This is a genomic window from Enterobacter cloacae complex sp. P29RS, from assembly GCF_014893445.1.
Lineage (GTDB): Bacteria > Pseudomonadota > Gammaproteobacteria > Enterobacterales > Enterobacteriaceae > Enterobacter > Enterobacter intestinihominis.
In genome coordinates, this window is sequence record NZ_JADBPZ010000006.1 from 1 (window position 1) to 57671 (window position 57671).

Here is a 57671-nt window from a genome sequence, read left to right on the forward strand (position 1 = left end):
TCGCTGACAGCCCTCAGTCATTTAGAAAGCAACTTTATTGCTTCTGCATAAAAAAATTACTGGGGATCCCTCAGCCCCGTGGGAGAGGGTTAGGGTGAGGGCATCAGGCCGCACTGATGCCTCCTCCCCCGTCCTCCTCCCCCAATAAATCCCATCATGGTGAGCTATCCTTAACAACCCTGTGGCAAGGTGACGTCAATTTCATCAAAGGGGATTCGTGATGTTAAACGCCTGGCACCTTCCGGTTGCCCCATTTGTTAAGCAAAACAAAGACAACCTTGTGATTACGCTCTGGCTGGCAGGGGAAAATCAGCCTGAACGTGTGACCCTGCGCGCCGAAGTGGATAACGAAGAGACATCGCTGAAAATGCACAAGGTGCGCAGCCAGCCTCAGCCGGGTATTACGGCGTGGCGGGCGAATATCGATTTGCGCAGCGGACAGCCGCGTCGCCGCTACGGCTTCAAGCTGCTGTGGAACAACCGCCAGCTGTGGTTTACCCCGCAGGGCTTCAGCCGTTTCCCTCCGGCCAGGCTGGAGCAGTTTGCCGTGGATCACCCGGATAACGGCCCGCAGTGGGTTAACGATCAGGTCTTTTACCAGATTTTCCCGGACCGCTTTGCGCGCAGTGAAAAGCGCACCGCCGACCAGGACAAGGTTTATTACCATCATGCGGTCGGTCACGACATCATTCTGAAAAAATGGGACGAGCCGCTGACCGCCCAGGCGGGGGGATCGACCTTTTACGGCGGCGATCTCGACGGTATCAGCGAAAAACTGCCGTACCTGAAAAAGCTCGGCGTGACGGCGCTGTACCTGAACCCGGTATTTAAAGCGCCAAGCGTTCACAAATACGATACGCAGGACTACCGCCACGTTGACGAGCAGTTTGGCGGTGACGAGGCGCTGCTGCGACTGCGCCACAACACGCAAAAAGAAGGTATGCGCCTGATCCTTGATGGCGTGTTCAATCACAGCGGTGATTCTCATGCGTGGTTCGACCGCCACAATCAGTCGATGGGCGGCGCATGCCATAATCCGGATTCCCCCCAGCGTGACTGGTACAGTTTTGACGAGAATGGACGCGCCCTGGACTGGCTGGGCTACCCGAGTCTGCCGAAGCTCGATTTCCAGTCGTCAACGCTTGTGAATGAAATCTACGGCGGCGAAGACAGCATCGTGCGCCACTGGCTGAAAGCGCCGTGGAATATGGACGGCTGGCGGCTGGACGTGGTGCATATGCTGGGTGAAGCAGGCGGGGCGCGGAATAACCTTCAGCATGTCGCCGCCATTACCCGGTCGGCAAAAGCGGCCCGGTCGGAAGCATTCGTCTTCGGGGAGCACTTTGGCGACGCGCGTCAGTGGTTGCAGGCAGATGCAGAAGACGCGTCGATGAATTATCGCGGCTTCACCTTCCCGCTGTGGGGCTTCCTCGCTAACACCGATATCTCTTACGATCCGCAGCATATTGACGCCGAAACCTGCATGGCGTGGATGGAGAACTATCGCGCTGGCCTGTCTCATCAGCAGCAGCTTCGGATGTTTAACCAGCTCGACAGCCACGATACCGCGCGCTTTAAATCGCTGCTGGGTAAAGATGTGGCGCGTCTGCCGCTGGCGGTGACCTGGCTTTTCACCTGGCCGGGCGTGCCGTGCATCTATTACGGAGATGAAGTGGGGCTGGACGGTAACAACGATCCGTTCTGCCGCAAAACCTTCCCATGGGAGCCTGAAAAGCAGGATCAGGATCTGTACAGCCTGTACCAGCGTATGGCGACACTACGCAAGCAGAGCCAGGCCCTGCGCTACGGGGGCTGTCAGGTGATGTACGCCCAAGATAATGTGGTGGTGTTTGTCCGCGTCTACAACCAGCAGCGCGTGCTGGTGGCGATCAACCGGGGTGAGGCGTGTGAAGTGGTGCTGGAAGATTCACCGCTGCTGGCCGGTAAAACGTGGAAGAGCAAAGAGGGGAAAGCGACGTTACAGGAGAACGTGCTCACGCTGCCGGCGATCTCCGCTACGGTCTGGTTCGGCAGCTAAGCGCAGGCAGCATAGTTTTCACCTTTTAGATGGCGCAAATGCAACTATTTGTGTCAATCTTAACGGATCTTTTACGGTGAAGGTGGAAACATGGACGAGCTTTACATCCTTGGCTGTTTGTTCCTGGTTTTTGCGCTGGTCGTGGCCCCCGTGCTTGCGGTGATAGGCTTTAATCGAAGCACGGCGGCGCGGCAGGAGATCGCCCGGCTTCGCCAGCGCATTGAGGCGCTTGAGCAGCACGGTGTAGCTGAGAAAGCGCCGGAGCCGGTGCAGACCGCCGCGCCAGTGGAGACACCAGCGCCGGTGCCAGAGGCCGTTAACGCACCTGTCGATCCCTGGCGTCCCGAACCGCCCGTCACTGAAGCAGAACCTGCGCCTGTCCCGGCGGCAAAACGGCCTTCCGCCTTTGGCGGCATCCTGTCCTCGCTGACGCGCTGGTTTATGCAGGGCAATCCGCTGGCAAAACTGGGGATTGTACTGCTCTTCCTCGGCCTCTCTTTCCTGCTGCGCTATACCGTTGAACATTCACTGTTTCCGCTTGAGCTGCGTCTTGCCGCCACGGCGCTGTTTGCCATGGTTCTGCTGGCCGTTGGATGGCGGCTGCGGCACAGGCAGCGGATCTACGCGCTGATCCTCCAGGGCGGGGCGACCGGCGTGCTTTACCTGACCGTCTTTGGCGCATTCCGGCTGTGGCAGATGCTGCCGATGACGCTGGCGTTTGCGCTGCTGGTGGTGATTTGCGCGGCGAGCGTCGGGCTGGCCGTGCTGCAAAAGGCGCTGAGCCTTGCCATGCTGGCGAGCCTGGGCGGATATCTTGCGCCGCTGCTCCTGTCTACCGGGGGCGGTAGCTTTGTGGCGCTGTTCTCCTTCTATCTTCTGCTCTCCATCGGCATTCTCGTCATTAGCATCTGGCAGCACTGGCGCGAGCTCAACCTGCTCGGGCTGCTCTTCACGTTTGGCGTTGGCGGAGTGTGGGGGCTGAGCGACTACCAGCCTGAAAACTATGTTATCTGTCAGCTGTTCCTGATTGCCAATACGCTTATTTTTGGCGTGTTTAGCGTAGCGCTGTCGCTGCGGGCGCAGGAAAAAGGTAAACAGATTATTGACGGCGTACTGCTGTTTGCCCCGCCGCTGATTGGTTTTGGGATGCAGTACGGCATGACGTCGCACTGGACGTACGGCCCGGCGCTCAGCGCGCTGGGTTATGGTGCGTTTTATCTCTCACTGGCGTTCCTCGCGCTGCGACGTTACCCCTCCATTGGGCGACCACTGATTATGGCGGCGCTGGCGATTGGCGGCGGGTTTGCCACGCTTGCCATTCCGCTGGCGCTTTCGGCGCGCTGGACGGCGATGGCCTGGGCGCTGGAGGGGCTGGGTATCCTCTGGCTGGGCGTGCAACAGCAGCAGCGGCGTATGAGCTATAGCGGGACGGCGCTGCTGGTGCTGGCGCTCGGCAGCGCGATATGGGCGCAGATGGACGGCGTCACCTCCCTGAGCCTGCTGCTTATTTTCGCAGTGCTCAGTCTTTGCTGGCTGGCTGCGGCCTGGCTGTGGCAGAAAATCGTGCTGTCGGGCAGTTGGGCGCTGCTGGTCGGTGGGCTGCTGTTCTGGTTAGTGGCGCAACTGGGTACGTCGCAACTGATCCTCAAGACAGAATTATCGGTTCTGGCGGGCGTGCTGGCGCTGACGGCGGTGTCGGCCTGGGGATGGCGGCAGGCTGCCGCTCGTCTGGCATGGCGGGAGCTGGATGCCAGCAAATGGCTGCTGTGGCCGGTGATGCTGCTGATGGTGCTTTATCAGGTCTGGCAACAGCAGATCCTGGCAGCCGGCTGGGCAAATCTGGCCTGGGCTATTGCGCTGCCTGCCGCCCTGATGATGCTGCGGCGCGACGAAGATAAACTTCTTCCGCGCATCGCAATGGGGCTGCATCTGTCGCTGTTGTGGATGATTTTACTCGCCATGGCCGCCGAGCTTTACTGGTTTGCCCGCTCCCTGCCATGGGGCATGGCGGCCTGGGGAAGCGGCATTGCGATGGCTGTCGGCGGTGGGGTGATTATGGCGCTCTCCGCGGCCGTACGGCGTCGCGGGTGGCCGTTCCGGGTATGGCCTGCGCTCTACGCCTGCCTTGCCGTGATCCCTGTGGTTGTGGCGCTGGTGGTATTGCTGGTCGTGACTAATTTCCAGGACGGGGTAGTCTATCGACAGACCTGGCTGCCGCTGGTGAACCCGCTTGAGGAAGGGGCGGCGTTCGCGCTGCTGGGGCTGGTGGTGTTTTATCGGGCAGTGGATCGCCACTATCCGGCATCGCTTGCGCAGTCCCGTCCGTGGTCCGCCGTTGTGCTGATGGCGCTTGGCTTCTGGTGGCTCAACGGCGCGCTGCTGCGCGCGCTGGCGTGGTACGGCGAGGTGGCCTGGAATATGGAGTCGCTGTGGCATTCGCGGCTTATCCAGACCACCTTTGCCCTGTTCTGGATGTTCTGCGCGCTGGTGGTCATGATCCGCGCCACCCGTCAGGCCTCCCGTCAGCAGTGGCTTGCCGGTGCGGTGCTGCTGGGAGTGGTCATGCTCAAACTGATGCTGGTGGACAGCGCGGGCGGTGGCGGCCTGGCGCGTGCTGTCGCGTTTATTGGCGTGGCGATCCTGGTCCTGATTGTGGGCTATTTCTCGCCGCTACCGCCTAAAGCAGGAGAAGAAAAATGAAATGGATGAATGCGGTTGTTTGTGCGGCACTGCTGGCCGTGGCCGGTCCGGCATTCAGCGAGTGCGCGCCGGTGGAATCCCCGCGGGATTATGCCTATGGCCTGTCCCTTGATACCTCTGCCTCTTCGCCGTGGTATCGGGTCATGCTGCCGCTGGCGGTTTATCAGCAGAGCACATCGCCCGATCTGCGCGACGTGCGCGTGTTTAATCAGTCGGGCGAGCCGGTACCGTTCAGCCTGGTTACCACGACGCGTCCGCAGCCAGCACCGACCACCACGGCGCTGCGCCTCTTTGCGCTTAACGCCTCGACGGGCGGGGAAGAGGGCAGTGGCGATAAAATTATGTTACGTGCCAGAAACGGCGTGGAGATTGTGCTGGAAGGGCAACACGCGGCGGCTGCCGGACAGCATTATCTGCTGACCCTGCCGGAAAACGCGACGGAGGTTCCGCTCTCTCAGCTCCAGCTTTTCTGGGACACGCCGCAGGGCTCGTGGCAGGGGACGGCATCGGTCTATTACAGCGAGGATCTGAAAAACTGGTATACCCTGCGCGAAGAGATGCCCCTGCTGGACGTGATGAGTGGACAGGATCGCCTGAAGCTCGACCGCATCGATACCGATCTGGTGTTATCTCCTGAGGCGAATCGCTATCTGCTGCTGGTGCTGAACACGGGGCGTTCAGCCCTGACGTTAACCGGCGTCAACGCGATTAACGCTCCTGCGCAGCCGGAATCAGAGCACATTAGCCTGGCGGGAGAGGGGGAGCGGCTATCCGAAAGCGAAGCCGTGTGGCGCTGGACGCATCCGCAGCCTCTGAGTGCGATCGCCTTCATGCTGAATGGTGACGGCGTTCTCCCGGCAGAAATAGCCTGGCGGGGGGCGGACAAGGATCGGTGGCATACGCTGAAAAAAGAGGTGATCTACCAGCTCGGCGGCAAAACGTCTGAACCTGTTCCGCTCCCGGGCGGGCTGGTCGAGGCGGTAAAAATCAAGACCTACAATGCGCGTTTGCCAGAGAACCTGCCGGGTGTGATCGGGCAACGCGTGCGCTATGATCTGGTGTTCAACGCGCAGGGGAAGGGGCCGTATCTGCTTGCATGGGGGAACGGGGCTGCGAAACCGGCAAGCGTGGAGACGGATATGCTGATCCCGACCGAACTGCGTAAAACCTACGATCTGGCAGCCCTGCCGATGGCGGATACGCTGGAACCTGTCCTGCTGGGCGGCGAGGCGCGTTTAACCGCGACGTCTGCGGCTGAGCAGGAAAGCAGAATGAAAACGCTGATGGTCTGGGGCGTACTGATCGTCGGGGTGATGGTGCTTGCGGGTATGGCATGGCGCATCTGGCGCGAGGTAAAAAAAGACGGCGCAGCATAAGCCATAAAAAAACCCGCGTAGTCGCGGGTTTTTCGTAAACCGTGCCGATTACAGGCTGGATACGTTCTCAGACAGGTATTTAGCTACGCCGTCAGGGGAAGCCGCCATACCTTCTTTACCTTTTTCCCACTGAGCGGGGCACACTTCACCGTGCTCTTCGTGGAACTGGAGCGCGTCAACCATGCGCAGCATTTCGTCAATGTTACGACCCAGCGGCAGATCGTTCACAACCTGGTGACGAACGATGCCGTTCGCGTCGATCAGGAAAGAACCACGCAGCGCAACGCCAGCGTCCGGATGTTCGATACCGTAAGCCTGCTGGATTTCGCGTTTGATGTCCGCAACCATCGCGTATTTCACCGCACCGATGCCGCCGTTTTCGACAGGGGTGTTACGCCATGCGTTGTGTACAAATTCAGAGTCGAAGGAGACGCCAACCACTTCCACGCCACGCTTCTGGAATTCTTCGTAACGTTTGTCGAACGCGATCAGCTCAGACGGGCAAACGAAAGTGAAGTCCATTGGCCAGAAGAACAGAACGGTCGCTTTACCGTTGGTGTGCTGTTTGAAGTTGAAGTTTTCAACGATTTCACCGTTGCCCAGAACGGCGGCAGCTGTAAAATCCGGAGCCGGACGAGTTACCAGAACCATATGATTCTCCTGTAGATACTAAGGTTATTCGGAACGCAACGCGGGCCAGTATAGAGGCAGCGCGGGAATAAGACAAAGAGGTGGTAACAATCGTTCCACCAGCTTTTACCTATCAATCGAACCGGCATCACAGTTCTTTATTTTTCGCCTGCGCCATCATGCGCGGGTAGAACTGCCAGAAGCGCGTTTCCAGCGCGTCATAATGTTCGTCCAGGTCGTGCCAGGAGTCGCGCAGCGCGTCCAGACGCGGTCGACGGCTGGCCATGCCGTTGAGCACGTTCTGAATGAAATCCATCTCGCGGTAACGCTCCAGCCAGCGTTCAGACCACAGATAGTTATTCAGATTCACAAAGCGCGGTGGGGAGTCCGGCAAAATGATCGACACCTGCGCGTGGGCGTAGCGCACAAACTCAGGCAGCGACATATCAGGCGACAGCAGGGACCAGTGGCGCGACAGGAAATGATCCCACATGACGTCGAGCGTGATCGGCGCCACGCGTCGCGTTTCGGGGCGGAACCAGGCTTTGGCTTCCGTCACTTCCGGCAGGTTATCGGTCAGCACGTCGATGCGGCGGTGCATAAAAATCCCGTCGATAACCTCGGGGGAATAATCTTCCGCGGGGTTGCCGCGTACGAAATCGGCCAGCAAATTGCCGGAGAGGGAGCTGTCCGCGAGGTGAGCGAGATGCAGGTGAGCGAGAAAATTCATGCGTTTTATTTGTCCGGTGGCGGCTAGTTGTTGCAGCAAAAGGGTGTGAGCACTAGACTATGCCGCCTGTTTTTAAGTCACGAGTATACGTCATGCGCGTCGCCGATTTCTCCTTTGAACTACCTGAATCCCTGATTGCTCACTACCCCATGCCTGAGCGTAGCAGCTGTCGCTTGCTGTCACTGGACGGGCCAACGGGCGCGCTGACGCACGGTACTTTCACCGATCTGCTCGACAAGCTCAACCCTGGCGATCTGCTGGTCTTTAACAATACCCGCGTGATCCCAGCGCGTCTGTTTGGCCGTAAAGCCAGCGGTGGCAAGATTGAGGTGCTGGTCGAACGTATGCTCGATGATAAACGTATTCTGGCACATATTCGCGCATCCAAAGCGCCGAAGCCGGGCGCTGAACTGCTGCTGGGTGATGACGAGAGCATCAAAGCGACCATGACCGCGCGTCACGACGCGCTGTTCGAGGTGGAGTTCAACGACGAGCGCACGGTGCTGGATATCCTCAACGCCATCGGCCACATGCCGCTGCCGCCGTACATTGAACGCCCGGATGAAGAAGCCGACCGCGAGCTGTATCAGACCGTCTACAGCCAGAAGCCTGGCGCAGTGGCGGCGCCAACGGCGGGCCTGCACTTTGATGAACCGCTGCTGGAAAAGTTGCGCGCCAAGGGTATTGAGATGGCCTTCGTGACGCTGCACGTCGGCGCGGGGACGTTCCAGCCGGTGCGCGTGGACAGCATCGAAGACCACATCATGCACTCTGAGTATGCCGAAGTGCCGCAGGAGGTGGTTGATGCGGTGCTGGCGGCGAAAGCGCGCGGTAGCCGCGTCGTGGCCGTCGGTACAACGTCGGTACGTTCCCTTGAGAGCGCTGCGCAGGCCGCGAAAAAAGAGCTGATTGAGCCCTTCTTTGGCGATACGCAGATCTTTATCTACCCGGGCTATCAGTACAAAGTCATTGATGCGCTGGTGACCAACTTCCATCTGCCTGAATCGACGCTGATTATGCTGGTCTCCGCGTTTGCGGGGTATCAGCATACGATGAACGCCTACAAGTCTGCGGTAGAACAAAAATATCGCTTTTTTAGCTACGGTGACGCGATGTTTATCACGTACAATCCGCAGGCTTTGAATGAGCGTGTCGGGGAATAAGTCCGCGGCACCGTGTTACAACGTTGGACTGTTTTTCTGACGTCGGAGAAAAAATGAAATTTGAACTCGATACCACCGATGGCCGCGCGCGTCGCGGTCGCCTGGTGTTTGATCGCGGCGTGGTAGAAACCCCCGCGTTTATGCCTGTGGGCACGTACGGCACCGTAAAAGGAATGACGCCGGAAGAAGTTGAAGCCACTGGCGCACAGATTATTCTCGGCAACACCTTCCACCTGTGGCTGCGTCCAGGCCAGGAGATCATGAAGCTCCACGGCGACCTGCACGACTTCATGCAGTGGAAAGGCCCCATCCTCACCGACTCCGGCGGTTTCCAGGTCTTCAGCCTGGGCGATATCCGTAAGATCACCGAGCAGGGCGTACACTTCCGTAACCCGATCAACGGCGATCCAATCTTCCTCGATCCGGAAAAGTCTATGGAGATTCAGTACGATCTCGGCTCCGATATCGTGATGATCTTCGACGAATGTACGCCATACCCGGCGGACTGGGACTATGCCAAACGTTCCATGGAGATGTCCCTGCGTTGGGCGAAGCGTAGCCGCGACCGTTTTGACTCCCTGCAAAACAAAAATGCGCTGTTCGGCATTATCCAGGGCAGCGTTTACGAAGATTTACGCGATATCTCGGTTAAAGGTCTGGTAGAGATAGGCTTTGATGGCTACGCTGTCGGCGGTTTGGCTGTGGGTGAGCCGAAGGAAGATATGCACCGTATTCTGGAGCATGTCTGCCCGCAAATCCCGGCGGATAAACCACGATACCTGATGGGTGTGGGTAAACCAGAAGATCTGGTGGAAGGCGTACGTCGCGGCATTGATATGTTCGACTGCGTTATGCCAACCCGAAACGCACGTAACGGTCATCTGTTCGTTACCGATGGCGTGGTGAAAATCCGTAACGCGAAGCATAAGAGTGACACCAGCCCGCTCGATTCCGAGTGCGATTGCTATACCTGTCGCAATTATTCTCGCGCGTATCTGCATCATCTCGATCGTTGCAACGAGATTTTGGGGGCGCGTCTCAATACCATTCATAATCTTCGTTATTATCAGCGCTTAATGGCTGGTTTACGTAAGGCTATCGAAGAGGGTAAATTAGAGAGCTTCGTGACCGATTTCTACCAACGTCAGGGGCGGGATGTTCCACCGTTGAACGTTGATTAATTTTAATAATGAGGGAATTTGAATGAGCTTTTTTATTTCTGATGCGGTAGCAGCAACGGGTGCACCAGCGCAGGGCAGCCCGATGTCTCTGATTCTGATGCTGGTTGTGTTCGGTCTGATCTTCTACTTCATGATCCTGCGTCCACAGCAGAAGCGTACTAAAGAGCACAAAAACCTGATGAACTCCATCGCGAAGGGCGATGAAGTCCTGACCAATGGTGGCCTGGTGGGTCGCGTAACCAAAGTAGCGGAAAATGGCTACATTGCTATCGCCCTGAACGACACCACTGAAGTGGTTATCAAACGTGACTTCGTAGCTGCCGTTCTGCCGAAAGGCACCATGAAGGCGCTGTAATCCCAACTTTTCCCAAAGGGAACTGCCGTGTTAAACCGTTATCCTTTGTGGAAGTACATCATGCTGGTCGTCGTGATTATCGTCGGCCTGCTGTACGCGCTTCCCAACCTGTATGGTGAGGATCCGGCCGTTCAAATCACTGGCGCGCGCGGTGTCGCCGCCAGTGAGCAAACGCTGATCCAGGTCCAGAAAACGTTACAAGAAGAAAAAATTACCGCTAAGTCTGTGGCACTGGAAGAGGGCGCAATTCTTGCTCGCTTCGACACCACCGACACGCAGCTCCGCGCACGTGAAGCGCTGATGGGCGTGCTGGGTGATAAATATGTCGTGGCGCTTAACCTTGCTCCTGCAACCCCACGCTGGCTGGCTGCGCTGAACGCAGAGCCAATGAAACTGGGTCTTGACCTGCGTGGCGGCGTTCACTTCCTGATGGAAGTGGATATGGATACCGCGCTCGGCAAGCTACAGGAACAGAATATCGACAGCCTGCGCAGCGATCTGCGCGATAAAGGCATTCCGTACACCACCGTACGTAAAGAAGATAACTACGGCATGAGCATCACGTTCCGCGACAGCGCGGCACGCGATCAGGCTGTGACCTATCTGTCTCAGCGTCACCGCGATCTGGTGATCACCTCTCAGGGCAGCAACCAGCTGCGTGCGGTAATGACCGACGCGCGTCTGAGTGAAGCACGTGAGTACGCCGTTCAGCAGAACATTAACATTCTGCGTAACCGTGTAAACCAGCTGGGCGTGGCTGAGCCACTGGTACAGCGTCAGGGTGCTGACCGTATCGTGGTCGAACTGCCAGGTATCCAGGATACCGCCCGTGCGAAAGAGATTCTGGGCGCGACGGCGACTCTGGAGTTCCGTCTGGTTAACGCCAACGTTGACCAGGCTGCTGCGGCTTCAGGCCGTGTGCCGGGCGATTCCGAAGTGAAACAGACCCGCGAAGGCCAGCCGGTTGTGCTTTACAAACGCGTGATCCTGACCGGTGACCATATCACCGACTCCACTTCAAGCCAGGATGAGTACAACCAGCCGCAGGTTAACATCTCGCTGGATAGCGCAGGTGGCAACATCATGTCTAACTTCACCAAGGACAACATCGGCAAGCCGATGGCGACCCTGTTCGTGGAGTACAAAGACAGCGGTAAGAAAGACGCCAATGGCCGTGCCGTGCTGGTGAAAGAGGAAGAGGTGATTAACATCGCCAACATCCAGTCTCGTCTGGGTAACAGCTTCCGTATTACCGGTATCAGCAACCCGAACGAAGCGCGTCAGCTCTCTCTGCTGCTGCGTGCCGGTGCGCTGATTGCGCCAATTCAGATTGTTGAAGAGCGTACCATCGGTCCAACCCTGGGTATGCAGAACATCAAGCAGGGTCTGGAAGCGTGTCTGGCCGGTCTGGCGGTGTCCATTATCTTCATGATCTTCTTCTATAAGAAGTTCGGCCTGATTGCGACCTCCGCGCTGATTGCCAACCTGGTGCTGATCATCGGTATCATGTCCCTGCTGCCGGGGGCGACGCTAACCATGCCGGGTATCGCGGGTATCGTTCTAACCCTTGCGGTGGCGGTCGACGCCAACGTACTGATAAACGAACGTATTAAAGAAGAGCTGAGCAACGGTCGTTCTGTACAGCAGGCGATTGAAGAAGGCTACAAAGGGGCGTTCAGCTCCATCTTCGATGCGAACGTAACAACACTGATTAAGGTTCTTATCCTGTATGCAGTGGGTACTGGCGCGATCAAAGGCTTTGCGATTACTACCGGTATCGGTGTCGCAACGTCGATGTTTACCGCTATTGTCGGCACCCGTGCCATCGTGAACCTGCTGTACGGCGGCAAGCGCGTCAAAAAGCTGTCTATCTGAGGAGTGCGTTGTGGCACAGGAATATACTGTTGAACAATTGAACCACGGCCGTAAAGTCTGGGACTTTATGCGCTGGGACTACTGGGCCTTCGGCATTTCAGGTTTTCTGCTGATCTTGTCCATCGTCATTATGGGCGTGAAAGGCTTTAACTGGGGTCTGGATTTCACCGGTGGTACGGTGATCGAAATTACCCTGGAAAAACCGGTCGATATGGACCAGATGCGTGAGTCTCTGCAAAAAGCGGGCTTTGAAGAGCCGCTGCTACAGAACTTCGGCAGCAGCCGCGACATCATGGTGCGTATGCCGCCGGTACACGATGCCAACGGCAGCCAGGAGCTGGGCAGCAAGGTCGTTCAGGTTATTAACGAAACGACCAGCCAGGATGCAACGGTTAAGCGTATTGAGTTTGTCGGCCCGAGCGTTGGTGCTGACCTGGCGCAGACCGGTGCGATGGCGCTGCTGGTGGCGCTGATCTCGATTCTAATTTACGTCGGTTTCCGCTTTGAGTGGCGACTGGCGGCAGGCGTGGTTATCGCTCTGGCGCACGACGTGGTGATCACCATGGGCATACTGTCTCTCTTCCACATTGAGATTGACCTGACGATTGTGGCATCCCTGATGTCCGTTATCGGTTACTCACTGAACGACAGTATCGTGGTATCTGACCGTATTCGTGAAAACTTCCGTAAGATCCGTCGCGGCACGCCGTACGAAATCTTTAACGTGTCGTTGACCCAGACGCTGCACCGTACGTTGATCACCTCCGGCACCACCCTGATGGTGATCCTGATGCTGTTCCTGTTCGGTGGCCCGGTGCTGGAAGGCTTCTCGCTGACCATGCTGATCGGTGTGTCTATCGGTACGGCCTCGTCTATCTACGTCGCGTCCGCGCTGGCGCTGAAGCTGGGCATGAAGCGCGAGCATCTGATCCAGCAGAAAGTCGAGAAAGAAGGGGCGGATCAGCCGTCCATTCTGCCGTAAGAGTCTTATGCGGTATCGAAATCCCGGCCTGCTGGCCGGGATTTTTTTTGTCTACTCCTGACAGTATGCATACCGCTGCTTCCGGCTCGACAGGTGCCTCAATATTGTGCAGACGGAGAGACGCTTTAGCGAAAGTGCGGACAGAGCTCTGGCAGATTTTTTGCGGAAGGTGAAGCAGTAAAAAGCCGGGTGGCGGCTACGCCTTACCCGGCCTACATTCGGATCGTAGGCCCGGCAAGCGCAGCGCCACCGGGCGAAGTCCGCACAGGTTAGAAGTTGTAACCCACGACCAGGTAACCACCCCAACCGGTAGAACGTACGCTGAAGTCGCCGTTGCCGAAGTTCAGGCTGGCGTCGTCGTTCCACTGGCCACCGTTGTGCCAGTAACGCGCAACAACAGAGTAGTGCCAGTGATCGTAGTTCAGCGCCAGAATGTGGCTGGAGGCGATGGAGTTACTGGTACGAGCATGCTTCCCGTTGTTGTCATAGAAGTTATCGTCGCCCAGGTCTGAACCCCAGTCAAAGTTGGTGAAGCCGATATAGCTCAGGTTACCGCCCCACAGCTGAGTGATTGGCACAAAGTATTTCACTTTGAAACGGTAGCCATCCCACTCGTTCTCATTTGATGCGCCATAGTTCTGCCACTGGTATTTCGCATACACGTTCAGTGACAGGCTCATTGGCAGGCCGGTTTCGATGTCAGTACCCAGACCCATATACCAGGTGCTCTGTTCCTGAGAATCGTTGCGACCCATGTCATAGATGTAGTTGTTCGCGAAGTACCACTCTTTGAACGGACCAAACGCCAGGCTGGTGCCGGTCAGTTTGTCGATAGAGAAACGCGGTTCGATTTCCATGAACAGCGGGGAGCCATTGTTCCAGATACCTTTCGCATCGGAGTTACCGCCGAAGAATACCGGCAGATCGACGTAGCCGTAGAAATCAAACCAGTCTTTTTTAGCGAATGCTTCGTACTCGAGGTAAGTATCGTTGCGGATCTGCGGCCCGAAACGGGTGTGGTAGCTGCCTACCACGTTAACGCTCTGGTGCCACCAGTCGGAGAGATATTGTGGTTTGTCGTTTTCCGCTGCGTTAACAGTGAAAGAGGAGGACAGTGCCAGCACGGCGCCAGCTGCGAGTAATGTTTTTTTCATAATCATGCCACTGATTGAAATTCCCTTCCGGGAGTGAAAAATGCGCGAATTGCGTTTCTAAATATTTCGTGTTTCTGCGGAGCCTATTATAGGAATCCTTGCTCACAAAAATATGTGTTGTTTCACATATCTCTCACATACGTAATCGATTGCGTTCACGTTTGCGTACTTTAAACGGCCGGGATTGTAGCGGCAATCATTTATGTTGCCAATCCATACGAAATGTAAATGTTAGCGGAGTGACATTTCACTCCGCTAGAAGGGCGGGTTATTGCGCGGCAGGTTGAATGTCGTGAATGCGGATAAAGCCCAACTGTTCTGGCGTCAGTCCGCTCAGCTGGAGCGGGATATCAACATCGCTCGGTGCCAGCGTGCTGGCGGGAGTGGTGAAGAGCTGATTCTTCACGTTCACTTCCTGATAGCTCTCCGTGGTGCCCTGAATCTGGCCCCACTCTACGGTGCCGCTGAAGGCGGGAAGCGGATCGTTGGATTCACCCTGAATGCGTAATGTTGCGCGCGTACCATCGGCATTCGCTGCAACATTCACCAGAGACATCTTTAGCGTGCCAATCTGGCTGTTCAGACGCGCGGGCGTGTTTGCACCCGGCAATAAATAAACGCCATTGCTGGATTTGGCATTCAGCGCGTTCTGCTGGGTGATCTTCACGGTTTCTTTATTAAGTTTGTCCATCGCCACATTGAGCGTATTCACGCTTTGTTTCATCTCGCGAACTTCACTTTGCTGTGCGCAGGCGCTGAGCGTGAACAGGCTCCCAACCAGCACTATTTTCAGGTAACGTCTTGTCATTGCGTTTAATTCCTTGAAATCACACATTGCTGCAATGGTAGACAGGATAGTGGCGTCAGGCATAGATCCTTTGTCTCAAAAAGCTCTTCCTTTGTTGTCGGGCCAGTTCAGGGTAAAATAGAAATCAGTTAACCAGATAACAGGGACATCGTATGCATTGCCCATTTTGCTCCGCTGTGGATACCAAAGTCATCGACTCACGTCTTGTAGGCGAAGGGTCTTCCGTGCGTCGTCGTCGGCAGTGCCTGGTGTGCAACGAGCGTTTTACCACCTTCGAGGTGGCAGAGCTGGTAATGCCGCGCGTGGTAAAAAGTAACGATGTGCGCGAACCGTTCAATGAAGAAAAACTGCGTAGCGGGATGCTCAAGGCGCTGGAAAAACGGCCCGTCAGCTCCGATGACGTCGAAATGGCGTTAAATCATATTAAATCTTATCTGCGGGGGCTAGGTGAGCGCGAAGTGCCGAGCAAAATGATCGGTAACCTGGTGATGGAACAGCTAAAAAAGCTCGATAAAGTCGCCTATATTCGCTTCGCCTCCGTTTACCGCAGCTTCGAAGACATTAAAGAGTTTGGCGAAGAGATCGCCCGCTTACAGGATTAAGCCTATGCAGGACGAGATGTACATGGCGAGAGCCATGAAGCTGGCGCAGCGCGGTCGGTTTACCACTCACCCTAACCCTAATGTCGGGTGCGTCATTGTTAAAGATGGCGAGATCGTGGGTGAAGGTTTTCACTACCGCGCAGGCGAGCCGCACGCTGAAGTGCATGCCCTGCGCATGGCGGGGGAGAGGGCGCGTGGCGCGACGGCTTACGTGACGCTGGAGCCATGCAGTCATCACGGGCGCACGCCTCCGTGCTGCGAAGCACTGATTGCGGCGGGAGTCTCGCGCGTTGTCGCCGCCATGCAGGATCCTAACCCGCAGGTGGCGGGCCGCGGGCTGTATCGTCTGCAACAGGAAGGGATCGACGTCAGTCACGGCCTGATGATGCAGGATGCCGAAGCCATCAACAAAGGCTTCCTGAAGCGTATGCGCACCGGCTTCCCGTTTATCCAGCTTAAGCTTGGCGCGTCACTGGATGGCCGCACGGCGATGGCGAACGGCGAGAGCCAGTGGATCACCTCGCCACAGGCAAGGCGCGATGTGCAACGTCTGCGCGCACAAAGCCATGCTATTCTCACCAGCAGTGAAACGGTGCTGGCTGACGATCCGGTCCTGACCGTGCGCTGGGATGAGCTGAATGCCGATACCCAGGCACTCTATCCGCAGGAGAACCTGCGTCAGCCGCTGCGCATTATTATTGATAGCCAGAACCGCGTGACGCCGGAACACCGTATCGTGCAGCAACCGGGGGAAACCTGGATTGCCCGCACCAAAGAAGATACGCGCGAATGGCCGCAAGGCGTGCGCAGCATTATGGTGCCGGAACACAACGGGCATCTCGATCTGGTGGTGCTGATGATGCTGCTGGGTAAACAGCAGGTCAACAGCATCTGGGTCGAAGCCGGTCCGACGCTCGCCGGCGCGCTGCTCCAGGCAGGGCTGGTGGATGAGCTTCTGGTCTACGTTGCGCCTAAACTGTTAGGTAACGACGCGCGCGGCCTGTTTGTGCTGCCCGGCCTTGAAAAACTGGCCGATGCGCCGCAACTCTCATTCAGCGAGATTCGTCCGGTAGGCCCGGATGTCTGCCTCCATTTAACGACAGCGTAATTGCTCCTGAAATAGGGAAGCAGTGCGCAAAGTATTATGATAAAATCCGCCCCCCTGCGGGGCCAAATGAACCCGTAAAGGAAGAGTATGAACATTATTGAAGCTGCTGTAGCTACCCCGGACGCTCGCGTCGCCATCACCATTGCGCGTTTCAACAACTTCATCAACGACAGCCTGCTGGAAGGTGCGGTTGACGCCCTGAAACGTATCGGCCAGGTTAAAGATGACAACATTACCGTCGTTTGGGTACCAGGTGCTTACGAACTGCCACTGGCAGCGGGCGCGCTGGCGAAAACCGGTAAATACGACGCGGTGATTGCGCTGGGTACTGTTATTCGTGGCGGCACTGCGCACTTCGAATACGTTGCGGGCGGTGCAAGCAATGGTCTGGCGCACGTTGCACAGGATGCTGAAATTCCTGTCGCGTTCGGCGTACTGACTACCGAAAGTATTGAACAAGCCATCGAACGTGCTGGCACCAAAGCCGGTAACAAAGGTGCAGAAGCTGCACTGACCGCGCTTGAAATGATCAATGTATTGAAAGCCATCAAGGCCTGATTTTTTTGTAAGGGGAATTCCGTGAAACCTGCTGCTCGTCGCCGCGCCCGTGAATGTGCCGTCCAGGCACTTTACTCCTGGCAGTTGTCCCAGAACGACATCGCTGATGTTGAATACCAGTTCCTGTCAGAACAGGACGTGAAAGACGTTGACGTTCTGTACTTCCGTGAACTGCTGTCGGGAGTGGCGACTAATAGCGCGTATCTCGATGGTCTGATGAAGCCATACCTGTCCCGTCTGCTCGAAGAGCTGGGCCAGGTCGAAAAAGCAGTGTTGCGTATCGCGCTGTTTGAGCTGTCTAAACGTGATGATGTGCCGTACAAAGTAGCCATCAACGAAGCGATCGAACTGGCAAAAACCTTCGGCGCTGAAGACAGCCACAAGTTTGTAAACGGCGTGCTGGATAAAGCCGCACCTGCGATCCGTCCCCACAAAAAGTGATCCGCAAACCGGAGTCTTGCATTGCCTTTTTGGCAGTGCGGCTCCGGTTTTTTCTTTTATTTGCTGAGGCATAACGTATGGCATGCGGCGAATTCTCCCTGATTGCCCGTTATTTCGACCGTGTCAGAACCTCTCGTCTTGATGTTGAAACCGGCATTGGCGATGACTGCGCACTTCTCAATATTCCCGAAAAACAGACGCTGGCAATCAGCACCGACACCTTAGTATGTGGGCGTCACTTCCTGCCCGATATCGATCCTGCCGACCTGGCGTATAAGGCGCTGGCGGTAAACGTTAGCGATCTGGCGGCAATGGGCGCCGACCCGGCCTGGCTGACGCTGGCTCTGACCCTGCCGGAGGTGGATGAAGCCTGGCTTGAAGCCTTCAGCGATGCCCTGTTTGAACAGCTGAATTATTACGATATGCAGCTGATTGGCGGTGATACCACCGCCGGGCCGCTGTCGATGACCCTGGCAATCCACGGCTATGTGCCAGCGGGGCGCGCGCTGAAGCGTTCGGGCGCAAAACCGGGCGACTGGATCTACGTGACCGGTACGCCGGGGGATAGCGCGGCCGGGCTGGCGATCCTTCAGAACCGTTTAGCAGTTGAAGATGCTGACGATGCGGCGTACCTGGTGAAGCGCCACCTGCGGCCCACGCCGCGTATTTTGCACGGTCAGGCGCTGCGCGAGCGGGCCAGTTCGGCTATCGATCTCTCTGACGGGCTGATCTCCGATCTCGGCCATATCCTGAAGGCCAGTGGCGTGGGCGCACGGATCGATCTGGATCTGTTCCCACTGTCAGAGCCGTTGCGTCGCCATGCCGATCCTGAACAGGCGCTGCGCTGGGCACTATCCGGTGGGGAAGATTATGAGCTGTGCTTTACCGTTCCCGAGCTGAATCGCGGGACGCTGGATGTGGCGTTAGCGCATCTGGGGGCGAAATTTACCTGCATCGGGCAGGTGATGCCGGAAAGTGAAGGGCTGCTGTTTGTCCGCGGCGGCGCCCCGGTTACGCTTGACTGGAAAGGGTACGATCACTTCGCGTAATTTTGTGCGCTCTGTATTGCCGGGTGGCGCTGCGCTTACCCGGCTTACGGATTTTGTTCCCTGAATTGTTTATTTAAACCCTACCACCGGATGTTGCTGGTACGGCGTCTCCAGCTCGGCAATCTGCTCCGGCGTCAACGATAAGTCCACCGCACTCAACAACTCGTCCAGCTGTTCTTCCCGCGATGTGCCCACAATCGGCGCGGCGACACCGCGCTTGCTCAGCAGCCACGCCAGCGCTACCTGCGCGCGCGTTGCACCGATATCGTCGGCGATCCCGGCTAATCGTTCGGCAATTAACGCATCGCTGGCTTCTGTATCGTCATACAGATTTTTACCTACTTCATCCGATACCAGCCGGGCGGTAGTTTCACCCCACGGACGGGTTAACCTTCCGCGCGCCAGCGGGCTCCACGGGATCACCGCCACGCCTTCCTGGTAGCAGAGCGGCAGCATCTCGCGTTCTTCTTCCCGGTAGATCAGGTTGTAGTGATCCTGCATAGTGACAAAGCGCGCCCAGCCATGCTGCGCCTGGAGATCGAGCGCCTGAGCAAACTGTGAGGCATGCATGGACGATGCGCCGATGTAGCGCGCTTTACCGGCTTTCACGACGTCGTTCAACGCTTCAAGCGTCTCTTCGATCGGCGTGTTGTAATCCCAGCGGTGAATTTGCAGCAGGTCGACGTAATCCATGTTCAGGCGTCTGAGGCTGTCATCAATGGATCGCAGGATTTGCGTGCGAGAAAGGCCTTCCGCCAGATCGCCTGACGGGTAATACACCTTGGTGGCGACCACAATCTCATCCCGACGGGCAAAATCTCGCAGGGCGCGGCCCACAATCTCTTCGCTGCTGCCGTCGGAGTAGCTGTTGGCGGTATCGAAGAAGTTGATGCCGCCGTCAATGGCGCGCTTAATGATAGGGCGGCTGCTCTCTTCCGGCAGCGTCCAGGCGTGATTTCCCCGGTCAGGCTCGCCAAACGTCATGCAGCCCAGGCAAAGCCGGGACACCTTGAGGTCTGTTTTTCCTAATGTCGTGTATTGCATGGTTCCGCTCCTGCTGTTTAAACAATACGTTTAAGCATAGCAGGAGCAGAAAAGGGGAGGGATCAGGCCAGCCAGGTGCGGATTTTAGCTTCGATACCGACGGCGTCCAGGCCAATGTCGGCGCGCGCCTCGTCCTGAGTGCCTTGCGGGATGAAGTGGTCCGGCAGGCCGAGATTAAGCACCGGAACGACTTTACGGTTCGCCATCAGCACTTCGTTCACGCCGCTACCCGCGCCACCCATGATGGCGTTCTCTTCCAGCGTGACCAGCACCTCATGGCTTTCCGCCATGCTCAGAATCAGAGATTCATCGAGCGGCTTCACAAATCGCATATCGACGAGCGTCGCATTCAGGGTTTCAGCGACTTTTGCCGCTTCCGGCATCAGCGTACCAAAGTTCAGGATCGCCACTTTTTCACCGCGACGTTTCACCAGACCTTTACCGATATCCAGTTTTTCCAGCGGCCGTAATTCAACGCCAAGGGCATTGCCGCGTGGATAACGTACCGCACAGGGACCGTCCTGATAGTGGTAACCGGTATACAGCATCTGACGACACTCGTTTTCGTCGCTTGGCGTCATGATCACCATGTCCGGGATGCAGCGCAGGAAGGAGAGGTCAAATGCGCCCTGGTGCGTCTGGCCGTCAGCCCCCACGATGCCCGCACGGTCGATAGCAAACAGCACCGGCAGCTTCTGGATGGCAACGTCATGGATCACCTGATCGTAGGCGCGTTGCAGGAAGGTAGAGTAAATCGCTACCACCGGCTTGTAGCCGCCAATCGCCAGGCCCGCTGCGAAGGTCACCGCGTGCTGCTCGGCAATGGCGACGTCGAAATACTGGTCCGGGTATTTTTTGGAAAACTCGACCATGCCGGAGCCTTCACGCATGGCAGGCGTCACCGCCATCAGCGTGTTGTCTTTCGCCGCCGTTTCGCACAGCCAGTCGCCAAAGATTTTTGAGTAGCTCGGCATTCCGCCGCTGCTTTTCGGCAGACAACCGCTGGTATGGTCGAACTTGGGCACCGCGTGGAAGGTGATCGGATCTTTTTCCGCCGGTTCGTAACCACGCCCTTTTTTGGTCATGATATGCAGGAACTGCGGGCCTTTCAGGTCGCGCATGTTTTTAAGCGTCGTCACCAGACCTAACACATCGTGGCCGTCCACCGGGCCAATATAGTTAAAGCCCAGCTCTTCAAACAGCGTACCCGGCACGACCATGCCTTTGATATGTTCTTCGGTACGCTTAAGCAGCTCTTTGATCGGCGGTACGCCGGAGAAGACTTTTTTCCCGCCTTCGCGCAGTGACGAGTAAAGCTTACCGGACAGCAGCTGCGCCAGATGGTTATTCAGCGCGCCGACGTTCTCGGAGATCGACATTTCGTTATCGTTGAGGATCACCAGCATGTCCGGTTTGATATCGCCCGCGTGGTTCATGGCCTCAAAAGCCATCCCGGCGGTGATCGCCCCGTCACCAATCACGCAGACGGTACGGCGTTGCTTATTCTCTTTTTCGGCGGCAACGGCAATACCAATGCCCGCAGAAATGGAGGTGGAAGAGTGGCCGACGCTTAACACGTCAAACTCGCTCTCGCCGCGCCACGGGAACGGATGCAGGCCGCCTTTCTGGCGAATGGTGCCAATCTTATCGCGACGTCCGGTCAGAATTTTGTGCGGATAGGCCTGGTGGCCAACATCCCAGATCAGCTGATCGAACGGCGTGTTATAGACGTAATGCAACGCCACGGTCAGCTCAACCGTGCCAAGTCCGGAGGCGAAGTGGCCGCTGGAGCGGCTAACGCTGTCGAGCAGGTAGCGACGCAGCTCGTCACACAGCTTCGGCAGACTCTCTTTCGGCAACAGACGTAACTCCTGAGTGGAGTCAACTAACGCCAGTGTCGGGTATTTGGCAATATCAAAACTCATCAAAGGCTCATCGAGATATATAGTTTATTTATTACGCTGGATTATGTAGTCCGCTAGCGCTTCCAGTGCCGAGGTATCCAGCGATTGCGCGGCCAGCTCATTCAGTGACCGGCGGGCATCGTCTATCAGATCCCGGGCTTTACGTTGGGCATGCTCAAGGCCCAACAGGGCGGGGTAGGTACTTTTGCCAAGCTGCTGATCCGCACCCTGACGTTTTCCCAATGTTGCAGTATCGCCCACCACATCCAGAATGTCATCCTGAACCTGGAATGCCAGACCGATACTTTCTGCGTATCTGTCCAGAATCGGCAGGGCTTTACGCCCGCGTTCACCCGCGCTCAGCGCGCCCAGACGAACGGCTGCCCGAATCAGGGCGCCCGTTTTGTGACGGTGGATGCGCTCCAGCTGTTCCAGAGTTACCTGACGACCTTCAGCCTCTAAATCCAGCGCCTGGCCGCCGCACATCCCGGCGACGCCGCTGGCCATTGCCAGTTCGGACACCATTGCCAGACGATCGCGATCGCTCACTTCAACCATCGGCGCATCGCTCAGAATAGAGAACGCCAGGGTTTGCAGCGCATCACCCGCCAGAATGGCATTCGCTTCGCCGAACTTAATGTGGCAGGTCGGCTGACCGCGACGCAGATCGTCATCGTCCATGGCCGGCAAATCATCGTGGATCAGCGAATAGGCGTGGATACACTCCACGGCGGCTGCCGGGGCGTCCAGCGTGTTATCGCTGATACCGAACATGTTGCCCGTGGCATACACCAGGAACGGACGCAGGCGTTTACCCCCCAAGAGTGCGCCATAGTGCATGGCTTCAACCAGAGGAGTGTTCTGAAAAGGCTGCGGCTCAATGAAACGGCGCAGCGCGTCGTTGGCGCGGATGACGCGCGCCTGAAGCGCGTTGGAAAAATCCATTTACTCGGCGTCCGGTGTGAATGGCGTGGTTTTAGCGTCTTCGCTGTCGGAAAGCAGGATCTGCACACGCTGCTCGGCCTGCTGGAGTTTTACCTGCCCCTGGCGCGCGAGCTGCACGCCGCGTTCAAATTCGTTGAGCGCGTCTTCCAGCGGGAGATCGCCGCTCTCAAGACGGGTAACGATCTGCTCCAGTTCACTCAGCGCAGTTTCGAAACTGGCCGGTGCGTCGTTTTTCTTCGGCATAGTGAATTGACTCTTAAATTTTTCGCCCTGACATGGTAACGGACTCGGGGCAATTATCAAATAACGCGAGTGGCGCGATGGTGGTATACTTGCGCGCCTGGATGCAGCCACGGGTGTGGGCTGCTGTATCATTTTCCACTACAAGCCTTTATAAGCTTGCCTAAGAAACATTGCCGCCATGAAGTTTATCATTAAATTGTTCCCTGAAATCACCATCAAAAGCCAATCCGTGCGTTTGCGCTTTATTAAAATTCTCACCGGGAACATTCGTAACGTATTAAAACACTACGACGAAACGCTCGCCGTGGTGCGTCACTGGGACCACGTTGAAGTCCGCGCGAAAGACGAAAACAAACGTCTTGATATTCGCGACGCGCTGACCCGTATCCCGGGTATTCACCATATTCTGGAAGTGGAAGACGTTCCCTTCACCGATATGCACGATATCTTCGAAAAGGCGCTGGTACAGTACCGCGATCAGGTCGAAGGGAAAACGTTCTGTGTACGCGTGAAGCGCCGTGGTAAGCATGAGTTTAGCTCCATTGACGTTGAGCGCTATGTCGGCGGCGGTCTGAACCAGCACGTTGAGACGGCGCGCGTGCGCCTGACTAATCCGGACGTTACCGTTAATCTTGAGATCGAAAACGATCGCCTGCTGCTGGTTAAGGGCCGTTATGAAGGTATTGGCGGCTTCCCGATCGGCACGCAAGAAGATGTGCTGTCGCTGATCTCCGGCGGGTTCGACTCCGGCGTTTCCAGCTATATGCTGATGCGTCGCGGCTGCCGCGTGCACTACTGCTTCTTTAATCTGGGCGGCGCGGCGCACGAAATCGGCGTACGTCAGGTGGCGCATTACCTGTGGAACCGCTTCGGCAGCTCTCACCGCGTGCGTTTCGTGGCGATCAACTTTGAGCCGGTGGTCGGCGAAATTCTTGAGAAAGTGGATGACGGCCAGATGGGCGTGGTCCTGAAACGTATGATGGTGCGTGCGGCGTCCAAAGTGGCTGAGCGCTACGGCGTGCAAGCGCTGGTCACCGGTGAAGCACTGGGGCAGGTCTCCAGCCAGACGCTGACCAACCTGCGTCTTATCGACAACGTGTCTGATACGCTGATCCTGCGTCCGCTGATCTCTCACGATAAAGAGCACATCATCGATCTGGCGCGTAAAATCGGTACTGAAGATTTTGCCCGCACCATGCCGGAATATTGCGGCGTGATCTCAAAAAGTCCAACCATTAAAGCGGTGAAGGCGAAGATCGAAGCGGAAGAAGAGAACTTCGATTTCAGCATCCTGGAAAAAGTGGTGGCGGAAGCGTCGAACATCGATATCCGTGAGATCGCCCAGCAGACCGAGCAGGACGTGGTTGAGGTGGAGACGGTCAGCGGCTTCGGTGCTAACGATACGATTCTGGATATACGTTCTGTTGATGAGCAGGATGACAAGCCGTTGCAGGTGGAAGGCGTGGAGGTGGTTTCGCTGCCGTTCTACAAGCTGAGCACCCAGTTTGGCGATCTCGACCAGAGCAAAACGTATCTGTTGTGGTGTGAGCGCGGGGTGATGAGCCGTTTGCAGGCGCTGTACCTGCGTGAGCAGGGCTTCGCGAACGTGAAGGTGTATCGCCCGTAGCCTATTGCCCGGTGGCGCTTCGCTTACCGGGCCTACGGTACCGTACACTTGTAGGCCGGGTAAGGCGTATCCGCCACCCGGCTTTTTTTACTCGTAGTAGTTATAAATCCCTGCCGCCATCACCAGCGATGACGCCACTTCGTACGCTTTCTCACGCCCGACCAGCAGGTCAATAATCTTCAGGCCAAAATCAATGGCGGTACCCGGCCCCTGGCTGGTGAGCAGGTTAACGCGCGGATCCCAGACCACGCGTTTATCCACCCACTGGTCTTCCGGAATCGTATCCTTCAGGCCTGGGAAGCCGGTCATATTGCCGATGGGGAAAATGTCGTGCGGAACCAGTACCGTACCTGCGGCCGCACAGATTGCCGCGACGATACGCCCGGAAAGATGAAACTGACGAACGGTTTCAACCAGCAGCGGGCTGTCGCGGAAACACTCCGCGCCCTTCAGACCGCCCGGCAGCACGATAATGTCGTAATCACCGTCCGCCACCTGTACAAGCGGTGCATCTGCCAGGATCTTGACTCCACGCGAGCAGGTAATCGCCAGACTTCCGTCGCTGGCGACGCTGGCGGTGGTAACCTTAATACCACCACGTACCATCAAATCAATGGTGGTGACCGCTTCTGTCTCTTCGCTACCAGGGGCGAGGCATACCAGTGCCGATGCGCTCATACTCACTCTCCTTTCGTTTTACTAACTCAAACAGACGGCTGTTTTCCGCAACGGTAATGCCGTGTGCCCGGGCGCGTTTTAACAGATAACCGGTAATGTAATCAATTTCGGTATGCCGCATAGCCCGGATATCCTGCAGCATTGAGGAGATATTTTCTGCCGTACTCTCAATGACCTGGTCGACATAATAACGTAAATCAGACTCTGAGGTGTGGTAGCCTTCGCGTTCAATGACGGCTGCAACTTCCCGGCAAATCAGCGCTAACCGATCGGGATGCTGGCGCAGATCACCGTTAGGGCAATCCAGCAGGGCAGTCAGCGGATTGATCGCGCAGTTGACCGCCAGCTTGCGCCACAGTTCCGCACGAATGTTATTGTGCCAGGCGACGTCAGGCAGCGTGCATTGCAGGGTATCCGCAAGATAGCTGTAATCGCCGGGCTGTTCACGCGCCGGGCCGATATGGGTGATGCCACTGGCAACATGAATAATGACGTTACCGTCGCGGCGTGCCGCGTGGGTGGTTGTTCCCATTAGCAGCGGTTGCCGGACAGACTTTAGCTCTTCAATGGTACCCATACCGTTGTGAATCAGCAGGACTGGCGTGCTTTCAGGTAATTGGGCGGCCAGGCTTTTCACCGCATCGGAGACCTGCCAGGCCTTCAGCGTGACCAGCAGCAGATCGCTGCTCGCGAGAAATTCCGGATCGTTTGCCGTCAAAGACTCGTTAAAAATTGAACCGTCTGTACCTATCACATTCACACTGCAATAGGGTTGGGGAATTCGCAGCCAGCCCTGAACGTCGTGTCCCTGTTTGCATAGCGCGCTAAGCCAGAGTTGACCAAGGGCGCCGCATCCAAGCACTGTTACTTTCATTGTTCCTCCTCACCTGCAACTGCGCCAGGTGCTAAGACGCTAAGTATAGCGCCATCAGCTAAGCTTCTCGTTATGCCTCGTTGCAGGTATTATGCAACGCAACAAAAATGAAGGGAGAAGAAAAGATGCCATCTTTCGATATTGTTTCTGAAGTTGATCTGCAGGAAGCGCGTAACGGCGTAGATAATGCTATTCGTGAAGTGGAGTCACGTTTCGATTTTCGTGGCGTTGAGGCGACCATTGAACTGAACGACGCGAACAAGACAATCAAAGTCCTGAGTGAGTCTGATTTCCAGGTCAACCAACTGCTGGATATCCTGCGCGCCAAGCTGCTCAAGCGCGGCATTGAAGGGACCTCACTTGATGTACCGGAAGATTTTGTTCACAGCGGCAAAACCTGGTTTGTGGAAGCGAAGCTGAAGCAGGGGATTGAAAGCGCGGTACAGAAAAAAATCGTTAAGCTTATCAAAGACAGCAAGCTGAAAGTGCAGGCGCAGATCCAGGGGGAAGAGATCCGCGTGACCGGAAAATCCCGTGATGACCTGCAATCCGTGATGGCGCTGGTGCGTGGCGGCGATCTCGGTCAGCCATTCCAGTTTAAAAACTTCCGCGATTAAGACAATTATGCCCGGCTAAACCGGGCATTTTTTCAGGCCTTCAGCGCCTGCTCTACCTCAAAGCGGTTAGTCACTTTGCTGTCAATTTTGACATACGCACTGCGCTCTTCCGGGACAATCAGCACTTCGCTCACGCCCTCTGTCGCTTCCAGACGCTTTTGTAACGCGTCACCGATTGCCACGTCATCGGGAATTTCTACCCGCAGGCTACTCACATAGCGCGGCTCTTTCATGGTGCTGGCAACAAACAGCCAGAGCATCGCCAGTAGCGCACCGGCGAGGAACACGGTCTGAGAATCAAAAAGGCCGTCCACCCAGCCGCCGAGGGACCCGCCGATCGCCACGCCGAGAAACTGGCTGGTGGAGTAAATGCCCATCGCGGTGCCTTTGTATCCTGCCGGAGACTCTTTGCTGATAAGCGACGGCAGCAGGGCTTCCATCAGATTAAACGCCAGGAAGAACAGCTGTACGCCTGCGATCAGCTCCCAGAAATGTGGGCCGGCGCCCCACAGCACAATCTCGGCAATCAACAGTAACGCCACGCAGCCCACGAAGACGCGTTTCATTTTGCGCTTCACTTCGGCGTAAATAATGAAGGGCACAACGGAGACAAACGAGATCAGCATTGTGACCAGATAAATTTTCCAGTGCTCTGCCGCCGGGAAACCTGCTGCGGCAAGTTGACCGGGCAGGGCGACAAAGGTGGACATCAGCAGAATGTGCAGGCACATAATGCCGAAGTTCAGCTTAAGCAGGCGCGGCTCGGCGATGACTTTGCTGAAGCAGCCTTTGACCATCCCGGATTCACGGTTCAGGACATGGTTTTTACTGTCCGGCACAACCCACAGCGTGAGTGCGATCCCGATGGTTGCCAGCACGGCTATCATCCAGAACAGGGCGTGCAGGCCGAGTGAATGGGTAATAATCGGCCCCAGCACCATGGCAATGGCAAACGTAACGCCGAAGCTGACGCCAATAAACGCCATGGCTTTGGTGCGGTTTTGCTCGCGGGTTAAATCTGACAGCAGCGCCATCACGGCGGCGGCAATCGCCCCGGAACCTTGCAGGGCGCGGCCAAGAATAATTCCCCAGATGGAGTGGGAGAGGGCGGCGATGATGCTGCCAAGTACAAACACCAGCAGCCCGCCGACAATCAGCGGTTTGCGACCCACGCGGTCGGAGAGCAGGCCAAAGGGGATCTGGAATATCGCCTGCGCCAGGCCGTAGATACCGATCGCCAGACCAATCAGCGCTTCGCTGGCACCCTGTAACGCCATGCCATATGTGGTCAGAACGGGCAGGACCATAAACATGCCAAGCATCCGCAGCGAGAAAACAGTCCCTAAACCCCAGGTCGCACGCAGTTCACCTGGCGTCATTTTATAATCGTTCATTACCACCTCTACCAAAAAGCAGGCCATAGTTTAGGCGGGGTGATAAGTGCGGTAAATAGGTGTTTGTTTAAGAGATATTACGAGGGTGTGATAAAAGCACCCCCGGATAAAAAATTACGCCTCGACGCGCAACCCGTAGCTTTTAAATTTCTCAAGAACAATGGCAATTTCATCGTCACTGAGTACCGGAACGGGATCCACGATCGCCAGCGTGGCCAGGTAGAGTTTTGCCAGCACCTCTACCTCCTGCGCCAGCCACAGTGCCTTCTCAAGATTTTCTTCGCAGGTGATCAGGCCGTGGTGCTGTAATAGCGTCGCTTTGCGATCGCGTAACGCGACCGCGACATGCTCTGACAGCGCGCGCGTCCCGAAGGTCGCGTAAGGCGCGCAGGGAATGGAGTTTCCCCCGGCGGCGGCAATCATATAGTGAATAGCAGGAATGGGGCGGTTGAGTATCGAGACGGCGGTACAGTTAACCGCATGGTTATGGACGACGGCGTTAGCATCCGGGCGGGTCTGATACACAACCTGATGAAAACGCCATTCGCTGGAGGGTAGTTTATCCTCTTCGTGTCGCCCCTGTGCATCGACATAGACGATACTCTCTTCGGTCAGATGCTCGTAGGGAATTCCGGTCGGCGTAATCAGCATACCGTCGCGATAGCGAACGCTGATATTCCCGGCGGTGCCCTGATTTAATCCCATGCGGGTCATCTCAAGGCAGGTGTCGATAATGTCTCTGGCTAATCGGGCTCGTTCCATTTTTTATTCTCCGGGTACAGTTTTATTTTTACTGGCGGGAACGTTTGACCAGCTTCATATCGACTTTCGCCGTCTCGTTGACCGCTTCGCCGTCGATGGCTCGCTGCATCAGTTCAAACGCTTTTTCCGCCCAGGTATCTTCATCCTGCTGCATGGACCAGACGCTGTTAGGCAGGAACCCCAGCATGGGGTGCTCATCGAAGGTACCAATATTGATGTGTTGAGGCACGGTACCGGTACGCGTCCGCAGGGCTTCGATTGCCCCTTCCAGGACGGGTAACGATGAGGCGATAAACGCCTGCGGAACACCCTGGCTGTCGATAAGCGAATCCATCAGGGCATATCCCCCCTCCGGCGTATTGTCCGGCCCTTCGATGACCCACTCGCGATGGTGAATACCGGCTGTTTTCAGGGCCTGCAAATAGCCGTTCAGACGGTCCGTAATGCTGGGCAGTGCGGTATCGCCCACAAGGAACCAGAGCGGCGTTTTGCACTCTTCCAACATATTGCGGGCCAGTTCATCCCCCCCAGCCTCGTTATGACTCTCTACCAGCGCGTTGTCAGTAAAGCCAAAATCCCGGTCAAGGAGCACCAGTGGCTTTTGGATCTGCCGCAAATGATGCTGCTGATTTTCCAGCGTCGAGGGAACGATAAATAAGCCGTCCACGTTGCGCGCCATCAGAGCTTTTACCAGCTTGTTTTCGTAATCCACATCGTTGTAAGTACAGCTGATCATCAGCTGGTAGCCCGAACGGCGGCAGCGCAGTTCGAGTTTCTCGGCGAGCGTTGCAAAGAACACGTTTGAGATGTTGGGCACGATGAGCCCCAGCGTCTCGGTTTTGTTTAACTTCAGACTGCGCGCCGAATGGTTGAGGGTATAGCCGAAGCGCTCGACGTGTTCATTAATTCGGGACTGTGTTTTCACACTGATCCGATACTGTTCGGCTTTCCCGCTCAGTACCAGCCGCACGGTGGTGACGGATAAATTCAGATCCTTCGCTATCTGTTCAACTGTTTTGGCCATCGCTACGCCTCAATCCTTAACGTACGTAAAAACTGCTGATAAAGCATACGCATCCTGCCATTACATTTCCTGCTGCATCAGGAGATTAAGCGCCTGTTGCTGGGTCCACAGCATCAGGTACGCCTCATATTTTTGCCGGTGGAAGGCCGCGGTTTCCGGCCGACGGGTGATGATAGCGCCGGCTTTGACCATTTCCCGGGTGGCGTCGGTAAGCGTTGCCCATGCACCGCTCGCCACAGCGCCGCAAATGGCCGCGCCGAGAGTGACCGCATCTTCTTCGGCTAAAAGGTGAATATCGCAGCCTGTGGCATCGGCATACTCCCGCAGCCAGAGCCGGTTATGAGTAGCTCCACCACAAATGACAATGCGCGACAAGGTGTGCCCATGATGTTTCAGAGTATCCATAATGTGTCGTGTGCCGTAGGCAATGGCCTGTAGCGTGGCCAGATAGAGCCTCGCCAGCGCGCGCTCACCGGTCTCTAATGTCAGACCGACAACGCTGCCCCGGGCATCAGGACGCGAACGCGGCGAGCGGTTGCCGTGGTGATCGGCCAGAATGTGCAGGTTGCGGGTGGGATATTTTTCTTCCTGTTCAAGTGCGGCTACCCAGTCGTTGAGTAATGCCACCGGATGGCATTGCGCCGCTTCTGCTTTTGCAAACAGCTCTGCGCTGACTCCGTGCTCGCGCAACGTCCAGTCGACCAGCGCCCCGGCAGCACTTTGCCCGCCTTCCGTCAGCCAGTAGCCCGGCAGCATGGCGCTCCAGTAAGGTCCCCAGACGCCGGGCGTATGGATCTCCGTCTGACTGGCAAGCATATGGCAGTTCGAGGTTCCGCTGATGAGCGCCAGCGTGCCTTCCGGGTGTGAGCCCGTCAGCGCCACGCCACCCGCGTGGGCATCGATCATGCCGCTTGCCACAACCACTTCTTCGGACAAACCCAGAGCTTGCGCTGCCTGCGGGCTAAGTTTTCCGACGCATTCAGCGACGTCCAGAATAGTGCCGGGAATTTTTGTCAGTAAGTTTTCCAGCCCCACCGCCCTGAGCAGCGATTCGCTGAACTGCGCCTCATGCGCAAGGTAGTTCCATTTGCAGGTGAGGGTGCACAGGCTGGCGACGTCCTGGCCCGTCGCTTTCCAGACCAGAAAATCGGCAAGGTCGTAAAAGCGCCAGGCCTGATTCCAGGTTTCAGGATGATGCCGCTGCAACCACAGCAGTTTTGGCAACTCCATCTCGATGCTGACCTCGCCGCCCACGTAGCACAGGGCCGGATCGCGTGTGGCATTGATGTGAACGGTTTCTTCGTGAGCACGATGATCCATCCACATAATGATGTCCTGCGATGCCGGACTGTCCGGGGAGACGCTCAGGCCGTTACCGTCAGCATCCAGCGCGACCAGCGAGCACGTGGCGTCGAAGCCAATCGAACGAATGGCGTCAGGTGAAATCCCAGAGGAGTCGACGGCTTCCCGCACCACCGCACAAACCTGCTGCCAGATTTCCACAGAGGATTGTTCCACGCGCGCATTGCTGGCGTGAAACTGCGAAATCGGACGGGTCGCGAAGCTCAAACGCTCGCCTTGCGCAGAGTAAAGCCCTGCACGAACGCTGGCTGAACCTACATCTACCCCGAGGAAATAGCCGTCACTCATCATGAACTTCCTTATTTTTTACCAAACGGATGCAGCAGTTTATCAATTTCAGGCGTGTTGATATTCTGCGCATTGACATATTTCACTGGAATATCAATTTCTTTGGCCACCGTCTGTCCGGAAATCACCGCGTTCAGCGCTTTTATGCCCTGATAACCAATCTGATAGGCGTCCTGCACCACGAAGCCCTGAATCACACCGTTTTTAAGGAAGTTAATGATGGCTTCGGTGCTGTCAAAACCGATGACTTTTACTTTGCCCTTCAGATTCTGGCTGTCGATAGCGTTCGCAACGCCCAGGGTTGAGCCTTCGTTGGTGGCATAAATACCGGCGATATCCGGGTTGGCCTGAACCATATCAATGGTTTTATCCATCGCTTTTTGCGGGTCGCCATCGCTGTATTGCACCGGCAGTACCTGAATATTCGGGTACTTCTCTTTCATCCGCTCGCTGAACCCTTCAGAGCGCTCAATGGCGGACGTCGTCCCGGCTACGTGGGCGATAATACCCACTTTCCCCTTCTGGCCTACCTGCTCCGCCAGCGCATCCGCAGCCTGTGCGCCCGCCTTACGGTTATTGGTGGCGACAAAGCTGGCCGGGATATCCGAGTTCACGCCCGAGTCGAAGGTCACCACTTTGATCCCCCGGCTGTTGGCGGTTTCGACCAGCGGGGCAAGGGCGTTTGCATCAAGTGCGGCCAGCAACAGGCCGTTTGGTTTTTGTGCCATGGTGTTTTCGACTAACTGGATCTGTTCGGCGATTTGCGTTTCATCGGCAGGGCCAACGTAGCTGGTTTTGTCACCCAACTCTTTTGCGGCAGCTTCCGTTCCCATTTTGACCGTCTGCCAGAATTCGTGCTGGTAACCTTTACTGACCACCGGCAGGTTTAAATCTTTTGCCAGCGCGCTGCTGGACAGGATGGCAACGAGCGACAGGGCGCTCAGGATATGGCTGGTTTTCATTATTTTGCTCCGTTGTAGGGTTGGCAGGGCTTGTTGTATCGAGAACCTAACGCATTCTTTTACGTAACGTGTCCAGGTAGACGGCGGCAACGACGACCACGCCCATCGCCACCATCTGCCAGAACTGGGACACGCCCATGAGATTGAGGCCGTTTTTCAGCACGCTCATAATGAACGCGCCTATGATGGTGCCGCCAATCGTGCCCACGCCGCCCATCAGACTGGTACCGCCGATCACTACCGCCGCAATGGCTTCCAGCTCATAACCCACGCCCACGGTTGGCTGGCCTGAGTTGAGACGAGAGGCGAGGATCACCCCGGCCACGCCGGTTAACAGGCCGCAGAAGGCGTAAACGAAAATTTTCACTCGCTGGACTTTGATCCCGGAAAGGTGTGCCGCCGTTTCATTGCTGCCGACAGCGTAGATATAGCGGCCCATCACCGTTTTCTTCAGGATCCACATGGCGATCAGTGCCACGATGACCAGGTAGAACACCGGATAAGGCAGAACGTCGAACAGGCGACCCTGTGCTAGCAGCTTGAACTGCGGGTAGTCAGAAAAATAAATCGCGCGGCCATCGGTCATCACCATATTGATGCCGCGTACCGACATCATTAAGCCGAGGGTGGCAATAAACGGTGGTATGGTCATTTTGGTGACCAGAAACGCGTTCACATAGCCGCAAAGTCCGCCTGCGAGCACGCCTGCCAGAATACAGACCGGCAACGGCATACCAAACCCGGCGGCGATGCCCACCGCAACCCCTGAGAACGCCACCACCGATCCAAGCGACAGGTCGATCCCGGCGGTAATAATCACAAAGGTCACGCCAATGGCCATGATGCCAATCACCGCCGTTTGCAGGGCGATAGTCATGATATTTTCAGTATTAAAGAAGAACGGAGAGCTGAAGCTGAAAAACAGAACCAGCAATACCAGGCTAAAAAGAGGCGCCAGACGCATCAGGAGCGCTTTATTTATTTTCATCGTATGACTTCCGCTTTGCGGCGATGGAACGGTAACGGACATGATTAATCCTCCAGCGTGGCGTATTGCATGATTTTTTCCTGGGTGGCGTGCTCAGCCGCTATTTCGCCGGCAATGCGGCCGCTGCGCATCACGAGTATGCGGTCACACATTCCTAATACTTCCGGCAGTTCGGATGAAATCATGATGATCGATTTACCTTTAGCGACAAGGCGATTCATTAATTCGTAGATTTCCAGCTTGGCGCCAACGTCAATTCCCCGGGTTGGCTCATCAAAAATTAAAATATCGGTGTCTTTGCAGACCCAGCGGGCAATAATAATCTTCTGTTGATTACCGCCGCTTAAATTCAGTGCCGCCTGTTCCAGATGTGGCGTTTTTATTCGCAGCGTATCCACCAGTTTCTGGCTGGACTCCCGGCAGCGTTTTTCATCAACATTACCTGCGGCGCCAGCGTAGTCCGGGTAATTGCCGAGCATAATGTTCATCTCAACAGAAAGGCCGAGGGCGAGTCCCTCTTTTTTGCGGTCTTCTGTTAAATAGCTGATGCCTTTCTCAATGGCGTCAGCCACGTCTTTAATACGTGTGGGGGTGCCGTTCAGCGTCAGGGTGCCAGCGTCGATAGCATCGGCGCCAAACAGGGCCCGGCCCAGTTCAGTTCGGCCTGCGCCCATTAAGCCAGCGAGACCAAGGATCTCACCGCGCCAGAGGGTAAAGTTGATGTCATGCAGTACACCATTACGCGTCAGGCCGTTCACCTCCAGCACTTTTTCTCTGCGCTGATGCGGCGGGCGTTTTGGGTAGATGTTATCGAGATTGCGGCCAACCATCATGGCGATAAGCTCGCCGATCTGAACCGTTTCATAATCTACGGTGGCGATGTATTGTCCGTCGCGCATGACGGTCGCGCGATCGGCGATCAGCGCCAGCTCTTCCAGACGGTGCGAGATGTAGACAATCCCCGTGCCCTGAGCCTTGAGCATCCGCGTGACGTCAAACAAACTCTCGATTTCACTTTCGGTCAGCGCGGCGGTGGGTTCATCCATGATTAGCACTTTGGCATTGACCGAAATCGCTTTGGCAATTTCCACCATCTGCTGCTGGGCTACGGTTAATTCACTGACGCGGGCGTCCGGGGCGATTTTTAAATTCAGCGTGTGCAGTATTTTCTCAACCGCCTGTCGCTGGGCGCGTTTATCTAACTGCCAGCGACTATTTTTGCAGAATTCACGGCCAATAAAGATATTCTCTTCCACGGTTAAATCGGGGAAGAGATTAAATTCCTGATGGATAATCGTAATACCTGCATGCTGAGCACTTAGCGGATCGCTGAATGATACGGATTGCCCTTCAAAGCGAATTTCACCGGCATCAGGTTGGTAAACACCGGATAAAATTTTCATCAGCGTCGATTTGCCGGCACCGTTTTCACCTAAGAGGGCATGAACTTCGCCGCAGCGTAAATCGAAATCAACCTGATTCAGCGCCAGCACGCCGGGAAAGCGTTTGGTAATGCACGTCATCTGAATAAGAGTCTCTGACATTGCAAAATTCCTGTGTTGGAAAGGCAATGAATCACAAGCCACAGTGATTTAGTTAATAAGCTAACTCGACTTAGCTTTCGTCCTTAAAAGCTATTTTAGGGTTATAATTTAGCCAAATCATTTGTATTCAAATTGTGACGTCGTGCAAAGGTATTTTGTTATTTAATTGAATTTAAACGATATGTTTAATTTTTGCTGAATCGTAATACCTGACACTGATCGAATTTTGACCTCTCATCGTGAAACTGCTCACAGATCCTGCACATTTATCTTGTCTCATTTTTAGTGTGAACCCTAAGCTAATTCGAGTTAGCAAATTTCACCACTTTCCGTTCACGGCGCTGCCTGGGCGCTTTTTCACGGCTATGCCCCTGAGACGGATAGGTTAACCAACGTGAGGAAGGGCTATGAAAACGATAAAAGCGTTACCCCGTATTGGCATTCGACCTGTTATTGATGGCCGCCGAATGGGCGTACGCGAGTCTCTGGAAGAGCAGACCATGAACATGGCGAAAGCCACGGCGGCGCTAGTCAGTGAAAAATTACGCCACCCCTGCGGTACGCCCGTTGAGTGCGTGATTGCCGATAGCTGCATTGCCGGAATGGCGGAGTCCGCCGCTTGCGAAGAGAAGTTCAGCACGTGCCACGTTGGTCTGACGATCACCGTCACCCCCTGCTGGTGTTACGGGAGTGAAACCATTGATATGGATCCGCTGCGTCCGAAAGCGATCTGGGGCTTTAACGGCACCGAGCGTCCGGGGGCGGTATACCTCGCTGCGGCACTGGCGGCGCATAACCAGAAAGGGATCCCGGCGTTTTCCATTTACGGCCACGATGTACAGGATGCGGGCGACGAGACCATCCCGGCAGACGTTGAGGAAAAATTGTTGCGCTTCGCCCGGGCGGGCCTGGCGGTTGCCAGCATGAAGGGGAAAAGTTATCTGTCGGTGGGCGGTGTCTCAATGGGGATTGCGGGCTCGATTGTCGATCACAACTTCTTTGAATCCTGGCTGGGGATGAAGGTGCAGGCGGTGGATATGACCGAACTGCGTCGCCGCATCGATCATAAGATTTACGACGAGCAAGAACTTGAGCTGGCCCTGGACTGGGCGCAAGCACATTTCCGTTTCGGCGAGGATAAAAACGCGGAGCAGTATCGTCGCAATGAACAGGAGAATGCCGCGATCCTGCGGGAGAGTCTGCTGATGGCGATGTGCATCCGCGACATGATGCAGGGTAACCCAAAACTCGCTGCGATGGGCCGCGTGGAGGAATCTCTGGGCTATAACGCCATCGCGTCCGGGTTCCAGGGACAGCGCCACTGGACGGATCAGTATCCAAATGGCGATACCGCAGAGGCGCTGCTGAACAGCTCCTTTGACTGGAACGGTATTCGCCAGCCGTTGGTGGTGGCGACGGAAAATGACAGCCTGAACGGGGTAGCAATGCTGTTTGGACATCTGATGACCGGTACAGCGCAAATCTTTGCCGACGTGCGCACCTACTGGTCGCCAGAGTCGGTTGAGCGTGTTACCGGTCAGAAACTCACTGGACGGGCTGAGCAGGGCATTATTCATCTGATCAACTCCGGCTCGGCGGCACTGGACGGTACAGCGGAGCAGAAAGACGCCGAGGGGAAACCGACCCTGAAACCACACTGGGACATTACTGAGCAGGAAGCCAACGCGTGCCTGGCCGCAACCCACTGGTGTCCGGCGGTGCATGAATACTTTCGCGGGGGCGGTTTCTCATCAAACTTCCTCACCCGAGGTGGCGTGCCATTTACCATGACCCGCGTAAACCTCATCAAGGGGGTGGGCCCGGTATTACAGATAGCGGAAGGCTGGAGTGTTGAGCTGCCGGAACAAGTACATGACATTCTGAATAAGCGCACCGATTCAACCTGGCCCACCACCTGGTTTGCCCCACGTCTGACCGGTAAAGGCCCGTTCAGCGACGTCTATTCAGTGATGGCGAACTGGGGCGCTAACCACGGAGTATTAACCGTCGGGCACGTTGGTGCTGATTTCATCACCCTGGCGTCCATGCTGCGCATTCCCGTGTGCATGCATAACGTACCGGAGGCGCTGATTTATCGGCCGACGGCCTGGGGCGCTCACGGTATGGATCCGGAAGGGCAGGATTACCGCGCCTGTGAAAATTACGGACCGTTATACAAACAATAAGCCGGTTTGCCAGCCTGCTCCGGCGGACTGGCAGCCTGTGGGGACCGCAATGAAAAAATGTTTTCTGGTTCTCGATTGTGGCGCGACGAACGTGCGCGCCATTGCGCTGGATCCTGAAGGGAATATTGTGGCGCGAGCCTCGGTGGCGAACGAAAGCGAAAGTGCCGCTGAAAATCCGGCCTGGCACCAGTGGTCGCTCGACGCCATCATGCAACGTTTTGCCGTCTGTTGTCAGAAAATCAGCGCAGTGCTGAGCAAGCATCAACTGTGCGGAATGAGTGTGACGACCTTTGGCGTGGATGGCGCGCTGGTAGATGAGCGCGGAGAACTGCTTTACCCGATCATCAGCTGGAAATGTCCACGAACCGTGCCGGTGATGGAAGCGGTTGCCCGTTTATGCTCCCCGGCTGAACTACAGCAGATCACCGGCGTTGGGCAGTTTAGTTTCAACACGTTGTATAAGCTAGGCTGGCTTCAGGACAACCATCCCGATCTGTTACAGCGTGCTCACGCCTGGCTTTTTATCTCCTCGCTAATCAACCATCGCCTGACCGGAAAAATGACGACCGATCTCACGATGGCCGGTACCAGTCAGATGTTCGATCTGCATCAGCGGTGCTTCAGCGAAACGATCTTAAGCAAGATCGGCGTGCCTCATTCCCTTTTCCCGCCGCTGGTTTCCCCCGGAGAGATGATGGGTGAACTGCAGCCCGACGCTGCATCCAGACTCGGATTGCCTTGCGGTGTGCCGGTGATCTCCGCCGGGCACGATACGCAGTTTGCCCTTTTTGGCGCCGGTGCGGGAATTAATGAGCCGGTTCTCTCTTCGGGAACCTGGGAGATTTTAATGGCGCGCACCTCGCAGGTTGATACCGCTTTACTGGGGCAATACCCGGGCGCGACCTGCGAACTGGATAGCCGGACGGGGCTCTATAATCCGGGAATGCAATATCTGGCGTCTGGCGTACTGGAGTGGATCCGCGCGCTGTTCTGGTCGCCTGATGTCAACTGGGACACTATTCTGGCTCAGGCGGCGGCAATTCCGTACGGGGCGGATGGCGTCACGATGAATACCCAGTTGCTCGATTCTCCGCTCGCCGGCTGGCAGGGCGTTACGCTCACCACCACGCCAGCCCATTTTTACCGCGCAGCCCTGGAAGGACTCACGGTGCATCTGCAAGAAAAACTCCAGGCGCTGGAGGCGATCGCGCAATTTAAGGCGCGTGAACTCCTGCTGGTGGGGGGAGGTAGCCGCAATATGCTGTGGAATCAGCTCAAGTCCAATGCGCTTGGGATCCCGGTGAAGGTTCTTGAAGATGCAGATACGACCGTGCTGGGGGCGTCTTTGTACGGATGGTGGGGCGTCGGAGAAACGGCCAGCGCTGAGGCTGCTCGCGATCGGGTCCACTATCGTTACCGTTATTTCTATCCTGAGGAGCAAAGCCGTGCTTAAAACGATATCCCCACTGATTTCACCCGAGCTGCTGAAAACGCTGGCAGAGATGGGCCATGGTGACGAGATTATTTTTGCAGACGCTCACTTTCCCGCGCACAGCCTGGGGCCAAAGACGATCCGCGCGGATGGCCTGCTCATCAGCGATTTGCTGGCCGCGGTGGTACCGCTGTTTGAACTCGACAGCTATGCGCCACCGCTGGTGATGATGGCCCCTGTCGACGGGGATACGCTCGATATACAGGTAGAAGCACGCTATCGCAACGCACTCTTTGGTGAGGCGGAAGGGGAGGGGATTACGCGTATTGACCGTTATGCGTTTTATGCGCGGGCACAGAAAGCGTACGCCATTGTGGTGACAGGCGAGACAGCGAAATACGGTAATATACTGTTAAAGAAAGGGGTTACGCCGTACCAATAAAAAACGCCGGGTTAAACCCGGCGTTTTCACTTCAGTCTTCTTACCAGACGTACGTCAGCAGGCTTTGTGAATCTGGCACCATGAAGTCTACGGACATCATCACGGACAGGGAGGTGATGGCGACAATCGAGAACACAAACAGCTTGCGTGCCCAGACCTTGTCATCTTCCACTTTGTAACCGCGCAGAGCCATGCCGAGCCACCAGACGCTCACCGCAGCTGCTACCACCAGATATTTATATCCGGCGTAACCGCCCAGAGAGAGCATCAGCGTTGCCACGGCAAAAGCGATGATGTACAGCGTGATGTGGTTTTTGGCAACTGAGATGCCTTTCACGACCGGCAGAACCGGAATGTTCGCTGCCTGATAATCCTTAAAGCGGAAAATCGCGATGGCGTAGGAGTGCGGCATCTGCCACAGGCTAAAGATAGCCAGCAGGATCAGCGCACCGCTGTCGAACTCGTTCGTGACGGCGCAGTAGCCAATCACCGGCGGCGCAGCGCCGGAGAGAGAACCAATCAGCGTGCCGTAGACGGAGTGGCGTTTCATATACAGGCTGTAGACGCCTACATACACCACGAACCCCATCACCCCCAGCCAGCAGGCCAGCGGGTTAGCACCAAACCACAGCAGCATAAAGCCAGCAATACCCAGCAAGGTGGCGTACACCAGCGAGACGGAAGGAGCAATCAGGCCTTTAACCAGCACCCGATTTTTGGTCCTTTCCATCTTCTTGTCGATATCCATGTCGATGTAGTTGTTAAATACACAACCGGACGCAACCACCAGTGACACACCGACCAGCGTGTAAATAAAGAGGGTGTAATCAATGCTGCCTTTAGAGGCCAGCAGGAACCCTCCGATTACGGAGATCAGGTTGCCAAAGATGATGCCTGGTTTCGTGACTTGCAGGTATTGCTTAAACATACTCGCCGCTCTTAGTGAACCATCATGTTGTAGTTAAGGTTCCACATAATCCAGATGGAACCGACTACCAGGATAGCGATGATAATCACGGTAAAGATAAAGGCCGTCATGTTCCAGCCTTCATCGGACTTGGTGTTCATGTGCAGGAAGCAAACCAGATGCACCAGAATCTGAATCACCGCGGTCACCAGGATTGCGCCCAGGATAACCGGCTTAGATGCAGAACCGTTCATCACCATCCAGAACGGGATCACCGTCAGGATGATCGACAGGATGAAACCTGTCATGTAGGTTTTTACGCTGCCGTGGGAAGCGCCATGATCGTTAGAATGACTCATTACATCGCCCCCATCAGATAGACAACAGAGAACACACAGATCCATACCACGTCCAGGAAGTGCCAGAACAGGCTCAGGCACATGATACGGGTACGGTTAGTACTGGTCAGGCCGCGACGGGAGATCTGGAACATCAGCACTGCCATCCAGATCAGACCAGAGGTCACGTGCAGACCGTGGGTGCCGACCAGCGCGAAGAACGCTGACAGGAAGCCACTGCGATCCGGACCAAAGCCTTCCGCAATCAGGTGATGGAATTCATAGATTTCCATCCCGATAAAGCCAGCACCAAACAACCAGGTCAACGCCAGCCAGGAAACAACCTGGCTTTTGTTGTTTTTGTACATGGCGATAGCCGCCATGCCGTAGGTGATGGAGCTGAATAACAGCAGTGCGGTTTCAACCAGAACGAACGGCAGCTCAAAGATGTCCTTACCGGTCGGGCCGCCCGCTGTGCCGTTCACCAGAACGGCATAGGTTGCGAACAGACAGCAGAACAGGATGCAGTCGCTCATCAGGTAGATCCAGAAACCGAAGACTTTCGTCGGTCCTGTATCATGGTGCGCATGTTCATGCGCGTGGGCAGTCGAGTGCGCCAGAGTATCAGTTGCCATTTTTCAGCCCCGCTTTAGAAATCTCGTCAAAATGCTGGTTTTCCAGCTTTTCAACTTCACGGACTGGTACGTAGTAGTCCACGTCCTCGTCAAAGCTCTTCACAATCCAGCTGATTACGATGCCAGCGAAGCCAACAATCGCCATCCACCAGATGTGCCAGATCATTGCGAAACCAAATACCGTTGCGAAGGCGGCAATCACGATGCCCGCACCGCTGTTTTTCGGCATATGGATCTCTTCGTAATGTTCAGGTTGCTTGTACGCTTCACCTTTTTCTTTCATTTCCCAGAATGCGTCACGCTCATGAATGTGCGGCACTACGGCAAAGTTATAGAACGGAGGTGGAGAAGAGGTAGACCACTCCAGCGTACGGCCACCCCACGGGTCACCGGTCAGGTCGCGGTTCAGGTTACGGTCACGGATAGACACGTAGTACTGAATCAGCTGGCACAGGATACCGCAGGCAATCAGCGCGGCGCCGCCCGCTGCAATCATCAGCATCGGATGGAACTGCGGATCGATCTGCTGGCTCAGACGACGGGTCATCCCCATGAAGCCCAGCACGTACAGCGGCATAAACGCCACGAAGAAGCCGATGATCCAGAACCAGAACGCGCGTTTGCCCCATTTTTCGTTCAGGGTGAAACCGAACGCTTTTGGCCACCAGTAGGTCACACCTGCGAAGCAGCCGAAGACGACGCCGCCGATGATAACGTTATGGAAGTGCGCAATCAGGAACAGACTGTTGTGCAGGACAAAGTCAGCGCCCGGAACCGCCAGCAGCACGCCGGTCATCCCACCTACGGAGAAGGTCACGATGAAGCCGATGGTCCACAGCATCGCTGAGTGGAACTGGATGCGGCCCTGGTACATGGTGAACAGCCAGTTGAAGATCTTAACCCCGGTCGGGATCGCGATAATCATAGTGGTAATACCAAAGAAGGCGTTTACGTTGGCGCCCGCACCCATGGTGAAGAAGTGGTGCAGCCAGACGATGAACGACAGGACGGTAATACACACAGTTGCCCACACCAGAGAGGTGTAACCAAACAGACGTTTACGCGAGAAGGTTGCCGCGATTTCGGAGAACACACCGAACACCGGCAGAACCAGGATGTACACTTCCGGGTGACCCCAGGCCCAAATCAGGTTGATGTACATCATCATGTTGCCACCCATATCATTCGTGAAGAAATGGGTACCCAGATAGCGATCCAGGGTCAGCAGCGCGATGGTGACGGTCAGAATTGGGAACGACGCGATAATCAGGACGTTGGCGCACAGAGATGCCCAGGTAAATACTGGCATCTTGAACATCGTCATACCTGGTGCACGCATCTTCAGGATGGTCACGAAGAAGTTAATACCGGTCAGGGTGGTACCGACACCGGAGAGCTGAAGCGCCCAAATCCAGTAGTCAACGCCCACGCCCGGACTGTACTCAATTCCCGAAAGTGGCGGGTAGGCCAGCCAGCCGGTCTGAGCAAATTCGCCCACACCCAGTGACAGGTTAACCAGGATAACGCCGACAACGGTGAACCAGAAGCTCAGGTTGTTCAGGAACGGGAACGCAACGTCGCGCGCGCCGATTTGCAGCGGAACGACAACGTTCATCAGACCGATTACCAGCGGCATCGCCACGAAGAAGATCATGATAACGCCGTGAGCGGTAAAGATCTGATCGTAGTGGTGCGGTGGCAGGAATCCGGCTTCGCCCGCAGACGCAAGCGCCTGCTGGCTACGCATCATGATTGCATCCGCAAAGCCACGAATTAACATGACGATACCGACGATGCAGTACATGATGCCGAGTTTTTTGTGGTCAACCGAAGTCAGCCACTCGTTCCACAGGTAGCTCCACTTACCGAAGTAAGTGATCAGGCCAACTAAGGCCGCGCCACCAATGATAATTGCAGCAATCGTAACCATGATAATGGGTTCATGGTACGGCACCGCATCCAATGTCAATTTTCCGAACATTTTCTTCCTCGGCCCCTTAGTGAGCGGTTTCCGCGTGGCTCATGTCCATGCCTTCCATACCCTGGTGCGTGTTGTGCTCGCCTTCAGGCTGGGTCATGTCCATGCTCATGCCGTGATCCATAAATTTGCCAATAACATCTTTGAACAGATTCGGTTTCACGTTAGAGAAGTACTCCACCTTGTTGTATTCGCTAGGTGCAGCCACTTTTTCGAACGCCGCCATGTCAGACATGGTGTTTGGAGACTGCTTCGCTTTTGCAACCCACTGGTCGAAAGTCGCGCGGTCTGGCGTAGCGATAGCTTTGAACTTCATACCCGAGAAGCCCGGGCCACTATAGCTGGCGGAGATACCGTCGTAGGTGCCTGCTTCATTCGCAATCAGATGCAGGTTAGTCTGCATACCGGCCATCGCGTAAATCTGGCTGCCCAGACGTGGGATGAAGAAGGAGTTCATTACGGAGTTGGAGGTCACTTTGAACTGAACCGGAGTGTTCGCCGGGAAGGCGATTTCATTCACGGTAGCAATGCCCTGTTCTGGATAGATGAAGAACCATTTCCAGTCCATGGAGACCACTTCAATGGTAATGGGTTTTTCATCGTGAACCAGCGGTTTGCTCGGCTCAAGTGCGTGAGTGGTTTTCCAGGTCAGTACAGCAAGGAACAGGATGATCAGAATAGGTACCGTCCAGACCACAGCTTCCACTTTATTGGAGTGTGACCAGTTAGGGCTATACTTCGCATCTTTATTGCTCGCACGATACTTCCAGGCGAAACCAACAGCCATCAAGATGGCAGGAATAACCACAATCAACATCAGGCCAAAAGCCGTCAGTATCAATGAACGTTGTTCCAGTCCAATCTGTCCTTTGGGGTCTAGTAGTGCAGAATCGCAGCCACTGAGTAATACAGTGCCTGCGAATAATGACAACCATCCCAAACTTTTATTGTATTTCCTGAGTCTCATTTAACGACCTCAATTCCACGGGAGTCTGGTGGCGTTTAAAGTGTGGGGGCATTTTACGGGAAGGTTACATTACTGTAAACATCATTAGCCCTGTGTCAGGAAGGTGTTACTGGGTTCTGCCGCACATGTCACAAGTGTTGCAAATTATGTCGCGTTTCCAGACGGAAGCCGCACGGAGTGGGCGTTATAACGAAAGGGTGCCCCAGCATACCGCAAAAGGGACAATTGGTATAACCATTGCGAAAAACACACAATTAGTTAACAATTAATTATCAATAAAAAGACAACTAAAAAACGAAAATTCAATGTTTCGAATGCTGAATCGTTTAATGAAAAATAGCGTAGCGAAATAAGCTCCAATAATTTCCGAATGCTATCCCGCACAAAACAACAAATATTTTTTTTGTCGATGGCGGTTATTTCACCGTTATAATTTCGGGCTGTTATTACAACGGGAAATAACCTTTCGCTTTTTACTTCATGTCATCTGCGTTTTTCGTAATGACATGAAATCCAGCATCCCACCCGTCAGGATCCCCGCCAGAGCGAGAAACACACCTGCATCAAGCAGAAGGGTTTCAAAAGGAAGTGACAAGTCGGTAGTCGCATTCATGATGAGCACCGTGAGCCACCCTACCAGGGCAAGACAACCTGCCATTAGCAGACGCAGGGCAAACCGATAGGCAGCGTGATATTCCGTGCGCGGCATGAAGTGTTCCGTCCGCTGGGTATATTCCAGCGTCTGGCGACAGACCAGCAGCAATAAAATCCCCGGCACGGCCGCCACCACCGAGAAGAGATAAAAGGTCGGCCAACCGTAGGCTTCAACAAACCAGCCCGCGACGGGGCCAACGTATACGCGCCCGACGGCGGAAAGGGCAGAGAGCAGCGCAAACTGGGTAGCGGAAAATGACTTATTGCACAGCGTCATCAGCAGGGCGACAAATGCCGCAGTGCCCATACCGCCGCACAGGTTCTCAAAGAATACCGCCGTCCCCATACTGATCATATTCTTGTCGGTGATCGACAGCAGCCAGTAACCGGCATTCGATGCGCCCTGAAGGATGCCAAATATCAGCAGAGCGCGGAACAGCGTCAGGCGCTGCATCAATACGCCGCCGTACAGCGCGCCGACAATCGTGGCAAACAGACCCAGGGTTTTGTTCACCACGCCGACCTCGCCCGCATCAAACCCGACGCCGCGGATCAGGAAGGTAGTGGTCAGACTCATGGCGAAAGCGTCGCCAAGCTTATAAAGGACAATAAGCAGCAGGATCAGCCAGGCATTATTGCGACCAAAGAAGTCGCGCAGCGGTGCGGCGACGGCCTGCTCCAGCGAGCGTGGAACCGGGATCACATCGCTCGGTTCAGGCGCGAACAGAGTGGCAATAATGCAGGGGATCAGCAGTGCGGCCATCAGCCAGTACATGCCCTGCCAGCCGAGATAGCGGTCAGCAAGCCACAGTGCGAGTCCGCCGGAAACCAGCATACCCAGGCGGTAGCCGAGCACGCTGATTGCCGCACCGGCGCCACGCTCTTCCGCTGGCAGGACGTCCGTTTTCCAGGCGTCAAAAACAATGTCCTGCGAGGCGGAGCAGAAGGCGATGACCACCGCAAGCGCGGCCATCCAGCGCAGCTGCGTTGACGGTTCAAGGAAACCCATTGCGGCAATGGCCAGCAACAGCAGCACCTGCGTCATCACTAACCAGCCGCGACGGCGCCCGAGGAACGGTGGGGTATAGCGATCCATCACTGGCGACCACAGGAACTTAAAGACGTAAGCCTGGCCGACGAGCGAGAAGAAACCAATGGTTTTAAGATCGATGTTCTCAACCGTCATCCACGCCTGTAACGTGCCGGAGGTGAGCGCAAGGGGTAAACCGGAGGCGAAACCCAGGATCAGCAGAATAGCTGATTTCGGTTGCTGGAAAATGCGTAAGTAGTGACTGGACATGTTCTTATGAACTGACCCGGTGAAGCACCGGGTCAGTCAGCAGGATTAACGTGCGTTCTGCTTGATGAAGTCGTGAATGCTGGTGTCCTGTGCCATGTCGGCAATGGTGTCAGTCAGCACGCTGTTAACCGCGTTAGCGATATTTTTGTTGGAGGCCTGGAATGCGCCTTCAACGGAATAGCTTGCACGGTAGTTTTTGTTCATCTTGTTGCCGTTCTTCGCGGTAGCGATGATGGAGATATCGGCTTTGGTCGCAATGTTGTAGCGAACGTTACCCTGGGAGACGTCAGCGTACAGGTTGTTCACGATGATTTGCAGATCAACCGCGCCGCTTGGGCCAATCATGTAGCCACGGGAGGTCATCTGTTTTTCCAGTACTTCCTGCAACAGGAAGCGCAGGTCGCGGGAAGCGGTCAGCGTAACCTGCTGGTTGTCGCGAGTCACTTTCGCCAGCGCCTGGTCCTGACGCTGATCGGCGCCATTAATGCTGACCGTCACGCCCATCAGGCTTGGATCCTGCTGAGGCAGGGTAATTTTTGGTGAAACGTCAATGGTCGTCGGCGGGGTTGCGCAACCGGCGAGCATAAAGAGTGCTACCAACGGAAAGAAGATTTTTTTTAACATTTTCGGGTTCTCAACGAATCGTAAGCAAAGAGAGAAAAATTGCCGCCATCATAACATCGCCAACGGCCAGGGGAAGTGGTCAACGCATGTAAATTCATCGCCTTGTCCGAAAACTGACCACCTTTCCGCTTTTCTCTGCCTGTAAGTGACAAAACGTATGAACCTCATAGTGAACTTCATCCGTTTGGATGAGAAAATCAGACGAAAGCTAAATATTTGTTGTCACGGTGTAATGGAACCGGTAAAAGCGGCTAATATTTAAAGGGATGGGTGACATCTTAGCGTTGTCGGAGGAGTGATTTCATGATGATACGTGAACAGATAGAAGAAAAATTAAGGGCAGCGTTCAACCCTGTGTTTCTCGAAGTTGTCGACGAAAGCTATCGTCATAACGTGCCGGCAGGTTCTGAAAGCCACTTCAAAGTGGTTCTGGTCAGCGATCGCTTCACGGGAGAACGTTTCCTGAACCGACACCGCTTGATCTACAGCACCTTGACGGAAGAACTCTCCACAACCGTACATGCGCTGGCGCTGCATACCTACACCATTAAGGAATGGGAAGGGCTGCAGGATACGGTATTCGCATCACCGCCTTGTCGGGGTGCAGGCACCATCGCCTGATAAATCGGATTTGCAACCGCCGGAGTTTTTCCAGTATGTTGCTTACAGATTTCGTCAAAACGGCCTTCGGGCCGTTTTGTTTTGTCTGAGTTTTGAGCGGATGGCGCGTTTTTAAGGCTAAAAATAGCCTTAAAGTGTGAAAAAAGCCGCAGCAACATGCTCCAACCGTTCTCGACTCACCTAAGTGATGCCGCTATAATGCCGCGTCTTATTGAATGTCTTCGGGATGATTCTGGCGACAGGGAATGTGAATCTGCACATAAGAGAGCATCCCGGTATAACAGACAGATTCAGAGTTGACCGAGCACTGTGATTTTTTTGAGGTAACAAGATGCAAGTTTCAGTTGAAACCACTCAAGGCCTTGGCCGCCGTGTAACGATTACTATCGCTGCTGACAGCATCGAAACTGCTGTGAAAAGCGAGCTGGTCAACGTAGCAAAAAAAGTACGTATTGACGGCTTCCGCAAGGGCAAAGTACCAATGAATGTTGTTGCTCAGCGTTATGGCGCTTCCGTGCGTCAGGATGTGCTGGGTGAACTGATGAGCCGCAACTTTATCGACGCGATCATCAAAGAAAAAATCAATCCAGCCGGCGCGCCAAACTACGTTCCAGGTGAATACAAGCAGGGCGAAGACTTCACCTATTCCGTAGAGTTCGAAGTGTACCCGGAAGTTGAGCTGAAAGGTCTGGAATCAATCGAAGTTGAAAAACCGATCGTTTCCGTGACTGACGAAGACGTTGACGGCATGCTGGATACCCTGCGTAAGCAGCAGGCGAACTGGAAAGAGAAAGAAGGCGCTGTTGACGCGGAAGACCGCGTAACCATCGACTTCACCGGTTCAGTAGACGGCGAAGAGTTCGAAGGCGGTAAAGCGTCTGATTTCGTACTGGCGATGGGCCAGGGTCGTATGATCCCAGGCTTCGAAGACGGTATCAAAGGCCACAAAGCAGGCGAAGAGTTCACCATCGACGTGACCTTCCCTGAAGAATACCACGCTGAAAACCTGAAAGGTAAAGCAGCGAAGTTCGTCATCAACCTGAAGAAAGTTGAAGAGCGCGAACTGCCAGAACTGACTGAAGAGTTCATCAAGCGTTTCGGCGTGGAAGATGGTTCTGTTGCGGGTCTGCGTGCTGAAGTGCGTAAAAACATGGAGCGCGAGCTGAACGGCGCTGTACGTAACCGCGTGAAGTCTCAGGCGATTGAAGGTCTGGTGAAAGCGAACGATATCGACGTTCCTGCTGCCCTGATCGACAGCGAAATCGACGTTCTGCGCCGTCAGGCTGCACAGCGCTTCGGTGGCAACCAGCAGCAAGCGATGGAACTGCCACGCGAGCTGTTCGAAGAGCAAGCGAAACGTCGCGTTGTTGTTGGCCTGCTGCTGGGTGAAGTGATTCGTACCCACGAGCTGAAAGCTGACGAAGAGCGTGTGAAAGGCCTGATCGAAGAGATGGCTTCTGCATACGAAGATCCATCAGAAGTGATCGAGTTCTACGGTAAGAACAAAGAGCTGATGGACAACATGCGCAACGTTGCACTGGAAGAGCAGGCTGTTGAAGCGGTACTGGCGAAAGCGAAAGTAACCGAAAAAGAGACCTCTTTCACCGAACTGATGAACCAGCAGGCGTAATTTCGCCCCAACGGTTTAAAGTTTGAACAAAAAACCCGTTGCCCTCCGGCGACGGGTTTTTTTTATCACAGCTTTAGTCCTGGAAGGGTGCTAAAACGCCCTTTCAGTGTTAGCGTTACAACAAAACGTTGTTATGCTTGAAATAGGGCATGGCGACCCCCATTAGTATGTAATCACGATGATTGAGACTGGCTGATAATCCGTCCATAAGGTTACAATCAGTACAGCAGGTGTTTTCAATTTTGAACCAGGAGACGGAAATGTCATACAGTGGCGAACGAGATAACTTTGCACCCCATATGGCGCTGGTGCCAATGGTTATTGAACAGACCTCACGCGGTGAGCGATCTTTCGATATCTATTCCCGTCTGCTCAAGGAACGCGTTATCTTTCTGACCGGCCAGGTGGAAGACCATATGGCTAACCTGATCGTGGCGCAGATGCTGTTCCTGGAAGCGGAAAACCCGGAAAAAGACATTTACCTGTACATCAACTCGCCGGGCGGTGTGATTACGGCGGGCATGTCTATTTATGACACCATGCAATTCATCAAGCCGGATGTCAGCACCATCTGTATGGGACAGGCGGCGTCCATGGGGGCTTTCCTGTTAACCGCAGGGGCGAAAGGTAAGCGTTTCTGCCTGCCTAACTCCCGCGTGATGATTCACCAGCCGCTGGGTGGTTACCAGGGCCAGGCGACGGATATTGAAATCCACGCCCGAGAAATTCTGAAAGTAAAAGCGCGCATGAATGAACTTATGGCGCAGCATACGGGTCAACCACTCGAGCAGATCGAGCGCGATACCGAGCGCGATCGCTTCCTGTCTGCACCTGAGGCAGTTGAGTACGGCTTAGTCGACTCCATTTTGACCCATCGTAATTGATGCCCGCGACGCGAGTGTGCCGCTATACTAATTTAGGGCGGCACGTTGCCTGTAAGCAGCTTGCGTCTGAGTATGGCATTTGCGTCGTCATGTGCGGCACATAGAACTTAAAAAGAGGTTTGGACTCATGACAGATAAACGCAAAGATGGTTCGGGCAAACTGCTGTACTGCTCTTTTTGCGGCAAAAGCCAGCATGAAGTGCGTAAACTGATTGCCGGGCCGTCCGTGTATATCTGCGACGAATGCGTCGATTTATGTAACGACATCATTCGCGAAGAGATTAAAGAAGTCGCGCCGCACCGTGAGCGCAGCGCGTTACCAACGCCACACGAGATTCGCCACCACCTGGACGACTATGTCATTGGTCAGGAGCAGGCGAAAAAAGTGCTGGCGGTGGCGGTATACAACCACTACAAGCGTCTGCGTAACGGCGATACCAGCAATGGCGTGGAACTGGGCAAAAGTAACATTCTGCTGATCGGGCCTACGGGTTCCGGTAAAACGTTGCTGGCGGAAACGCTGGCGCGCCTGCTGGATGTTCCGTTCACCATGGCGGATGCCACCACCCTGACCGAAGCCGGTTATGTGGGCGAAGACGTTGAAAATATTATCCAGAAGCTGCTCCAGAAGTGCGATTACGACGTACAGAAAGCCCAGCGCGGGATCGTCTATATCGATGAGATTGACAAAATCTCCCGTAAATCAGACAACCCATCCATCACCCGTGACGTCTCGGGCGAAGGTGTGCAGCAGGCGCTCCTGAAGCTGATTGAAGGTACGGTTGCGGCTGTTCCACCGCAGGGTGGGCGTAAACATCCGCAGCAGGAATTCTTGCAGGTTGATACCTCCAAGATCCTGTTTATCTGTGGTGGTGCGTTTGCAGGCCTGGATAAAGTGATCTCTCACCGTGTGGAAACCGGCTCCGGCATTGGTTTTGGCGCAACGGTGAAAGCTACGTCTGAAAAACCAAACGAAGGCCAGCTGCTGGCGCAGGTTGAACCGGAAGATCTGATCAAATTTGGTTTGATTCCGGAATTTATCGGCCGTCTGCCGGTTGTGGCGACCCTGAACGAACTGAGCGAAGACGCACTGATTCAGATCCTGAAAGAGCCGAAAAACGCGCTGACCAAGCAGTATCAGGCGCTGTTTAATCTGGAAGGCGTTGAGCTGGAATTCCGTGACGAAGCACTGGACGCGATTGCCAAGAAAGCGATGGCGCGTAAAACCGGTGCCCGTGGCCTGCGTTCTATCGTGGAAGCAGCATTGCTCGACACGATGTACGATCTCCCTTCTATGGAAGATGTCGAAAAAGTCGTGATCGACGAGTCCGTCATTGGTGGCCAGACCAAGCCGTTACTGATTTACGGTAAACCGGAAGCGCAGCAGGCATCTGGCGAATAATTCACCATTTCATACAATCAGTTAATCAAAAAGGGGGGATTTTATCTCCCCTTTACTTTTTCCGTATTCATGGCGTTGAATGTATGGGAAACATCCCCATATACTGGATTACATGTTAATGGTTGTGTGAAGCACAGTTACATGACCAGTTTACCTGGCGGACACTAAACTAAGAGAGAGCTCTATGAATCCTGAGCGTTCTGAACGCATTGAAATCCCCGTATTGCCGTTGCGCGATGTGGTGGTTTATCCGCACATGGTCATACCCTTATTTGTAGGGCGGGAAAAATCTATCCGTTGCCTCGAAGCCGCCATGGATCATGATAAAAAAATCATGTTGGTTGCGCAGAAGGAAGCATCAACGGATGAGCCGGGTGTAAACGATCTTTTCACCGTCGGGACCGTGGCCTCTATTTTGCAGATGCTGAAGCTGCCAGATGGCACCGTGAAGGTGCTGGTGGAAGGCTTACAGCGCGCGCGTATTACCACTCTGTCAGACGATGGCGAGCACTTCTCTGCGAAGGCAGAGTACCTTGATTCACCGGAACTTGATGAGCGCGAGCAGGAAGTGCTGGTACGCACCGCGATCAGCCAGTTTGAAGGCTACATCAAGCTGAACAAGAAAATCCCACCTGAAGTGCTGACGTCGCTGAACAGCATCGACGATCCTGCACGTCTGGCGGATACCATCGCTGCGCACATGCCGCTGAAGCTGGCTGACAAACAGTCCGTGCTGGAAATGTCCGACGTTAACGAACGTCTGGAATACCTGATGGCGATGATGGAGTCTGAGATCGATCTGCTCCAGGTTGAGAAGCGCATTCGCAACCGCGTCAAAAAGCAGATGGAAAAATCGCAGCGTGAGTACTATCTGAATGAGCAAATGAAAGCCATTCAGAAAGAGCTCGGCGAGATGGACGATGCGCCGGATGAAAACGAAGCGCTGAAGCGTAAGATCGACGCGGCGAAGATGCCGAAAGAGGCGAAAGAGAAAGCCGAAGCTGAGTTGCAGAAGCTGAAAATGATGTCTCCGATGTCGGCGGAAGCGACCGTTGTACGCGGCTACATTGAGTGGATGGTTCAGGTTCCATGGAATGCCCGCAGCAAGGTCAAAAAAGACCTGCGTCAGGCACAGGAAATCCTCGATACCGACCACTATGGCCTGGAACGTGTGAAAGACCGCATTCTTGAGTACCTCGCGGTACAGAGCCGTGTGAACAAAATCAAAGGTCCAATCTTGTGCCTGGTAGGGCCTCCAGGGGTGGGTAAAACCTCTCTGGGCCAGTCCATCGCCAAAGCGACCGGACGTAACTACATCCGTATGGCGCTGGGCGGCGTGCGTGATGAAGCGGAAATCCGCGGTCACCGCCGTACCTATATCGGTTCTATGCCGGGCAAGCTGATCCAGAAGATGGCGAAAGTGGGCGTCAAAAACCCGCTGTTCCTCCTCGACGAGATCGACAAAATGTCTTCGGACATGCGTGGCGATCCGGCGTCGGCGCTGCTGGAAGTGCTTGATCCAGAGCAGAACGTGGCGTTCAGCGATCACTACCTGGAAGTCGACTACGACCTGAGCGATGTGATGTTCGTGGCGACCTCCAACTCCATGAACATTCCGGCACCGCTGCTGGACCGTATGGAAGTGATCCGTCTGTCCGGTTATACCGAAGACGAGAAGCTGAACATTGCTAAGCAGCACCTGCTGCCGAAGCAGATTGAACGTAACGCGCTGAAAGCTAACGAGCTGACCGTTGAGGACAGCGCTATTGTCGGCATTATTCGTTACTACACCCGTGAAGCGGGCGTGCGTAGCCTTGAGCGTGAGATCTCTAAACTGTGCCGTAAGGCGGTTAAGCAGCTGCTGCTGGATAAGAGCCTGAAGCACATCGTGATTAACGGCGACAATCTGCATGCTTACCTCGGCGTTCAGCGCTTCGACTATGGCCGTGCGGACAACGAAAACCGCGTTGGTCAGGTGACTGGACTGGCTTGGACGGAAGTGGGTGGCGATCTGCTGACCATTGAAACCGCCTGTGTACCGGGTAAAGGCAAGCTGACCTACACTGGCTCGCTCGGTGAAGTGATGCAGGAGTCCATCCAGGCAGCGTTGACCGTGGTGCGTGCGCGCGCGGAAAAACTGGGTATCAACCCGGATTTCTACGAAAAACGCGACATTCACGTTCACGTTCCGGAAGGGGCGACGCCGAAAGATGGCCCAAGCGCGGGTATTGCTATGTGTACGGCGCTGGTTTCCTGCCTGACGGGGAACCCGGTCCGTGCTGATGTGGCCATGACTGGTGAAATTACGCTGCGTGGTCAGGTACTGCCCATCGGCGGGTTAAAAGAAAAACTGCTGGCGGCACACCGTGGTGGGATCAAAACCGTATTGATTCCTTACGAGAATAAACGCGATCTGGAAGAGATTCCGGACAACGTTATTGCCGATTTGCAGATCCATCCGGTGAAACGCATTGAGGAAGTTCTGACTCTCGCACTGCAAAATGAACCGTCCGGAATGCAGGTTGTAACCGCAAAATAGTGACCTCGCGCAAAGAGCGCTAATAAAAACAAGGCTGGTAAGTCATTTCGTACTTGCCAGCCTTTTTTTGTATAGCTAATTTAGATTGCTGATTGGGTTAGCCATCAACAACGGGTGTTGTAAGGTCATAGCAGGACTGATATAACTGCTGCGCGGTCGCGCTGTGAAGGATTCAGGTGCGATATAAATTATAAAGAGAGGAAGAGAACAGTGAATAAATCTCAACTGATTGACAAAATTGCTGCGGGTGCTGATATTTCTAAAGCTGCAGCTGGACGTGCTTTAGATGCTTTAATTGCTTCTGTTACTGAATCTCTGCAAGCTGGGGACGACGTTGCACTGGTAGGCTTCGGTACTTTTGCGGTTAAAGAGCGTGCTGCCCGTACTGGCCGCAACCCGCAGACCGGTAAAGAGATCACCATTGCTGCCGCTAAAGTGCCGGGTTTCCGTGCAGGTAAGGCGCTGAAAGACGCAGTAAATTGATTGCTTTCCCGCTCCAGGGAAGCTGAAAAGTACAAGGGCGCATCGTTTGATGTGCCTTTTTTGTTTGTCCAGACCTGATTTGTGCGAGTTTATGCGAGTTGTGGGCTGACAATTGCCCTGTTTTCTTGTCACAATACGCCTTTACGCGCGACGGTCAGGATTTTCCGTCAGCGTCAGGTAACCAGTCACCTACAGCGGAGTGTTGTTACACCATGATGGACAGCTTACGCACGGCTGCTAACAGTCTCGTGCTCAAGATTATTTTCGGTATCATTATCGTGTCGTTCATATTGACCGGTGTGAGTAGTTACCTCATCGGCGGTGGCGCGAACTACGCCGCAAAAGTGAATGGCCAGGAAATTAGCCGTGGGCAGTTCGAGAACGCTTTTGCTGGTGAACGTAACCGCATGCAGCAACAGCTGGGCGACCAATACTCTGAACTTGCAGCCAACGAAGGCTATATGAAAAACCTGCGTCAGCAGACGCTGAACCGCCTTATCGACGAAGCGCTGCTGGACCAGTATGCGAAAAGCCTCGGTCTGGGCATCAGCGATGAGCAGGTTAAAAAAGCCATCTTCTCGACGCAGGCTTTCCAGTCTAATGGGAAGTTCGACAACGCGCGTTACAACAGCATTGTTAACCAGATGGGGATGACGGCTGACCAGTACGCACAGGCGCTGCGTAACCAGTTGACCACGCAACAGCTGATCAACGCGGTGGTGGGCACCGATTTCATGCTGAAAGGCGAAACTGAAGCGCTGGCGGCACTGGTAGCGCAGCAACGCGTGGTGCGTGAAGCGACGATTGATGTCAATGCACTGGCGGCGAAACAGCAGGTTAGCGACGCTGAAGTTAATGCTTACTACGAGCAAAACAAGAACAACTTCATCTCTCCTGAACAGTTCCGCGTAAGCTATATCAAGCTGGATGCTGCCGCGATGCAGAAAAACGCGACTGACGCCGAGATCCAGTCTTATTACGACCAGCATCAGGATCAGTTCACTCAGCCGCAGCGTAACCGTTACAGCGTGATCCAGACCAAAACGGAAGCAGAAGCAAAAGCCGTGCTGGACGAGCTGAACAAAGGCGCTGATTTCGCGACCGTGGCGAAAGCAAAATCCACCGACATTATTTCTGCCAAAAACGGTGGTGATATGGGCTGGCTGGAAGATTCCACTACCCCGGACGAGCTGAAAAATGCGGGTCTTAAAGAGAAAGGCCAACTGTCTGGTGTAATCAAATCCTCCGTTGGCTTCCTGGTGGCGCGTCTGGACGATGTCGTAGCGGCGAAAACCAAGCCGCTGGCTGACGTTCGTGATGATATCGCTGCGAAAGTGAAGCAGGAGAAAGCGCTGGACGCCTTCTATGCTCTGCAACAGAAAGTGAGCGATGCCGCAAGCAACGACAACGAATCACTGGCGGGCGCTGAGCAGGCTGCTGGCGTGAAAGCGGTTGAGACGGGCTGGTTCAGCCATGAAAATCTGCCGGAAGAACTGAACTTCAAACCGGTTTCAGATGCCATTTTCAATGGTGGTCTGGTAGGTGAGAACGGTACGCCGGGCAGCAACTCAGACATCATTACCGTTGACGGTGACCGTGCGTTCGTACTGCGCGTCAGCGAGCACAAAGCCGAGGCAGTGAAGCCCCTGGCGGAAGTGAAAGATCAGGTGGTGGCGCTGGTCAAACACAACAAAGCGGCACAGCAGGCAAAACTGGATGCAGAGAAAATTCTGGCCGATCTGAAAGCCGGTAAGAACGATGCACTGAAAGCGGCTGGCCTGAACTTTGGCGAAGCCAAAACGCTGAGCCGTACCGGTCAGGATCCTGTCAGCCAGGCGGCGTTTGGTCTGAGCCTGCCGGCGAAAGACAAACCTGTCTTTGGCACCACGACCGATATGCAGGGTAACGTGGTGATTCTGGCGCTGGATGAAGTCAAAGCCGGCACGCTGCCAGACGCGCAGAAGAAGGCCATGGTTCAGGGAATTACCCAGAATAATGCCCAGATTGCTTTCGAAGCGATGATGAGCAACCTGCGTAAAGAAGCCAAAATCAAGCTGGGTGATGTGGTGACCCAGGAGCAATAATTACGTACCTGCTCGCAGATTTTCGTAACGCTCTGCAAAAACTAAAGGCCGCTTTCGCGGCCTTTTCCATTTCTGCAATCTGCTGTTTGTCCCTGTTTTCTCGTACGGCTATCGTGGCGTGGCTGTCAACAAACAAGGAGAAAACAGCATGAAATGTGGAATCAAAGCACTGTTAATTACACTGGCTATTGCCACTTCCGGGATGAGTGCGGGCGCGCTGGCGGCGTCGCCCTCGGCTAAAGCGCAGGCTGCACAGACCAAAACAGACTCAGCTGCGCAGGCTTATACGCAATCAAAAGCGACTGATGCCGGTAAAAGTGCAGAGGATGACGGTACGCGAGTCAGCATCAATTCGGCATCGGCAGAAGAGCTCGCGCGCGTGATGAACGGTGTGGGACTTAAAAAAGCCCAGGCCATTGTTAGCTACCGCGAGGAGTACGGTCCTTTCAAAACCCTTGACGATCTCAAGCAGGTGCCGGGTATGGGCAGCGCGCTGGTTGAGCGCAATCTCGCACACCTGACGCTGTAATCGCGTAATCACTTGCACTGCGGCAAAAATTTGCCAGGATAAAGAGGTCATACCAGTTATGACCTCTGAACCTATAACAACGAAAGGCTATTGCGCTATGCAGACACAAATCAAAGTCCGTGGTTATCACCTCGATGTTTACCAGCACGTCAATAACGCCCGCTACCTTGAATTTCTTGAAGAGGCGCGCTGGGATGGCCTGGAGAACAGCGAAAGCTTCCAGTGGCTGACCGCACACAACATCGCGTTTGTGGTCGTCAACATCAACATTAACTACCGCCGCCCGGCTGTGCTTGGGGATGTGCTCACCGTGACCAGTGAGGTCCAACAACTGAATGGCAAAAGTGGTGTATTGAGCCAGGTCGTCACGCTTGAGCCAGAAGGGCAGGTGGTGGCCGATGCGCTGATCACCTTTGTCTGTATCGATCTCAAAACCCAGAAAGCGTTGCCGCTGGAAGGGGAGTTGCGCGAAAAGCTGGAGCTGATGATCGCATAAGTAATATTCAGGAATGCCCGCGCTGTCGACTCCTGTTGTACGACAGCGCGGACAGTTAGCCCTTATTTCAGACCGGTCTTTTTCTGCATCGCGGCCATCACGCCCGCTTTATCCGCAAGATAATGATTCAGACCGTTCGCGCGCAGGTTACAGGCGGCACACTGCCCGCAGCCGTCCCCTTTAATGCCGTTGTAGCAGGTCAGGGTCTCGTTGCGAACGACATCCAGCTTGCCCCAGTAGTCGGCCAGCGCCCAGGTTTCGGCTTTATCCAGCCACATCAGCGGCGTTTCGAAGCGGGTCTCTTTTGCCATTCCCAGATCCACGGCGTGATTGAGCGCTTTCACGAATTCATCCCGGCAGTCCGGGTAGCCAGAGAAGTCGGTCTCACACACGCCCGTGATCACCGCTTCGGCTTTCACCTGGTAGGCATAGATTGCCGTCAGGGTCAGGAAGAGAATATTACGCCCAGGTACGAAGGTATTCGGAATGCCGCTGGCATCCGGTTCGTAATCAGGCACCGGAATGCTGTCGCGG

Annotated in this window: 52 protein-coding genes and 1 pseudogene (1 of these 53 running past the window's edge); 28 read left to right on the top strand and 25 right to left on the bottom strand. The window is 55.0% G+C overall.

Features of this window, described 5'->3' with window-relative positions:
• Positions 1-220: 220 nt before the first annotated feature.
• The 3 genes from malZ (at position 221) to IM282_RS05910 (ending at position 6114) form a co-directional block, all read left to right on the top strand.
• A complete protein-coding gene (malZ, locus tag IM282_RS05900; protein WP_105322496.1) occupies positions 221-2038 on the top strand; it encodes a maltodextrin glucosidase in 1818 nt (605 codons plus the stop codon).
• Between the two features lie 90 nt (positions 2039-2128).
• Entirely contained in the window at positions 2129-4738 is a 2610-nt protein-coding gene (locus IM282_RS05905; protein WP_192970225.1) for a DUF2339 domain-containing protein, read from the top strand.
• Positions 4735-6114, top strand: a complete 1380-nt coding sequence (locus IM282_RS05910; RefSeq protein WP_192970226.1) for a DUF3999 domain-containing protein — start codon at positions 4735-4737, stop codon at positions 6112-6114. Before IM282_RS05905 ends, IM282_RS05910 begins: the two co-directional genes overlap by 4 nt.
• Positions 6115-6162: 48 nt before the next feature.
• Here IM282_RS05910 and IM282_RS05915 read toward each other — a convergent pair whose 3' ends face one another.
• Complete coding sequence (locus tag IM282_RS05915) at positions 6163-6765, bottom strand: peroxiredoxin C (protein ID WP_003859113.1); 603 nt, start codon at positions 6763-6765, stop codon at positions 6163-6165.
• A 127-nt stretch (positions 6766-6892) separates the two neighbouring features.
• The gene (gene acpH, locus IM282_RS05920; protein ID WP_038415474.1) at positions 6893-7474 is read right to left on the bottom strand and encodes an ACP phosphodiesterase; all 582 of its coding nucleotides are present in this window, start codon (positions 7472-7474) and stop codon (positions 6893-6895) included.
• 92 nt (positions 7475-7566) lie between these two features.
• Between acpH and queA the strand changes: the two genes are divergently transcribed.
• The 6 genes and pseudogenes from queA to IM282_RS05950 form a co-directional block, all read left to right on the top strand.
• Entirely contained in the window at positions 7567-8637 is a 1071-nt protein-coding gene (gene queA / locus IM282_RS05925; protein WP_022647221.1) for a tRNA preQ1(34) S-adenosylmethionine ribosyltransferase-isomerase QueA, read from the top strand.
• A gap of 53 nt (positions 8638-8690) precedes the next feature.
• The gene (gene tgt / locus IM282_RS05930; protein WP_003859110.1) at positions 8691-9818 is read left to right on the top strand and encodes a tRNA guanosine(34) transglycosylase Tgt; all 1128 of its coding nucleotides are present in this window, start codon (positions 8691-8693) and stop codon (positions 9816-9818) included.
• Positions 9819-9840: 22 nt separating this feature from the next.
• Positions 9841-10173, top strand: coding sequence for a preprotein translocase subunit YajC (gene yajC, locus IM282_RS05935; protein ID WP_003859109.1), 333 nt, complete (start codon positions 9841-9843; stop codon positions 10171-10173).
• Positions 10174-10200: 27 nt separating this feature from the next.
• The gene (gene secD / locus IM282_RS05940; protein WP_032621613.1) at positions 10201-12048 is read left to right on the top strand and encodes a protein translocase subunit SecD; all 1848 of its coding nucleotides are present in this window, start codon (positions 10201-10203) and stop codon (positions 12046-12048) included.
• A 10-nt stretch (positions 12049-12058) separates the two neighbouring features.
• Positions 12059-13030: a protein translocase subunit SecF gene (secF, locus tag IM282_RS05945; RefSeq protein ID WP_003859105.1), complete on the top strand. Its 972-nt coding sequence runs from the start codon at positions 12059-12061 to the stop codon at positions 13028-13030.
• Between the two features lie 70 nt (positions 13031-13100).
• Positions 13101-13211: pseudogene (locus IM282_RS05950) on the top strand (DNA-binding transcriptional regulator); the annotation flags it as partial.
• An 88-nt stretch (positions 13212-13299) separates the two neighbouring features.
• On the opposite strand, the gene IM282_RS05955 reads toward IM282_RS05950, so the two are convergent.
• Positions 13300-14184: a nucleoside-specific channel-forming protein Tsx gene (locus IM282_RS05955; protein WP_032621817.1), complete on the bottom strand. Its 885-nt coding sequence runs from the start codon at positions 14182-14184 to the stop codon at positions 13300-13302.
• A 268-nt stretch (positions 14185-14452) separates the two neighbouring features.
• The gene (locus tag IM282_RS05960; RefSeq protein ID WP_080465321.1) at positions 14453-14992 is read right to left on the bottom strand and encodes a DUF3251 domain-containing protein; all 540 of its coding nucleotides are present in this window, start codon (positions 14990-14992) and stop codon (positions 14453-14455) included.
• A gap of 152 nt (positions 14993-15144) precedes the next feature.
• Here IM282_RS05960 and nrdR point away from each other — a divergent pair, with 152 nt between their 5' ends.
• The 5 genes from nrdR (at position 15145) to thiL (ending at position 18750) form a co-directional block, all read left to right on the top strand.
• Entirely contained in the window at positions 15145-15594 is a 450-nt protein-coding gene (gene nrdR, locus IM282_RS05965) for a transcriptional regulator NrdR (protein WP_003859099.1), read from the top strand.
• A gap of 4 nt (positions 15595-15598) precedes the next feature.
• A complete protein-coding gene (ribD, locus tag IM282_RS05970) occupies positions 15599-16702 on the top strand; it encodes a bifunctional diaminohydroxyphosphoribosylaminopyrimidine deaminase/5-amino-6-(5-phosphoribosylamino)uracil reductase RibD (protein ID WP_022647225.1) in 1104 nt (367 codons plus the stop codon).
• An 87-nt stretch (positions 16703-16789) separates the two neighbouring features.
• Positions 16790-17260 carry a 6,7-dimethyl-8-ribityllumazine synthase gene (gene ribE / locus IM282_RS05975; protein WP_003859098.1) on the top strand — a complete coding sequence of 157 codons (471 nt, stop codon included), beginning with the start codon at positions 16790-16792 and terminating at the stop codon, positions 17258-17260.
• A 21-nt stretch (positions 17261-17281) separates the two neighbouring features.
• On the top strand, positions 17282-17701 hold the full coding sequence (gene nusB, locus IM282_RS05980) for a transcription antitermination factor NusB (RefSeq protein WP_006809908.1): 420 nt from the start codon (positions 17282-17284) through the stop codon (positions 17699-17701).
• A gap of 77 nt (positions 17702-17778) precedes the next feature.
• Positions 17779-18750 carry a thiamine-phosphate kinase gene (gene thiL / locus IM282_RS05985; protein WP_038415481.1) on the top strand — a complete coding sequence of 324 codons (972 nt, stop codon included), beginning with the start codon at positions 17779-17781 and terminating at the stop codon, positions 18748-18750.
• A gap of 69 nt (positions 18751-18819) precedes the next feature.
• On the opposite strand, the gene IM282_RS05990 is transcribed toward thiL, so the two are convergent.
• From IM282_RS05990 to xseB, 4 genes are all read right to left on the bottom strand, one after another.
• Positions 18820-19794 carry an aldo/keto reductase gene (locus tag IM282_RS05990; protein WP_023305572.1) on the bottom strand — a complete coding sequence of 325 codons (975 nt, stop codon included), beginning with the start codon at positions 19792-19794 and terminating at the stop codon, positions 18820-18822.
• A 62-nt stretch (positions 19795-19856) separates the two neighbouring features.
• A complete protein-coding gene (gene dxs, locus IM282_RS05995) occupies positions 19857-21719 on the bottom strand; it encodes a 1-deoxy-D-xylulose-5-phosphate synthase (RefSeq protein ID WP_022647228.1) in 1863 nt (620 codons plus the stop codon).
• Between the two features lie 24 nt (positions 21720-21743).
• Positions 21744-22643, bottom strand: a complete 900-nt coding sequence (ispA, locus tag IM282_RS06000) for a (2E,6E)-farnesyl diphosphate synthase (RefSeq protein WP_022647229.1) — start codon at positions 22641-22643, stop codon at positions 21744-21746.
• A complete protein-coding gene (gene xseB / locus IM282_RS06005) occupies positions 22644-22886 on the bottom strand; it encodes an exodeoxyribonuclease VII small subunit (RefSeq protein WP_003859094.1) in 243 nt (80 codons plus the stop codon).
• Positions 22887-23064: 178 nt separating this feature from the next.
• Between xseB and thiI the strand changes: the two genes are divergently transcribed.
• Positions 23065-24513, top strand: coding sequence for a tRNA uracil 4-sulfurtransferase ThiI (thiI, locus tag IM282_RS06010; RefSeq protein ID WP_192970227.1), 1449 nt, complete (start codon positions 23065-23067; stop codon positions 24511-24513).
• Between the two features lie 87 nt (positions 24514-24600).
• On the opposite strand, the gene yajL is transcribed toward thiI, so the two are convergent.
• Together yajL and panE are read right to left on the bottom strand one after the other, a co-directional pair.
• Positions 24601-25191 (bottom strand): protein deglycase YajL, encoded by a 591-nt coding sequence (gene yajL, locus IM282_RS06015; protein WP_022647231.1) that lies wholly within the window; start codon positions 25189-25191, stop codon positions 24601-24603.
• Complete coding sequence (panE, locus tag IM282_RS06020) at positions 25154-26065, bottom strand: 2-dehydropantoate 2-reductase (protein ID WP_063149154.1); 912 nt, start codon at positions 26063-26065, stop codon at positions 25154-25156. The genes yajL and panE overlap by 38 nt, the downstream gene beginning before the upstream one ends.
• A gap of 125 nt (positions 26066-26190) precedes the next feature.
• On the opposite strand from panE, the gene IM282_RS06025 reads away from it, so the two are divergent.
• The gene (locus IM282_RS06025; RefSeq protein ID WP_022647233.1) at positions 26191-26682 is read left to right on the top strand and encodes a YajQ family cyclic di-GMP-binding protein; all 492 of its coding nucleotides are present in this window, start codon (positions 26191-26193) and stop codon (positions 26680-26682) included.
• 32 nt (positions 26683-26714) lie between these two features.
• Here the strand turns inward: IM282_RS06025 and IM282_RS06030 are convergent, their stop codons facing one another.
• The 7 genes from IM282_RS06030 to IM282_RS06060 form a co-directional block, all read right to left on the bottom strand.
• The gene (locus tag IM282_RS06030) at positions 26715-28076 is read right to left on the bottom strand and encodes an MFS transporter (RefSeq protein ID WP_063149156.1); all 1362 of its coding nucleotides are present in this window, start codon (positions 28074-28076) and stop codon (positions 26715-26717) included.
• Between the two features lie 114 nt (positions 28077-28190).
• Positions 28191-28838 carry an L-fuculose-phosphate aldolase gene (gene fucA, locus IM282_RS06035; protein WP_017383181.1) on the bottom strand — a complete coding sequence of 216 codons (648 nt, stop codon included), beginning with the start codon at positions 28836-28838 and terminating at the stop codon, positions 28191-28193.
• Positions 28839-28866: 28 nt separating this feature from the next.
• Entirely contained in the window at positions 28867-29862 is a 996-nt protein-coding gene (locus IM282_RS06040; protein ID WP_023299444.1) for a LacI family DNA-binding transcriptional regulator, read from the bottom strand.
• A 60-nt stretch (positions 29863-29922) separates the two neighbouring features.
• Positions 29923-31512 carry an FGGY-family carbohydrate kinase gene (locus IM282_RS06045; RefSeq protein ID WP_032621616.1) on the bottom strand — a complete coding sequence of 530 codons (1590 nt, stop codon included), beginning with the start codon at positions 31510-31512 and terminating at the stop codon, positions 29923-29925.
• Positions 31513-31523: 11 nt separating this feature from the next.
• Entirely contained in the window at positions 31524-32474 is a 951-nt protein-coding gene (locus tag IM282_RS06050) for an ABC transporter substrate-binding protein (RefSeq protein ID WP_000858088.1), read from the bottom strand.
• 46 nt (positions 32475-32520) lie between these two features.
• Positions 32521-33504 carry an ABC transporter permease gene (locus tag IM282_RS06055; RefSeq protein WP_022647237.1) on the bottom strand — a complete coding sequence of 328 codons (984 nt, stop codon included), beginning with the start codon at positions 33502-33504 and terminating at the stop codon, positions 32521-32523.
• 2 nt (positions 33505-33506) lie between these two features.
• Positions 33507-35006, bottom strand: coding sequence for a sugar ABC transporter ATP-binding protein (locus IM282_RS06060; protein ID WP_023299446.1), 1500 nt, complete (start codon positions 35004-35006; stop codon positions 33507-33509).
• 407 nt (positions 35007-35413) lie between these two features.
• Between IM282_RS06060 and fucI the strand changes: the two genes are divergently transcribed.
• Genes fucI through fucU form a run of 3 tightly spaced genes read left to right on the top strand, consistent with a single transcriptional unit; the run spans position 35414 to position 39066 of the window.
• Positions 35414-37192, top strand: a complete 1779-nt coding sequence (gene fucI, locus IM282_RS06065; protein WP_063163466.1) for an L-fucose isomerase — start codon at positions 35414-35416, stop codon at positions 37190-37192.
• Between the two features lie 49 nt (positions 37193-37241).
• Entirely contained in the window at positions 37242-38645 is a 1404-nt protein-coding gene (fucK, locus tag IM282_RS06070; protein WP_023305580.1) for an L-fuculokinase, read from the top strand.
• Positions 38638-39066, top strand: a complete 429-nt coding sequence (gene fucU, locus IM282_RS06075) for an L-fucose mutarotase (RefSeq protein ID WP_069596295.1) — start codon at positions 38638-38640, stop codon at positions 39064-39066. Before fucK ends, fucU begins: the two co-directional genes overlap by 8 nt.
• A gap of 40 nt (positions 39067-39106) precedes the next feature.
• Here fucU and cyoE read toward each other — a convergent pair whose 3' ends face one another.
• The 7 genes from cyoE to IM282_RS06110 form a co-directional block, all read right to left on the bottom strand.
• On the bottom strand, positions 39107-39994 hold the full coding sequence (gene cyoE, locus IM282_RS06080; RefSeq protein ID WP_022647242.1) for a heme o synthase: 888 nt from the start codon (positions 39992-39994) through the stop codon (positions 39107-39109).
• Between the two features lie 11 nt (positions 39995-40005).
• Positions 40006-40332 carry a cytochrome o ubiquinol oxidase subunit IV gene (locus tag IM282_RS06085; RefSeq protein WP_006809888.1) on the bottom strand — a complete coding sequence of 109 codons (327 nt, stop codon included), beginning with the start codon at positions 40330-40332 and terminating at the stop codon, positions 40006-40008.
• Positions 40332-40946 (bottom strand): cytochrome o ubiquinol oxidase subunit III, encoded by a 615-nt coding sequence (locus tag IM282_RS06090; RefSeq protein ID WP_022647243.1) that lies wholly within the window; start codon positions 40944-40946, stop codon positions 40332-40334. The genes IM282_RS06085 and IM282_RS06090 overlap by 1 nt, the downstream gene beginning before the upstream one ends.
• Positions 40936-42927, bottom strand: coding sequence for a cytochrome o ubiquinol oxidase subunit I (gene cyoB / locus IM282_RS06095; RefSeq protein ID WP_006809887.1), 1992 nt, complete (start codon positions 42925-42927; stop codon positions 40936-40938). Before cyoB ends, IM282_RS06090 begins: the two co-directional genes overlap by 11 nt.
• 16 nt (positions 42928-42943) lie before the next feature.
• Positions 42944-43891: a cytochrome o ubiquinol oxidase subunit II gene (gene cyoA / locus IM282_RS06100; RefSeq protein WP_006809886.1), complete on the bottom strand. Its 948-nt coding sequence runs from the start codon at positions 43889-43891 to the stop codon at positions 42944-42946.
• Positions 43892-44369: 478 nt separating this feature from the next.
• Positions 44370-45845, bottom strand: a complete 1476-nt coding sequence (gene ampG, locus IM282_RS06105; protein WP_022647245.1) for a muropeptide MFS transporter AmpG — start codon at positions 45843-45845, stop codon at positions 44370-44372.
• Between the two features lie 45 nt (positions 45846-45890).
• A complete protein-coding gene (locus IM282_RS06110; protein ID WP_022647246.1) occupies positions 45891-46469 on the bottom strand; it encodes a lipoprotein in 579 nt (192 codons plus the stop codon).
• A 303-nt stretch (positions 46470-46772) separates the two neighbouring features.
• Between IM282_RS06110 and bolA the strand changes: the two genes are divergently transcribed.
• The 9 genes from bolA to IM282_RS06155 all read left to right on the top strand — a co-directional run bounded on the left by bolA (position 46773) and on the right by IM282_RS06155 (position 57137).
• Positions 46773-47090 carry a transcriptional regulator BolA gene (gene bolA / locus IM282_RS06115; RefSeq protein WP_003859051.1) on the top strand — a complete coding sequence of 106 codons (318 nt, stop codon included), beginning with the start codon at positions 46773-46775 and terminating at the stop codon, positions 47088-47090.
• 331 nt (positions 47091-47421) lie between these two features.
• Positions 47422-48720 carry a trigger factor gene (gene tig, locus IM282_RS06120; RefSeq protein ID WP_006809881.1) on the top strand — a complete coding sequence of 433 codons (1299 nt, stop codon included), beginning with the start codon at positions 47422-47424 and terminating at the stop codon, positions 48718-48720.
• A 260-nt stretch (positions 48721-48980) separates the two neighbouring features.
• The gene (clpP, locus tag IM282_RS06125; protein ID WP_006809880.1) at positions 48981-49604 is read left to right on the top strand and encodes an ATP-dependent Clp endopeptidase proteolytic subunit ClpP; all 624 of its coding nucleotides are present in this window, start codon (positions 48981-48983) and stop codon (positions 49602-49604) included.
• A 127-nt stretch (positions 49605-49731) separates the two neighbouring features.
• Positions 49732-51006, top strand: a complete 1275-nt coding sequence (gene clpX, locus IM282_RS06130; RefSeq protein ID WP_006809879.1) for an ATP-dependent protease ATP-binding subunit ClpX — start codon at positions 49732-49734, stop codon at positions 51004-51006.
• 184 nt (positions 51007-51190) lie between these two features.
• Positions 51191-53545 (top strand): endopeptidase La, encoded by a 2355-nt coding sequence (lon, locus tag IM282_RS06135; RefSeq protein WP_192970228.1) that lies wholly within the window; start codon positions 51191-51193, stop codon positions 53543-53545.
• A 210-nt stretch (positions 53546-53755) separates the two neighbouring features.
• The gene (gene hupB, locus IM282_RS06140) at positions 53756-54028 is read left to right on the top strand and encodes a nucleoid-associated protein HU-beta (RefSeq protein WP_002444653.1); all 273 of its coding nucleotides are present in this window, start codon (positions 53756-53758) and stop codon (positions 54026-54028) included.
• A gap of 212 nt (positions 54029-54240) precedes the next feature.
• Positions 54241-56112 (top strand): peptidylprolyl isomerase, encoded by a 1872-nt coding sequence (ppiD, locus tag IM282_RS06145; protein ID WP_023299452.1) that lies wholly within the window; start codon positions 54241-54243, stop codon positions 56110-56112.
• A 148-nt stretch (positions 56113-56260) separates the two neighbouring features.
• Positions 56261-56641 (top strand): helix-hairpin-helix domain-containing protein, encoded by a 381-nt coding sequence (locus tag IM282_RS06150; protein WP_038415510.1) that lies wholly within the window; start codon positions 56261-56263, stop codon positions 56639-56641.
• A 97-nt stretch (positions 56642-56738) separates the two neighbouring features.
• Positions 56739-57137: a YbgC/FadM family acyl-CoA thioesterase gene (locus IM282_RS06155; RefSeq protein WP_017694410.1), complete on the top strand. Its 399-nt coding sequence runs from the start codon at positions 56739-56741 to the stop codon at positions 57135-57137.
• Positions 57138-57199: 62 nt separating this feature from the next.
• On the opposite strand, the gene queC is transcribed toward IM282_RS06155, so the two are convergent.
• Positions 57200-57671 carry the 3' portion of a 7-cyano-7-deazaguanine synthase QueC gene (gene queC, locus IM282_RS06160; RefSeq protein ID WP_045142053.1) on the bottom strand. It continues 224 nt past the right edge of the window, so 472 of the gene's 696 nt are visible here — the last part of the coding sequence; its start codon lies beyond the right edge, outside the window; it ends in the stop codon at positions 57200-57202.

Bases quoted from the DNA above. Each gene is read 5' to 3' on its own strand.
- malZ (WP_105322496.1), top strand. From the start codon at position 221: ATGTTAAACGCCTGGCACCTTCCGGTTGCCCCATTTGTTAAGCAAAAC.
- IM282_RS05905 (WP_192970225.1), top strand. From the start codon at position 2,129: ATGGACGAGCTTTACATCCTTGGCTGTTTGTTCCTGGTTTTTGCGCTG.
- IM282_RS05910 (WP_192970226.1), top strand. From the start codon at position 4,735: ATGAAATGGATGAATGCGGTTGTTTGTGCGGCACTGCTGGCCGTGGCC.
- IM282_RS05915 (WP_003859113.1), bottom strand. From the start codon at position 6,765: ATGGTTCTGGTAACTCGTCCGGCTCCGGATTTTACAGCTGCCGCCGTT.
- acpH (WP_038415474.1), bottom strand. From the start codon at position 7,474: ATGAATTTTCTCGCTCACCTGCATCTCGCTCACCTCGCGGACAGCTCC.
- queA (WP_022647221.1), top strand. From the start codon at position 7,567: ATGCGCGTCGCCGATTTCTCCTTTGAACTACCTGAATCCCTGATTGCT.
- tgt (WP_003859110.1), top strand. From the start codon at position 8,691: ATGAAATTTGAACTCGATACCACCGATGGCCGCGCGCGTCGCGGTCGC.
- yajC (WP_003859109.1), top strand. From the start codon at position 9,841: ATGAGCTTTTTTATTTCTGATGCGGTAGCAGCAACGGGTGCACCAGCG.
- IM282_RS05955 (WP_032621817.1), bottom strand. From the start codon at position 14,184: ATGAAAAAAACATTACTCGCAGCTGGCGCCGTGCTGGCACTGTCCTCC.
- IM282_RS05960 (WP_080465321.1), bottom strand. From the start codon at position 14,992: ATGACAAGACGTTACCTGAAAATAGTGCTGGTTGGGAGCCTGTTCACG.
- nrdR (WP_003859099.1), top strand. From the start codon at position 15,145: ATGCATTGCCCATTTTGCTCCGCTGTGGATACCAAAGTCATCGACTCA.
- ribD (WP_022647225.1), top strand. From the start codon at position 15,599: ATGCAGGACGAGATGTACATGGCGAGAGCCATGAAGCTGGCGCAGCGC.
- ribE (WP_003859098.1), top strand. From the start codon at position 16,790: ATGAACATTATTGAAGCTGCTGTAGCTACCCCGGACGCTCGCGTCGCC.
- thiL (WP_038415481.1), top strand. From the start codon at position 17,779: ATGGCATGCGGCGAATTCTCCCTGATTGCCCGTTATTTCGACCGTGTC.
- IM282_RS05990 (WP_023305572.1), bottom strand. From the start codon at position 19,794: ATGCAATACACGACATTAGGAAAAACAGACCTCAAGGTGTCCCGGCTT.
- dxs (WP_022647228.1), bottom strand. From the start codon at position 21,719: ATGAGTTTTGATATTGCCAAATACCCGACACTGGCGTTAGTTGACTCC.
- ispA (WP_022647229.1), bottom strand. From the start codon at position 22,643: ATGGATTTTTCCAACGCGCTTCAGGCGCGCGTCATCCGCGCCAACGAC.
- xseB (WP_003859094.1), bottom strand. From the start codon at position 22,886: ATGCCGAAGAAAAACGACGCACCGGCCAGTTTCGAAACTGCGCTGAGT.
- thiI (WP_192970227.1), top strand. From the start codon at position 23,065: ATGAAGTTTATCATTAAATTGTTCCCTGAAATCACCATCAAAAGCCAA.
- yajL (WP_022647231.1), bottom strand. From the start codon at position 25,191: ATGAGCGCATCGGCACTGGTATGCCTCGCCCCTGGTAGCGAAGAGACA.
- panE (WP_063149154.1), bottom strand. From the start codon at position 26,065: ATGAAAGTAACAGTGCTTGGATGCGGCGCCCTTGGTCAACTCTGGCTT.
- IM282_RS06025 (WP_022647233.1), top strand. From the start codon at position 26,191: ATGCCATCTTTCGATATTGTTTCTGAAGTTGATCTGCAGGAAGCGCGT.
- IM282_RS06030 (WP_063149156.1), bottom strand. From the start codon at position 28,076: ATGAACGATTATAAAATGACGCCAGGTGAACTGCGTGCGACCTGGGGT.
- fucA (WP_017383181.1), bottom strand. From the start codon at position 28,838: ATGGAACGAGCCCGATTAGCCAGAGACATTATCGACACCTGCCTTGAG.
- IM282_RS06040 (WP_023299444.1), bottom strand. From the start codon at position 29,862: ATGGCCAAAACAGTTGAACAGATAGCGAAGGATCTGAATTTATCCGTC.
- IM282_RS06045 (WP_032621616.1), bottom strand. From the start codon at position 31,512: ATGAGTGACGGCTATTTCCTCGGGGTAGATGTAGGTTCAGCCAGCGTT.
- IM282_RS06050 (WP_000858088.1), bottom strand. From the start codon at position 32,474: ATGAAAACCAGCCATATCCTGAGCGCCCTGTCGCTCGTTGCCATCCTG.
- IM282_RS06055 (WP_022647237.1), bottom strand. From the start codon at position 33,504: ATGTCCGTTACCGTTCCATCGCCGCAAAGCGGAAGTCATACGATGAAA.
- IM282_RS06060 (WP_023299446.1), bottom strand. From the start codon at position 35,006: ATGTCAGAGACTCTTATTCAGATGACGTGCATTACCAAACGCTTTCCC.
- fucI (WP_063163466.1), top strand. From the start codon at position 35,414: ATGAAAACGATAAAAGCGTTACCCCGTATTGGCATTCGACCTGTTATT.
- fucK (WP_023305580.1), top strand. From the start codon at position 37,242: ATGAAAAAATGTTTTCTGGTTCTCGATTGTGGCGCGACGAACGTGCGC.
- cyoE (WP_022647242.1), bottom strand. From the start codon at position 39,994: ATGTTTAAGCAATACCTGCAAGTCACGAAACCAGGCATCATCTTTGGC.
- IM282_RS06085 (WP_006809888.1), bottom strand. From the start codon at position 40,332: ATGAGTCATTCTAACGATCATGGCGCTTCCCACGGCAGCGTAAAAACC.
- IM282_RS06090 (WP_022647243.1), bottom strand. From the start codon at position 40,946: ATGGCAACTGATACTCTGGCGCACTCGACTGCCCACGCGCATGAACAT.
- cyoB (WP_006809887.1), bottom strand. From the start codon at position 42,927: ATGTTCGGAAAATTGACATTGGATGCGGTGCCGTACCATGAACCCATT.
- cyoA (WP_006809886.1), bottom strand. From the start codon at position 43,891: ATGAGACTCAGGAAATACAATAAAAGTTTGGGATGGTTGTCATTATTC.
- ampG (WP_022647245.1), bottom strand. From the start codon at position 45,845: ATGTCCAGTCACTACTTACGCATTTTCCAGCAACCGAAATCAGCTATT.
- IM282_RS06110 (WP_022647246.1), bottom strand. From the start codon at position 46,469: ATGTTAAAAAAAATCTTCTTTCCGTTGGTAGCACTCTTTATGCTCGCC.
- bolA (WP_003859051.1), top strand. From the start codon at position 46,773: ATGATGATACGTGAACAGATAGAAGAAAAATTAAGGGCAGCGTTCAAC.
- tig (WP_006809881.1), top strand. From the start codon at position 47,422: ATGCAAGTTTCAGTTGAAACCACTCAAGGCCTTGGCCGCCGTGTAACG.
- clpP (WP_006809880.1), top strand. From the start codon at position 48,981: ATGTCATACAGTGGCGAACGAGATAACTTTGCACCCCATATGGCGCTG.
- clpX (WP_006809879.1), top strand. From the start codon at position 49,732: ATGACAGATAAACGCAAAGATGGTTCGGGCAAACTGCTGTACTGCTCT.
- lon (WP_192970228.1), top strand. From the start codon at position 51,191: ATGAATCCTGAGCGTTCTGAACGCATTGAAATCCCCGTATTGCCGTTG.
- ppiD (WP_023299452.1), top strand. From the start codon at position 54,241: ATGATGGACAGCTTACGCACGGCTGCTAACAGTCTCGTGCTCAAGATT.
- IM282_RS06150 (WP_038415510.1), top strand. From the start codon at position 56,261: ATGAAATGTGGAATCAAAGCACTGTTAATTACACTGGCTATTGCCACT.
- IM282_RS06155 (WP_017694410.1), top strand. From the start codon at position 56,739: ATGCAGACACAAATCAAAGTCCGTGGTTATCACCTCGATGTTTACCAG.